Source organism: Pseudohongiella sp. O18 (genome assembly GCF_021729085.1).
GTDB lineage: Bacteria > Pseudomonadota > Gammaproteobacteria > Pseudomonadales > Pseudohongiellaceae > Pseudohongiella.
Map to the genome: position 1 here is coordinate 1 of NZ_JAJSAR010000001.1, position 57,671 is coordinate 57,671.

At 54.8% G+C, this 57,671-nt stretch carries 54 protein-coding genes and 1 other RNA gene (1 of these 55 running past the window's edge); 24 read left to right on the top strand and 31 right to left on the bottom strand.

Annotated features, from left to right (window positions below; all coding sequences use genetic code 11):
- Positions 1-123: 123 nt before the first annotated feature.
- Positions 124-1,407 (bottom strand): tyrosine--tRNA ligase, encoded by a 1,284-nt coding sequence (tyrS, locus tag LVD14_RS00005; protein ID WP_272907143.1) that lies wholly within the window; start codon positions 1,405-1,407, stop codon positions 124-126.
- A gap of 146 nt (positions 1,408-1,553) precedes the next feature.
- On the opposite strand from tyrS, the gene LVD14_RS00010 reads away from it, so the two are divergent.
- Together LVD14_RS00010 and LVD14_RS00015 are read left to right on the top strand one after the other, a co-directional pair.
- Positions 1,554-3,005: a peptidoglycan DD-metalloendopeptidase family protein gene (locus LVD14_RS00010; RefSeq protein ID WP_237131983.1), complete on the top strand. Its 1,452-nt coding sequence runs from the start codon at positions 1,554-1,556 to the stop codon at positions 3,003-3,005.
- On the top strand, positions 3,005-4,189 hold the full coding sequence (locus LVD14_RS00015; RefSeq protein WP_237131984.1) for an anhydro-N-acetylmuramic acid kinase: 1,185 nt from the start codon (positions 3,005-3,007) through the stop codon (positions 4,187-4,189). Before LVD14_RS00010 ends, LVD14_RS00015 begins: the two co-directional genes overlap by 1 nt.
- Positions 4,190-4,195: 6 nt before the next feature.
- On the opposite strand, the gene erpA is transcribed toward LVD14_RS00015, so the two are convergent.
- The 4 genes from erpA to argC all read right to left on the bottom strand — a co-directional run bounded on the left by erpA (position 4,196) and on the right by argC (position 6,867).
- Complete coding sequence (gene erpA, locus LVD14_RS00020; RefSeq protein ID WP_237131985.1) at positions 4,196-4,549, bottom strand: iron-sulfur cluster insertion protein ErpA; 354 nt, start codon at positions 4,547-4,549, stop codon at positions 4,196-4,198.
- 88 nt (positions 4,550-4,637) lie between these two features.
- Complete coding sequence (locus LVD14_RS00025) at positions 4,638-5,078, bottom strand: polymer-forming cytoskeletal protein (protein ID WP_237131986.1); 441 nt, start codon at positions 5,076-5,078, stop codon at positions 4,638-4,640.
- Positions 5,062-5,775 (bottom strand): DUF6776 family protein, encoded by a 714-nt coding sequence (locus LVD14_RS00030; RefSeq protein WP_237131987.1) that lies wholly within the window; start codon positions 5,773-5,775, stop codon positions 5,062-5,064. Before LVD14_RS00030 ends, LVD14_RS00025 begins: the two co-directional genes overlap by 17 nt.
- 54 nt (positions 5,776-5,829) lie before the next feature.
- The gene (gene argC / locus LVD14_RS00035; protein WP_237131988.1) at positions 5,830-6,867 is read right to left on the bottom strand and encodes an N-acetyl-gamma-glutamyl-phosphate reductase; all 1,038 of its coding nucleotides are present in this window, start codon (positions 6,865-6,867) and stop codon (positions 5,830-5,832) included.
- A gap of 139 nt (positions 6,868-7,006) precedes the next feature.
- Here argC and hemJ point away from each other — a divergent pair, with 139 nt between their 5' ends.
- The 5 genes from hemJ (at position 7,007) to LVD14_RS00060 (ending at position 11,291) form a co-directional block, all read left to right on the top strand.
- On the top strand, positions 7,007-7,429 hold the full coding sequence (gene hemJ / locus LVD14_RS00040) for a protoporphyrinogen oxidase HemJ (protein WP_237131989.1): 423 nt from the start codon (positions 7,007-7,009) through the stop codon (positions 7,427-7,429).
- The gene (locus LVD14_RS00045) at positions 7,426-8,229 is read left to right on the top strand and encodes a hydroxymethylpyrimidine/phosphomethylpyrimidine kinase (protein WP_237131990.1); all 804 of its coding nucleotides are present in this window, start codon (positions 7,426-7,428) and stop codon (positions 8,227-8,229) included. The genes hemJ and LVD14_RS00045 overlap by 4 nt, the downstream gene beginning before the upstream one ends.
- A 78-nt stretch (positions 8,230-8,307) precedes the next feature.
- Positions 8,308-8,922, top strand: coding sequence for a thiamine phosphate synthase (gene thiE, locus LVD14_RS00050; RefSeq protein WP_237133376.1), 615 nt, complete (start codon positions 8,308-8,310; stop codon positions 8,920-8,922).
- Positions 8,923-8,954: 32 nt separating this feature from the next.
- A complete protein-coding gene (gene hemL, locus LVD14_RS00055) occupies positions 8,955-10,265 on the top strand; it encodes a glutamate-1-semialdehyde 2,1-aminomutase (protein WP_237131991.1) in 1,311 nt (436 codons plus the stop codon).
- 30 nt (positions 10,266-10,295) lie between these two features.
- The gene (locus LVD14_RS00060; protein ID WP_237131992.1) at positions 10,296-11,291 is read left to right on the top strand and encodes an adenosine kinase; all 996 of its coding nucleotides are present in this window, start codon (positions 10,296-10,298) and stop codon (positions 11,289-11,291) included.
- A 96-nt stretch (positions 11,292-11,387) separates the two neighbouring features.
- Here LVD14_RS00060 and dnaJ read toward each other — a convergent pair whose 3' ends face one another.
- From dnaJ to grpE, 3 genes are all read right to left on the bottom strand, one after another.
- Positions 11,388-12,512 carry a molecular chaperone DnaJ gene (gene dnaJ / locus LVD14_RS00065; RefSeq protein ID WP_237131993.1) on the bottom strand — a complete coding sequence of 375 codons (1,125 nt, stop codon included), beginning with the start codon at positions 12,510-12,512 and terminating at the stop codon, positions 11,388-11,390.
- Positions 12,513-12,530: 18 nt separating this feature from the next.
- Positions 12,531-14,465 carry a molecular chaperone DnaK gene (gene dnaK / locus LVD14_RS00070; protein WP_237131994.1) on the bottom strand — a complete coding sequence of 645 codons (1,935 nt, stop codon included), beginning with the start codon at positions 14,463-14,465 and terminating at the stop codon, positions 12,531-12,533.
- Positions 14,466-14,550: 85 nt separating this feature from the next.
- Entirely contained in the window at positions 14,551-15,222 is a 672-nt protein-coding gene (gene grpE / locus LVD14_RS00075) for a nucleotide exchange factor GrpE (RefSeq protein ID WP_237131995.1), read from the bottom strand.
- Between the two features lie 149 nt (positions 15,223-15,371).
- Between grpE and recN the strand changes: the two genes are divergently transcribed.
- Positions 15,372-17,063, top strand: coding sequence for a DNA repair protein RecN (gene recN, locus LVD14_RS00080; RefSeq protein ID WP_237131996.1), 1,692 nt, complete (start codon positions 15,372-15,374; stop codon positions 17,061-17,063).
- A 19-nt stretch (positions 17,064-17,082) separates the two neighbouring features.
- Here the strand turns inward: recN and fur are convergent, their stop codons facing one another.
- Positions 17,083-17,505, bottom strand: a complete 423-nt coding sequence (gene fur, locus LVD14_RS00085; protein ID WP_237131997.1) for a ferric iron uptake transcriptional regulator — start codon at positions 17,503-17,505, stop codon at positions 17,083-17,085.
- A 129-nt stretch (positions 17,506-17,634) separates the two neighbouring features.
- On the opposite strand from fur, the gene LVD14_RS15595 reads away from it, so the two are divergent.
- On the top strand, positions 17,635-18,039 hold the full coding sequence (locus LVD14_RS15595; protein WP_411268238.1) for an outer membrane protein assembly factor BamE: 405 nt from the start codon (positions 17,635-17,637) through the stop codon (positions 18,037-18,039).
- Positions 18,040-18,086: 47 nt separating this feature from the next.
- Positions 18,087-18,566, top strand: a complete 480-nt coding sequence (locus LVD14_RS00095) for a Fur family transcriptional regulator (RefSeq protein WP_237131998.1) — start codon at positions 18,087-18,089, stop codon at positions 18,564-18,566.
- A 24-nt stretch (positions 18,567-18,590) separates the two neighbouring features.
- On the opposite strand, the gene LVD14_RS00100 is transcribed toward LVD14_RS00095, so the two are convergent.
- The 6 genes from LVD14_RS00100 to LVD14_RS00125 form a co-directional block, all read right to left on the bottom strand.
- Positions 18,591-19,115, bottom strand: a complete 525-nt coding sequence (locus LVD14_RS00100) for a hypothetical protein (protein WP_237131999.1) — start codon at positions 19,113-19,115, stop codon at positions 18,591-18,593.
- 86 nt (positions 19,116-19,201) lie between these two features.
- Positions 19,202-20,182, bottom strand: coding sequence for an ArsA family ATPase (locus LVD14_RS00105; RefSeq protein WP_237132000.1), 981 nt, complete (start codon positions 20,180-20,182; stop codon positions 19,202-19,204).
- Entirely contained in the window at positions 20,173-20,445 is a 273-nt protein-coding gene (locus LVD14_RS00110; RefSeq protein ID WP_237132001.1) for a cory-CC-star protein, read from the bottom strand. Before LVD14_RS00110 ends, LVD14_RS00105 begins: the two co-directional genes overlap by 10 nt.
- On the bottom strand, positions 20,442-20,771 hold the full coding sequence (locus LVD14_RS00115; protein WP_237132002.1) for an RnfH family protein: 330 nt from the start codon (positions 20,769-20,771) through the stop codon (positions 20,442-20,444). Before LVD14_RS00115 ends, LVD14_RS00110 begins: the two co-directional genes overlap by 4 nt.
- A 2-nt stretch (positions 20,772-20,773) precedes the next feature.
- Entirely contained in the window at positions 20,774-21,205 is a 432-nt protein-coding gene (locus LVD14_RS00120; protein WP_237132003.1) for a type II toxin-antitoxin system RatA family toxin, read from the bottom strand.
- A gap of 14 nt (positions 21,206-21,219) precedes the next feature.
- Positions 21,220-22,650 (bottom strand): sodium-dependent transporter, encoded by a 1,431-nt coding sequence (locus tag LVD14_RS00125; protein ID WP_237132004.1) that lies wholly within the window; start codon positions 22,648-22,650, stop codon positions 21,220-21,222.
- A gap of 111 nt (positions 22,651-22,761) precedes the next feature.
- Here LVD14_RS00125 and smpB point away from each other — a divergent pair, with 111 nt between their 5' ends.
- The 4 genes from smpB (at position 22,762) to LVD14_RS15410 (ending at position 25,996) form a co-directional block, all read left to right on the top strand.
- Entirely contained in the window at positions 22,762-23,244 is a 483-nt protein-coding gene (gene smpB, locus LVD14_RS00130) for an SsrA-binding protein SmpB (RefSeq protein WP_237132005.1), read from the top strand.
- 21 nt (positions 23,245-23,265) lie between these two features.
- Entirely contained in the window at positions 23,266-23,919 is a 654-nt protein-coding gene (locus tag LVD14_RS00135; RefSeq protein WP_237132006.1) for an HAD family hydrolase, read from the top strand.
- A 66-nt stretch (positions 23,920-23,985) separates the two neighbouring features.
- Positions 23,986-24,347: a transfer-messenger RNA gene (gene ssrA, locus LVD14_RS00140) on the top strand.
- A gap of 344 nt (positions 24,348-24,691) precedes the next feature.
- Positions 24,692-25,996 carry a PAS domain-containing methyl-accepting chemotaxis protein gene (locus LVD14_RS15410; RefSeq protein WP_317622666.1) on the top strand — a complete coding sequence of 435 codons (1,305 nt, stop codon included), beginning with the start codon at positions 24,692-24,694 and terminating at the stop codon, positions 25,994-25,996.
- Positions 25,997-26,122: 126 nt separating this feature from the next.
- Here the strand turns inward: LVD14_RS15410 and LVD14_RS00155 are convergent, their stop codons facing one another.
- Genes LVD14_RS00155 through nirB form a run of 6 tightly spaced genes read right to left on the bottom strand, consistent with a single transcriptional unit; the run spans position 26,123 to position 35,658 of the window.
- Positions 26,123-26,776 carry a molybdenum cofactor guanylyltransferase gene (locus LVD14_RS00155; RefSeq protein ID WP_237132007.1) on the bottom strand — a complete coding sequence of 218 codons (654 nt, stop codon included), beginning with the start codon at positions 26,774-26,776 and terminating at the stop codon, positions 26,123-26,125.
- Positions 26,777-28,792: a uroporphyrinogen-III C-methyltransferase gene (gene cobA, locus LVD14_RS00160; protein ID WP_237132008.1), complete on the bottom strand. Its 2,016-nt coding sequence runs from the start codon at positions 28,790-28,792 to the stop codon at positions 26,777-26,779.
- Complete coding sequence (locus LVD14_RS00165) at positions 28,780-31,473, bottom strand: nitrate reductase (protein WP_272907144.1); 2,694 nt, start codon at positions 31,471-31,473, stop codon at positions 28,780-28,782. Before LVD14_RS00165 ends, cobA begins: the two co-directional genes overlap by 13 nt.
- The gene (locus LVD14_RS00170; RefSeq protein WP_237132010.1) at positions 31,470-32,777 is read right to left on the bottom strand and encodes an NAD(P)/FAD-dependent oxidoreductase; all 1,308 of its coding nucleotides are present in this window, start codon (positions 32,775-32,777) and stop codon (positions 31,470-31,472) included. Before LVD14_RS00170 ends, LVD14_RS00165 begins: the two co-directional genes overlap by 4 nt.
- A gap of 2 nt (positions 32,778-32,779) precedes the next feature.
- On the bottom strand, positions 32,780-33,139 hold the full coding sequence (gene nirD / locus LVD14_RS00175; RefSeq protein WP_237132011.1) for a nitrite reductase small subunit NirD: 360 nt from the start codon (positions 33,137-33,139) through the stop codon (positions 32,780-32,782).
- A complete protein-coding gene (gene nirB / locus LVD14_RS00180; RefSeq protein WP_237132012.1) occupies positions 33,139-35,658 on the bottom strand; it encodes a nitrite reductase large subunit NirB in 2,520 nt (839 codons plus the stop codon). Before nirB ends, nirD begins: the two co-directional genes overlap by 1 nt.
- A 625-nt stretch (positions 35,659-36,283) precedes the next feature.
- Here nirB and LVD14_RS00185 point away from each other — a divergent pair.
- The 3 genes from LVD14_RS00185 to LVD14_RS00195 are packed head-to-tail and all read left to right on the top strand — an operon-like array spanning position 36,284 to position 39,517.
- Positions 36,284-37,690, top strand: coding sequence for a CmpA/NrtA family ABC transporter substrate-binding protein (locus tag LVD14_RS00185; RefSeq protein ID WP_317622172.1), 1,407 nt, complete (start codon positions 36,284-36,286; stop codon positions 37,688-37,690).
- A gap of 33 nt (positions 37,691-37,723) precedes the next feature.
- A complete protein-coding gene (locus tag LVD14_RS00190) occupies positions 37,724-38,689 on the top strand; it encodes an ABC transporter permease (RefSeq protein ID WP_317622171.1) in 966 nt (321 codons plus the stop codon).
- A 30-nt stretch (positions 38,690-38,719) separates the two neighbouring features.
- Positions 38,720-39,517: an ABC transporter ATP-binding protein gene (locus LVD14_RS00195; RefSeq protein ID WP_237132013.1), complete on the top strand. Its 798-nt coding sequence runs from the start codon at positions 38,720-38,722 to the stop codon at positions 39,515-39,517.
- A 60-nt stretch (positions 39,518-39,577) separates the two neighbouring features.
- Here LVD14_RS00195 and LVD14_RS00200 read toward each other — a convergent pair whose 3' ends face one another.
- A complete protein-coding gene (locus LVD14_RS00200; RefSeq protein ID WP_237132014.1) occupies positions 39,578-40,822 on the bottom strand; it encodes a nitrate regulatory protein in 1,245 nt (414 codons plus the stop codon).
- 25 nt (positions 40,823-40,847) lie between these two features.
- Positions 40,848-41,396, bottom strand: a complete 549-nt coding sequence (locus LVD14_RS00205) for a DUF2058 domain-containing protein (RefSeq protein ID WP_237132015.1) — start codon at positions 41,394-41,396, stop codon at positions 40,848-40,850.
- Between the two features lie 112 nt (positions 41,397-41,508).
- On the opposite strand from LVD14_RS00205, the gene LVD14_RS00210 reads away from it, so the two are divergent.
- On the top strand, positions 41,509-43,155 hold the full coding sequence (locus LVD14_RS00210) for a diguanylate cyclase (RefSeq protein WP_237132016.1): 1,647 nt from the start codon (positions 41,509-41,511) through the stop codon (positions 43,153-43,155).
- A 9-nt stretch (positions 43,156-43,164) separates the two neighbouring features.
- On the opposite strand, the gene LVD14_RS00215 is transcribed toward LVD14_RS00210, so the two are convergent.
- Both LVD14_RS00215 and LVD14_RS00220 read right to left on the bottom strand, forming a co-directional pair.
- Positions 43,165-43,527 carry a hypothetical protein gene (locus tag LVD14_RS00215; RefSeq protein WP_237132017.1) on the bottom strand — a complete coding sequence of 121 codons (363 nt, stop codon included), beginning with the start codon at positions 43,525-43,527 and terminating at the stop codon, positions 43,165-43,167.
- Positions 43,487-43,762 carry a hypothetical protein gene (locus tag LVD14_RS00220; protein ID WP_237132018.1) on the bottom strand — a complete coding sequence of 92 codons (276 nt, stop codon included), beginning with the start codon at positions 43,760-43,762 and terminating at the stop codon, positions 43,487-43,489. The genes LVD14_RS00215 and LVD14_RS00220 overlap by 41 nt, the downstream gene beginning before the upstream one ends.
- Positions 43,763-44,125: 363 nt before the next feature.
- Between LVD14_RS00220 and LVD14_RS15495 the strand changes: the two genes are divergently transcribed.
- Positions 44,126-46,606, top strand: coding sequence for an amidase family protein (locus LVD14_RS15495; protein WP_317622667.1), 2,481 nt, complete (start codon positions 44,126-44,128; stop codon positions 46,604-46,606).
- On the opposite strand, the gene LVD14_RS00235 is transcribed toward LVD14_RS15495, so the two are convergent.
- Positions 46,595-47,971 (bottom strand): PAS domain-containing protein, encoded by a 1,377-nt coding sequence (locus LVD14_RS00235; RefSeq protein ID WP_237132019.1) that lies wholly within the window; start codon positions 47,969-47,971, stop codon positions 46,595-46,597. The two genes, LVD14_RS15495 and LVD14_RS00235, sit on opposite strands and share 12 nt — an antisense overlap.
- A gap of 66 nt (positions 47,972-48,037) precedes the next feature.
- Complete coding sequence (gene yghU, locus LVD14_RS00240) at positions 48,038-48,907, bottom strand: glutathione-dependent disulfide-bond oxidoreductase (protein WP_237132020.1); 870 nt, start codon at positions 48,905-48,907, stop codon at positions 48,038-48,040.
- 202 nt (positions 48,908-49,109) lie between these two features.
- On the opposite strand from yghU, the gene LVD14_RS00245 reads away from it, so the two are divergent.
- Positions 49,110-51,560 (top strand): PAS domain-containing protein, encoded by a 2,451-nt coding sequence (locus tag LVD14_RS00245; protein ID WP_237132021.1) that lies wholly within the window; start codon positions 49,110-49,112, stop codon positions 51,558-51,560.
- A gap of 3 nt (positions 51,561-51,563) precedes the next feature.
- Here LVD14_RS00245 and LVD14_RS00250 read toward each other — a convergent pair whose 3' ends face one another.
- Complete coding sequence (locus LVD14_RS00250; RefSeq protein ID WP_237132022.1) at positions 51,564-52,058, bottom strand: DUF6265 family protein; 495 nt, start codon at positions 52,056-52,058, stop codon at positions 51,564-51,566.
- 126 nt (positions 52,059-52,184) lie between these two features.
- Between LVD14_RS00250 and LVD14_RS00255 the strand changes: the two genes are divergently transcribed.
- The gene (locus LVD14_RS00255; protein ID WP_237132023.1) at positions 52,185-53,204 is read left to right on the top strand and encodes an aldo/keto reductase; all 1,020 of its coding nucleotides are present in this window, start codon (positions 52,185-52,187) and stop codon (positions 53,202-53,204) included.
- A gap of 13 nt (positions 53,205-53,217) precedes the next feature.
- On the opposite strand, the gene LVD14_RS00260 is transcribed toward LVD14_RS00255, so the two are convergent.
- Entirely contained in the window at positions 53,218-54,642 is a 1,425-nt protein-coding gene (locus LVD14_RS00260; RefSeq protein ID WP_237132024.1) for an alpha/beta hydrolase, read from the bottom strand.
- Positions 54,643-54,848: 206 nt separating this feature from the next.
- On the opposite strand from LVD14_RS00260, the gene LVD14_RS00265 reads away from it, so the two are divergent.
- On the top strand, positions 54,849-55,472 hold the full coding sequence (locus LVD14_RS00265; protein ID WP_237132025.1) for a class I SAM-dependent methyltransferase: 624 nt from the start codon (positions 54,849-54,851) through the stop codon (positions 55,470-55,472).
- A 68-nt stretch (positions 55,473-55,540) separates the two neighbouring features.
- Positions 55,541-56,131: a TVP38/TMEM64 family protein gene (locus tag LVD14_RS00270; protein ID WP_237132026.1), complete on the top strand. Its 591-nt coding sequence runs from the start codon at positions 55,541-55,543 to the stop codon at positions 56,129-56,131.
- 25 nt (positions 56,132-56,156) lie between these two features.
- Here the strand turns inward: LVD14_RS00270 and LVD14_RS00275 are convergent, their stop codons facing one another.
- Positions 56,157-56,960 carry an acyl-CoA thioesterase gene (locus LVD14_RS00275; RefSeq protein ID WP_237132027.1) on the bottom strand — a complete coding sequence of 268 codons (804 nt, stop codon included), beginning with the start codon at positions 56,958-56,960 and terminating at the stop codon, positions 56,157-56,159.
- Between the two features lie 44 nt (positions 56,961-57,004).
- A complete protein-coding gene (locus LVD14_RS00280; RefSeq protein ID WP_237132028.1) occupies positions 57,005-57,481 on the bottom strand; it encodes an SRPBCC family protein in 477 nt (158 codons plus the stop codon).
- A gap of 187 nt (positions 57,482-57,668) precedes the next feature.
- Here LVD14_RS00280 and LVD14_RS00285 point away from each other — a divergent pair, with 187 nt between their 5' ends.
- Positions 57,669-57,671 carry the 5' end (the start) of a hotdog fold thioesterase gene (locus LVD14_RS00285; protein WP_237132029.1) on the top strand. The gene runs 423 nt beyond the window's last position, so only the first 3 of its 426 coding nucleotides appear in the window; it begins with the start codon at positions 57,669-57,671; the stop codon falls past the right edge of the window.

Genomic DNA, 57,671 nt, shown 5'->3' on the forward strand with positions numbered 1-57,671 from the left:
TACCGGGCCTGCCTGCTGAAGTTGCCCTTCAGCTGTCAGGGGCGCGCATTATGCCACAGTTTTTGATGCCTGCAAGCGATTTTTATGACAGCACTGTCATTTTCTTTAAATCGCGCCGCAACACTAGCAAATACGTAATAGATGAAACTGCTTCTTGCCGCGCTTGAGGATAATGAAGCGACCAAAGCGAGCCTGCTCGCGACCAATGCTCGCCTCAAGGTCGGAGATCTTTTCCCCATTCACTGACACGGCACCGGCATTAATAAACTCCCTGGCGACACGATTGGACTGCGCCAGCCCGCTGTCCACCAGTGCCTGAACCAGCGTGAGCGCTTCGCCACCTATATCTGTGGCTGGCAAGCCATCCAGACGCAGCTGCTCGAAATCTTGTTCCCGCAGATCATCCAGCCTGCCCGAGAACAGAGCCGAACTGATTCGCTCGGCCGCCTCTACACCTTCTTGCCCATGGACCAGTCCAGTCACCTCGCGCGCCAGAATGCCCTGCGCCTGCGGCCGACCGCTGGCACCCACATCGGCGGCCTCGATTTCATCAATCTGTGCCGGCGTCAGAAACGTAAAGTAGCGCAGAAATTTATAGACGTCCGCATCTGCGGCATTTAACCAGAACTGATAAAAAGCATAGGGAGATGTCTTTTCCGCGTTCAGCCACACAGTGCCCGTTTCAGTCTTGCCGAACTTCTGCCCATCGGCCTTGGTGACCAGCGGCACAGTCAAGCCATACACCTGCCCCTGATAAAGCCGGCGGGTCAGATCAATACCGCCGGTAATGTTGCCCCACTGATCACTGCCACCGACCTGTAAAGTACAGTTGTGCTGGTGATAGAGCTGCGCAAAATCATAGGACTGCAGAATCATGTAACTGAACTCAGTAAAGGAGATGCCTGAGCCCTCTCTTTCGATGCGTTGCTTGACCGACTCTTTCTGAATCATTGCATTGACCGAAAAATGCTTGCCAACATCCCGTAGAAAATCCAGCACACTGAGCTGCTTGGTCCAATCCAGATTGTTTACCACCACTGCCGATGCAGCACCGCAGTCAAAGTCGAGAAACTGCTCCAGCTGCGCTTTAAGGCTGGACACCCAACCGCTGATCACTTCAACAGAGTTTAACTGCCGCTCGGCCGCCTTAAAGCTGGGGTCACCAATCATGCCAGTCGCACCGCCGACCAGAGCCAGGGGTTTATGGCCGGCCAGCTGAAAGCGGCGCAGCACCAGCAATGGAACCAGATGGCCAATATGAAGACTGTCTGCCGTCGGGTCAAAGCCGCTATACAGAGTGCGGCTACCACCCGCCAGGTGCGCTTTTAATTCATCTCCGGAAGTCGTCTGGGCGATCAAACCACGCGCCTCCAGATCGGCAACAATTTCCACTTTATTTACAGACATATCGGTCATTCCAATCATCGAGTTTCTACAAGGCGGACAATTCTACACCATACGTTGGAATAAGACTTGACCTTGCCCGTGAAAGCCTTAAGAATTGGGGGATAATTTGGTCCGCCAGCCAGTAATATCGAGACAACAAGAATTCCATGGAACCGATACACCAAAGAACAACCGTACCTCGCAAAAAGCCAACGCTTCAGAAGCGATACCAAGCCAGCGCCATACCCGGGCCCCAGCAGGGCAAGCGTCTCAGCCTGAAACAGATTCCCCGACAGCATATTGTGCTCGCGAGCATACTCAGCGCAGTGCTGTTTGCCGTCACAACAATGATGCCGGAAGAGTCCGCCCACGGGGACAGACTGGCATCCGACCAGCAATTGCCAAGACTGGCTTCGATGCAGAGCCAGCTGGCAGATCAGGTCGGGCCGCAACCAATGATTGGCCCCATGCAGCCTAAAAATCACGGCTGGACGGAATTGACGGTCGCCCCCGGCGACACACTTTCATCTATTTTCAACGAAGTGGGCCTCTCGGCTCAGGAGCTGCACCGGCTGATCGACACCACAGATGAAGCCACTGTGCTGAACCGTCTTCGGCCTGGCTATCAACTGAGCTTTCACATTCCCAGCCCCGGCGAACTGCGACAACTGCAGGTTCTGACGTCCCCACTGGAAGGCTTTGTCTACAAGCGCTACGACGCACGTTATGAAGTTGAGCCGGTTTTGCGGACTCCAGATATCCGGGAAGTCGTCAGACAGGGCGAGATATCAGACAGCCTGTTCCTGGCCGCACAACGAGCCGATATCCCCGCCAATGTCATCATGGGTATGGCCGATGTGTTTGGTGGCGTAATCGACTTCCTGCTCGATCCGCGACAGGGCGACCGCTTCAGTATCATTTATCAGGAAAAGTATCTCGACGGCGAATACGTCGGCCCTGGTGAAATAATAGGTGCACAATTCATCAACCGCGGTCGCGAGCATATCGCGGTCCGATATGAAAACACCCAGGGTGAAAGCGGCTTCTTCAGCCCAACTGGCGAAAGCATGCAGAAGGCCTTCCTCAGGAACCCGCTGGATGTATTCAGAATCAGCTCCAATTTCAACCCGAACCGCCGCCACCCAATTCTGAACACCATACGTGCGCATAAGGGCACCGACTACGCAGCACCGACTGGAACACCAGTACGCGCAACTGCGGACGGCACTGTAACCTGGGCAGCCCGCAATGGCTCATTTGGCAAGCTGGTCGTTATTGAACATCACGGCTCCTACGAGACCAAGTACGCGCACCTGAATGACTATGCCGATGGTATTCGCAAAGGCAGCCGGGTCAGACAAGGCCAGGTAATTGGTTACGTTGGTGCCACTGGCGGCGCCACTGGCCCGCACCTGCATTATGAATTCCTGGTGAGCGGCGTTCACAAGGACCCACGCACTATCGTCGATCAGCTGCCCCAAGCCGTTACACTGGAGCCTGCTGAAATGCCGAGATTCCTGGAGCGTTCAAGAGCAATTATTGAGCGCTTCCCACCATCCAGTGCCGACAGTCGCCTGCTGACACTGGCCGGACCAGCACTGCCGTCGCTGGAACACTAGTGAGCACCCGGGCGGATCCTTCGAGTTCAGCCCGCCACGGGCCGGCCGGGCTTTATATTGGGCTTATATCCGGCACCAGTGTCGACGGCATTGACTGCGCTCTGATTGAAACCGGTCCTGAGGGTACCCAGCTGCTGGCCACGCAGGCGCTCGAATACTCGCCCGCGCTTCGCTCAAAGATTCTGGCCATCTGCCATGATGGACAGGTATCACTATCGGATCTTGGCGACACCGACGTCGCAATCGGCAAGGCCTTTGCGGCGGCAGCCAATGCGCTGATGCGACAGGAAGGACTGACCGCAGGTCAGATAGTCGCCATAGGCAGTCATGGACAGACCATCTATCACCAGCCGCAAGGCACTCACACCTTCAGTCTTCAGCTGGGGGACCCGAACACCATCGCTGCACTTACTGGCGTGACAACCGTTGCCGATTTTCGCCAGCGCGACATGGCGATGGGAGGTCAGGGTGCGCCGCTGGCTCCCCTGTTTCATCAGCACTTCTTTCATTCTCCAGAGCAGCACACCCTGGTGCTGAATATTGGCGGCATGGCCAATATTACAGTTGTGGATATGAATCCTGCTGCCTGTCCAACAGGGTTTGATACCGGTCCCGGCAATGTCCTGATGGATCTGTGGATAGAGCAGTATTACGGCAAGCCCTACGATGCTGATGGCGCATGGGCCGCCAGTGGTCAGGTGCTGCCAGCACTGCTTTCGGTCTTGATGGCGGAACCCTATTTCTCGCTACCAGCCCCAAAAAGCACCGGTCGAGAATTGTTCAACGCTCGCTGGCTTGGGAGTGCGATGCAACAGGCTCTGCAGCTGGAGGGCGTCGCCAGCTATGCACCAGAGGATGTACAACGCACTCTACTGCAGCTTACAGCTCTCAGTATCGCCGAAGCTGTCGCGGGCTGCGTAGACCAATCAACAGATGCAGGCATAATCGCAGTGTGTGGTGGAGGCGCCCACAATCGCAGCCTGATGTCGCAATTGCAGACCGAACTCCCGACCTATCAGGTAGTCTCCAGCGATCATCTCGGTATGCCGGCCGACTGGGTAGAGGCTGCGACCTTTGCATGGCTGGCCAGCAATACTATCGGCGGCATTGCCTTAGACTGCAGCAAACTGACCGGATCACGCAGCCCCGTGATTCTGGGTGGTATTTATCAGTCGGAGAGATAGGTCGTTTCAGATGGAGAACGACGAGCCACAACCACAGGTAGTGGCTGCCATTGGATTGTTGACAACAAAACGTGAGCCTTCAAGATTCTCGACATAGTCGACGCGCGCGCCGACCAGATACTGATAACTCAATGGATCAACCAGCAGGGTTGCCCCCTTGTGATCCACCACGGTATCTTCGTCCCCAACTTCCTCGTCAAAGCTGAAACCGTACTGAAAACCTGAGCAACCGCCGCCGGTTACGAATACGCGTAACTTCAGGGATGGCTTGCCTTCTTCCTCGATCAGGCTTTTTACTTTGTCGGCCGCGTTATCTGTTAACGCAATAATGACCGGATCGTGTGTCTGTACCGTGGACATATTTCAAGTTACTCAAAACAACTGCAGAATATTTCTCACGAAATTATGGACATATCCGAGTATTTTAGTCAACTATTGTGCTGCAGCTTTAGCTGCCCTGGGCGACACTGGAATGGGCGCCATCATCGTGCGTCAGGGCTCTCAATTGAGACTTAGCCTCATCACCGCAGACAAGACTGCCGTTCACCTGGGCGCCCGCCACCATTTCCAGCAATCGATACTGCACCGAGCCAGTAATGCGGGCTTTTGCTGCAAGTTCAAGGTGGGAGGCAACTTTGACGTCACCTTCTATTTCGCCATTAACCACAGCGTTGGGAACGCTGATGTTGCCATTGACCCGTCCTGTCTCTGCTATTCGCAATACGGCCGCGCTATCATCGGCAGCCTTGATGTCCCCAACCACCAGCCCTTCGATAATCAACTCCCCCTTGAAGGCAAGGTTACCGGTCACCTCGGTATCTACCGAAATCAGCGTATGTGCGTCGGTTCGACTTTTGGATACCAGCTTGTTGTCATTCGATTTGAACATGAACGGGCCCCTGTTGTTGCCATTCGGCATTGATAGACGAAGCAGGCAGTGTCGCGCTCGCATCCGCAACACTTATTTCTGCCGCTGTCGGTACAAACCCCTCGGGCAACACAATGCTGCCGGAAAAGCGATACAGATAGTTAAAGCTTGCCTTCAGCTCCTGAGGCAGCACTGCGATGGTATCCAGATCAAACGATTGCGGCTCACCGGCCAGCTCACCATTGATAACTATGTTGGCTTCTACGTCCACCACAGCATCCTGATTGCCATGTACTGCAACCAGTAATTGATAGGCGTAGCCACGTTCTACCTGCGCTACATCCGAGAGCTTGAACTGAACAATAGTCAGCGCGGGCGTCGCACTGCTTGCCAGGCTCATTACCTGTCGGTAGAGCCCGTTGTCACGCTGCAACTCGATATTGCTTTCACGCAGGGACGCGATTGTCGTCTGTGCCTGGCTCAGTGCCTGCTGATCAAGTTCGCGATTGCGTTCACTGACGGCGAGCTGTGCCTGCAGGTTCGTTAGCTGGGTGGCATTCTCCGGCTCCATCGCGCGCAATTGGGCGAGCTGCTGCGCCAGTTGCTGGCGATCGTCGCTGCCATACCAGTAGCCAGCCGCAGCGGCCAGGGCAATAATAACCAGAGCAGCCAGACCGAGGATATACGGCTGCCATGGCCGATACCTGACAACCCGCATCCGATATTGCTTGCTACCCTTGACGGCCCCAGGCATCGCCAGTCAGCGTGTCGTTTACAGTAACAGCGACAGCGTGTCCAGACCGCTGCGCTCACTGAGACCAAACATGATGTTCATATTCTGCACCGCCTGCCCGGAGGCACCTTTAACCAGATTGTCGATGACCGATAGAACCACAATGGTATCGCTGTCAGCCAGATAGTGAACAGCTATCTGGCAACGGTTCGAGCCTTTGACATTGCGTGTAGCTGGATGGCTGCCAGCTGGCATCACATCTACAAACGGTTCATCGCGGTAGCGATCTTCAAACAGACTCTGTAGTTGCTGCGCCGTCACCTCAGAGGTCGGCCTGGCATAAAGAGTCGCATGAATGCCGCGAATCATTGGTGTCAGATGTGGAATAAAGGTCAGATTAACATCCGTGCCTGCCGCATTTCGCAAACCCTGAGAAATCTCGGGCAAATGACGATGCCCCGCCACGCCATAGGCGCTCATCGACTCTGATGCCTCACACAGGAGACTGCCCACTTTGGCGCCGCGGCCAGCGCCGCTGACACCCGACTTGGCATCGGCAATCAAATGCGCTGGATCTACCAGGCCTTTTTCCAGCAAGGGAATGAGGCCCAACTGCACAGCTGTCGGATAACAACCCGGAACAGCAATCAGCTGTGCATCGCGAATCGCGGCACGATTGACTTCGGGCAGGCCATAAACAGCCTTTTCGATCAGCTCCGGGCTTTCATGCTCCTCTTTATACCACTTCTCCCAAAGCTCGCGATCTTTCAGGCGAAAATCGGCCGACAGGTCGATTATCCGCACGCCGCGCGCCATGAGGCTTGCCGCACTTTTCATCGCAACGGTATGGGGTGTGGCATAAAACACCACATCGCAGGCAGCCAACGCATCATCGTCAGGAACCGTAAAGCGGATATCAAGATACCCCCGCAAATTAGGGAACAGGTCTGCTACAGAGGTCCCCTCAAGCTCGCGCGAGGTGACAACGTCTATTCGCACGTCATCGCGAAGCGCCAGCAAGCGCAGCAATTCAACGCCTGTGTATCCGGTGGCACCGACAATTCCGACTTTGATCACAACTTTCTCCTGATCCCAATAATGGCTTTGTTCCGTATTCTAACACCAGCGAGCAGCTTTTTGCCGGATGCGGCTGTACTCAGGCTGCTGCCATCTGCATAATCGTGAATTCATCAATCCAAGTTTTTGAAGGACAGACATGGCCTGGCTGGAAGCATTTCATTTGATCTCGGTAATCTGCTGGTTTGCAGGTATTTTTTATCTGCCGCGGCTATTTGTCTATCACGCCATGAGCGACGACCCCATCAGCAAAGAGCGCTTTGTTATCATGGAGCGCAAGCTGTACAGGGGCATCATGACGCCATCTGCCGTGGCCACTGTGTTCTTCGGCGCCTGGCTGATCTATAGCGCACCGGATTTTTATCTGCGCCAGGGCTGGTTGCACGTGAAGCTCGTCATCGTTGCCCTGCTGATCGCTTACCACATCAGCTGCGGCTGGTTCTGGGCACGGTTTCGCGACGATCGCAACACTCACAGCCACAAGTTCTTTCGCATCTACAATGAAGTGCCAGTGTTCGCCCTGGTCGCGATTGTCATCCTGGCCGTGGTAAAACCGTTTTGAGCAGGTCAGCGCATACAAAACCCATGGTGCTGTGTCTGAGCGGACTGGATCCCAGTGGTGGTGCCGGCATTCAGGCGGACATGGAGGCAATGCTGATGACCGGCTCACACTGCCTGCCGGTCATTACATCACTGACGGTTCAGAACACCCAGAACGTGCAGGCCACACAGCCCGTTAACGGCGAAATATTGCGTCACCAGGTCGAATCACTCCTGTCCGACCTCAGCATTTCGGCAGTCAAGATCGGCCTGCTTGATGGTCCCGACAATGTCCGTGTGGTGGCGGACATTCTCAAGCAGTTGCGCGACGTCCCAGTGGTTGCGGACCCGGTATTGATCGCGGGAGGCGGCTATGATTTTGGCGCCGTCGATATTATCGACCTCTATCTCGAACAGATCGCTCCTCACGCCACCATCATGACTCCCAATACCCATGAACTTTTCCGGCTCGCCAAGGGATCTGATTCTCAGTCAGAGGCGGCCGAAAGATTGCTGCAGGCCGGTGCGAAACATGTACTTGTGACGGGCGGTCACGAACCCGGCGAGCTGATCACCAACCGCCTCTACTCTGGCCAAAAGGGCGACGAACCCTCTCAGTGGCAATGGGCACGCCAGCCCGGGGAGTATCACGGTTCCGGATGCACACTGGCCGCAGCGTTGGCGTCGTATCTTGCTCAGGGCCATATCGTCACAGACGCCGCCAGCCTGGCGCAGGACTTCACCTGGCAAGCCATCAAGTACGGCTGGCAGCCTGGTGCCGGACAGCTCATTCCCAATCGCCGGTATCCGCTTGAGATATGATACGGCCGCCTGCTTTGCTAGAATGGCGGGCGGTGCAGACAACCCAGGATTAAACTTTTGACCGACCAGCAGGCGCAAATGCTTCGCGGCGTATATGCAATCACTGACGCAAAGCTGCTCGGCGAGAAGCGATTGCTTCCTGCAGTCGAAGAGGCCCTGGCAGGTGGTGTGAGCCTGGTCCAGTACCGTAACAAGAGTGCAGACTGGTCAGTGCGACTTGGCGAAGCGACGAGCCTGCAGGCCCTCTGCAGCAAATTCGGCGCAATGCTGCTGATCAACGATGACATTGAATTGTGCCTGGCGGCCGGCGCAGCCGGTGTGCATCTTGGCCAGAGTGACACCAGCCTTGTGCAGGCCAGACGCACACTCGGCCCGGATGCCATTATCGGCATCACCTGCCACAATCGGGACGAGCTTGTAGTCAAAGCAGAACAGGAAGGTGCAAGTTATATTGCTCTTGGCCGGTTTTTCCCGTCAGAGACCAAACCTGATGCACCAGCTGCAAACCTGAATGACTTGCGACGCGTAAGACAGTTGACGACTTTGCCAATAGTCGCGATTGGCGGTGTCACTGCTGATAATGGCGGCGCTTTGCTGGATCTTGGTGCCGACATGCTGGCAGTCATTCATTACCTGTTCGCCAAGCCAGATGTAAAAAAACGAGCCGAAGCCCTGGCCCAATTATTTGCCTGACAGAACATCCAGACAGAAGGATTAAACCCGATATGACTGAATCACACGTACCCCACCACGACCCCAAACGCTCTGCGGCCCTGTTCGAAGAAGCTCAACAGTATATCCCCGGTGGCGTTAATTCACCGGTCCGGGCATTCCGCGGTGTGGGCGGCACGCCACTTTTTTTCAGTGGCGGACAGGGTGCTTACCTGATAGACGAAGACGAAAACCGTTACGTAGACTTTGTTGGCGCCTGGGGCCCCATGATTCTCGGCCATTGCCATCCGTCCGTCATTCAGGCACTGCAGCTGCAGCTGAACAAGGGCCTCGGATATGGGGCCTCAACAGCAGCGGAAGTAGAGATCGCCAAAACCATCTGCAAGCTGGTTCCGTCCATAGAAAAGGTCCGCCTGGTAACCTCCGGTACAGAGGCAACCATGAGCGCTATTCGCCTGGCACGCGGTTACACCCGCCGCGACAAGGTGGTCAAGTTTGAGGGCTGCTATCATGGCCATGTTGACGGATTGCTGGTCAAAGCCGGTTCAGGGGCACTGACACTTGGCGAGCCTGACTCTTTGGGTGTGCCGACATCGTACACAGATCAGACCTTTGTGCTGACCTACAATGATATCGACGGGATGCGCGAGTTATTCGATCAACGGGGCGAGGAAATTGCCTGCGTCATTGTGGAGCCAGTAGCCGGCAACATGAACCTGGTACCACCAGTGCCCGGATTCCTGGAGGCGATGCGCGAGCTTTGCACCAAGTATGGCGCAGTGCTGATATTTGATGAAGTCATGACTGGATTCAGAACCGCACTGGGTGGAGCCCAGTCGGTTTATGGTGTGACACCCGACCTGACTACATTGGGCAAAGTTATTGGCGGAGGCTTGCCGGTGGGCGCTTTCGGTGGCAAGGCCGAGATCATGAATTGTATTGCTCCACTCGGTGGAGTTTACCAGGCCGGCACACTGGCGGGCAGCCCGCTCGCAGTGGCGGCTGGCCTGGCCATGCTGACAGAGATCCAGCGACCCGGTTTCCATGACCAGCTGACCGCACGCACCGCGCAGATGCTGGCCGGCCTCCAGGAACTGGCAGACGCCGCTGGCATACCCTTCACAACCAATCAGGTGGGAGGCATGTTTGGATGTTTCTTCTCGGAGGAAGAGCAGGTAACACGTTTCGACCAGGTCATGGCCTGCAACGTGGAGCAATTCAAGCGCTACTTCCATTTGATGCTGGAAAATAACATCTACCTGGCGCCATCTGCTTTTGAAGCTGGTTTTGTTTCAGCTGCGCATGGCGACAAAGAAATCGAACTGACTCTGGCAGCTGCCAAAAAAGCTTTTGCCGCTCTGTGACACATCAGGAACCAAAATCAGGAACTATCAATGACAACATATGACGTGTACGGCATCGGCAATGCGCTGGTCGACAAAGAATTCGAAGTAGACGACAACTTTTTTGTCGAAGCAGGTATCGAGAAAGGCTTCATGACACTGATGGATGAGCACCCCCAACAGGTCATTCTGGACCTGCTGAGCCAGCGCTATCCGTTGAAAAAGCAGGCCGGTGGCGGTTCCGCTGCCAACACGCTATACGCCGTAAGCCAGTTTGGTGGTAAAACATTCTATGCCTGCAAAGTAGCCAATGATGAGACAGGCGACTTTTACGTAAGCGCCCTTGGCGACCATAACATCAGCACCAATCTGGGCGCTCAGCGCGAACCTGGTATTACTGGCCGCTGCCTGGTCATGGTGACACCTGATGCTGAACGGACCATGCTGACACACCTGGGCATCTCATCACAGGTCTCCCCGTCAGACGTTCAGGAAGAAATCGTGGCTCAGGCCAAATTCGTATATATCGAGGGTTATCTGGTTACATCTGATTCGGCGCGCGCGGCTGCAAAAAAACTGAAGGCCTGCGCAGAGCAGCATGGCGTCAAGACGGCATTGACCTTCTCCGATCCTGCGATGGTCGAGTATTTTAAAGATGGGGTTAATGAAGTGCTTGGTGATGGCGTCGACCTGCTGTTCTGCAATGAGCAGGAGGCCAAGATCTGGGCCGACGAAGACGATTTCGAAAAAGCCTGTAAAAAAATTGCCACAGTGGCCACTAGCTTTGTGATTACACGTGGTGCCAGAGGCGCATTATTATTCGATGGTCAGAATTACATTGATATTGCGCCACACAGCGTCAAGGCGGTGGACACAAACGGGGCGGGAGACATGTTTTCCGGTGCATTTCTTTATGGCATCACACAGGGCATGTCATTCCAGAAAGCCGGTGAACTTGCCAGTCTGGCATCAGCAACGGTGGTCACTGAGTTCGGCCCACGACTGGATCCGGAGCAGCACTTACGCTTGCTGGAGAAGTTGAACTAGGACTTGTTTTCAGCGGGCCACTGAGTGTAGGCCCGGATGGCAACTTGCCCGGCCCTGCAGGCGTTTAGCCAGCGGGCCGGGCAGCACAGTCACGATTCAGGCACGAAGATCGTCGACGAACTTCTTCACGCCATCAAACCAACTGGTTTTCTTTGGAGACTGCTGACCTTCGGTATCTCCGATGGTCTGAAACTCCTGCAGCAATTCTTTCTGGCGGCGCGTCAGTTTGACTGGCGTTTCCACCACAACCCGACACAGCAGGTCGCCCGGGCCACCACCTCTGACAGAACTGACGCCCTTGCCACGCAGACGGAATAATTTCCCGGTTTGTGTCTCGGCAGGAATTTTCAGTTTGACACGGCCATCGAGAGTCGGGACTTCAAGTTCCCCTCCCAGAGCCGCATCAACGAAACTGATCGGAATTTCGCAGTGCAGGTCTCGGCCTTCACGCACAAATATTTTGTGAGGGCGCATGTGAATCTGCACGTACAGGTCGCCGGGAGGTCCTCCGTTTACACCGGCCTGACCTTCGCCGGTGAGACGGATTCGGTCACCCTCATCCACGCCCGCAGGCACTTTAACCGAGAGAGTCTTCTGCTCTTCAACCTGACCGCGGCCGTGGCAGGAGTTACAGGGATCCTTGATCTGCTTGCCACTGCCATGACAGCGTGGACAGGTCTGCTGCACAGAGAAAAATCCCTGCTGCATTCGAACCTGACCCAGGCCGTTGCAGGTTGAACAGTCAACGGGCGCCGAACCTTTTTTGGCGCCTGTGCCGTCACAGCTATCACAGGTGACCGCGGTTGGGATGCGAATCTTGACCGTTGTTCCCTTGACGGCGTCTTCCAGATTCAGCTCCAGGTTGTAGCGCAGATCCGAGCCCTTGCGGACACCGCTGCGGCCGCCACCAGCGCGGCCGCCTCCACCAAAGATGTCTCCAAAGATATCACTGAAGATATCACCGAAATCACCGGCTCCATGAGCACCACCCTGCTGGTTAACACCAGCGTGCCCGTACTGGTCGTAGCGGGCACGTTTATCCGGGTCGGACAGCACTTCAAATGCTTCGTTGGCCTGTTTGAACAGTTCTTCCGACTCTTTGTTGCCGGAATTCCTGTCAGGGTGATGCTTCATGGCAACGCGCCGGTAGGCCTTTTTGATATCGGCCTCCGACGCATCGCGGGCTACACCCAGTACTTCGTAATAATCTTTTTTCGACATAGTCCGTCAGCCAGTATCTTATTTATCGTCCTTCACTTCCTCGAACTCCGCATCCACTGCGTCATCCGCACCTGAGGACTTGTCGTTGGCTCCAGCGTCATCAGCACCAGCATCTGCAGCTCCGGCGGCACCCTGCTGCTCAGCATACATCTTCTGAGCCAGGCCTGATGATGCTTCGGTCAAGGCTTTGGTCTTTTCCTCGATCTGCTCAAGCTCGCCAGCTTTCATGGCCTCTTCCAGATCGTTGATGGCAGACTCAATCTTGGCCTTTTCATCAGCGTCCACCTTGTCACCGGCATCAGCAAGTGTTTTGCGGGTGGCATGGATCAGACCATCGGCTGTATTGCGGGCTGTCACCAGTTGCTCAAACTTCTTGTCTTCCGCTGCGTTAGCTTCGGCATCCTTGACCATACGCTCGATCTCTTCGTCGGTCAGACCGCTGGACGCCTTGATGACAATCGACTGTTCTTTGCCCGTCGCCTTGTCTTTGGCAGATACGTTCAGAATACCGTTGGCATCGAGGTCGAATGCTACTTCAATCTGTGGCATGCCACGCGGTGCCGGCGGGATATCGCTCAGGTCGAAACGGCCCAGAGACTTGTTCTGGTTAGCCTGCTTGCGCTCACCCTGCACGACGTGAATGGTCACCGCAGTCTGGTTGTCGTCCGCCGTCGAGAAGACCTGTGTCTTCTTGGTGGGGATCGTTGTGTTCTTATCGATCAACACACTGGTTACACCGCCCAGTGTTTCGATACCCAGAGACAGCGGAGTTACGTCCAGCAACAGTACGTCATTCACTTCGCCTGACAGTACGGCAGCCTGAATTGCGGCGCCCATCGCAACCGCCTCATCCGGGTTAACGTCACGACGTGCTTCCTTGCCGAAAAAGTCAGCGACTTTTTTCTGCACAAGAGGCATACGTGTCTGACCACCCACCAGAATGACGTCGTTGATTTTGCCAACATCCAGACCAGCGTCTTTCAGTGCGGTACGAACCGGCTCCAGTGTGCGCTCAACCAGCGCTTCCACCAGTGATTCGAACTTGGCACGGGTCAGCTTTTGCACAAGGTGCTTGGGACCTGATGCATCAGCAGTAATGTAAGGCAGATTCACCTCTGTCTGCTGTGACGATGACAGCTCGATCTTGGCTTTCTCAGCAGCTTCTTTCAGACGCTGCAGTGCCAGCGGATCGCTGCGCAGATCCATGCCGGACTCTTTCTTGAACTCATCCGCCAGGTAGTCGATCAGACGCAGGTCGAAATCCTCACCACCGAGGAAGGTATCGCCATTGGTCGACAGTACCTCGAAGGTATGTTCACCATCTGTTTCGGCAATTTCGATGATGGATATATCAAACGTACCACCACCCAGGTCGTATACTGCAATGGTGCTGTCGCCGGACTTCTTGTCCATACCATAAGCCAGCGCCGCTGCGGTCGGCTCATTGATGATGCGCTTGACCTCGAGGCCCGCGATTTTGCCAGCATCCTTGGTTGCCTGGCGCTGTGAATCGTTAAAATAGGCAGGCACCGTCACCACCGCCTCAGTGACTGGTTCGCCCAGATAATCCTCAGCAGTCTTTTTCATCTTTTTCAGCACTTGGGCTGAAATCTGGGGCGGTGACATGTTGTTGTCGTTCACACGAACCCAGGCATCACCATTATCTGCCTTGGTAATTTCGTAAGGCACCATCTTGATGTCTTTCTGAACAACTTCGTCTTTAAACTGCCGGCCAATCAATCGCTTGATGGCAAACAGCGTATTTTTGGGGTTGGTGACCGACTGGCGCTTGGCGGGCTGACCCACCAGCGTTTCGCCATCTTTAGTGTAGGCGATGACGGACGGCGTTGTACGATCCCCTTCCGCATTCTCAATGACCTTGGCCTTGCCGCCTTCCATAATGGAGACACAGGAGTTGGTTGTACCGAGGTCAATACCGATTATCTTGCCCATAATATCCTCTCCAGAAAACCTTTGATTTCTATATTGGTTCACAGCCGCTGATTTCAAGGGCTGCAGCAAATTTATTTAAGCCCGTTCAGGCTTTGACGCTGACGCCATCGTGACCGCCAGCGCCTGATGGCGCCTTGGCGACCATGACCATGGCAGGGCGCAGCACGCGACCATTGAGTGTGTAACCTTTCTGCATAACCGCTACCACGGAATCGGGCTCTGCCGTATCGCTCTCCATCATGCCCATGGCCTGATGGAATTCAGGGTTGAAGGGCTCACCCACCGGATCCAGCGCCGATACATTGAACTTCTGCAGACAGTTGGTGAAGCTCTTCAGCGTCAGTTCCACACCCTGCTTGAGTGCCGTTACCAGCTCATCATCCTTGTCCGCTGCCGCCTGCAGCGCACGCTCCAGATTGTCAATGACAGGCAACAGTTCAGAGACCAGCTTCTCCTGGCCATATTTGTGCGCTCGCTCTACATCCTGTTCGGCCCGGCGCCGAATATTTTGCATGTCAGCATGCAGGCGCAGAACTTCGCTTTGATGAGCCGCCATTTTCTCCTCCGCCTCTGCCAGGCGGTCCAGTGCCTGCTGCAGGGTCAGCCCGTCATTACCGGCCGCATCCTGCTTGTCTGCGGAGGCTTCTTGTGCGCCATCAGACTCAGTGCCGGCAGCCTGCTCGACGCCCTCGTCATTCGGCTGCAAGTTTTCTTCCTTTGTATCCTGCTTGTTGGTTTCAGGCGTTTGCTCACTCATATCTATGCAACCTCAATCCTCTGCAATCTTGATTCTGTAGCTCATCGAATTTCTGCCACGCGGGCTATCTGCTCAATATGGGGGCGTCGTGATATGATTCAAGGCATCAACACAGCGATTTTTCAAACCAGGCACTATAATCAAATTAAATGCTGATACTTCTGTCCATACGCAACTACGCCATCGCCGAGAGCCTGGATATTGAACTGTCGGCGGGCATGACCGCCATTACCGGCGAAACCGGCGCCGGCAAGTCAATCATCCTGGGGGCCATGAGCCTGATCCTCGGCGATCGTGCCGACCGCGACGCAATTCGCAGCGGCTGCGACCGTGCCGATATCACAGCCGAGTTTGATGTCTCCCGACTGACGGCAGCGCGCCAATGGCTGGCGGACAACGCTCTGGATTCGGACCATCCGGACCAGTGCCTTATCCGGCGCAGCGTATCAGCCGATGGGCGCTCAAGAGCATGGATCAATGGGGCACCAGTAACTCTGCAGTCGCTAGCCGAGCTCGGCGCTCTGCTGATGGACATACACAGCCAGCATGAGCATCACTCTCTGCTCAAGAAGGCTACCCATCAGCAGCTGCTGGATGATTACGCTGGCCATGCGCCAGCAACGACCAGGCTGCGCGAACTGGCAGAGCAGTGGCGCCAGACGCATAAAGAGCTGGAGAGCCTGCTGAATGACAGTAATGAACAGTCTGCTCAACTTGAACTTGCCCGATACCAGCTGGAGGAGCTGGACCAGCTGAACCTGCAGGACGACGAGCTGGACAGCCTCGACCAGGAACTTGATGAGTTAACTCACGCCGAATCGCGCCTGGCCAAACTGCAGGCGCTGCTTCAGCTATGTCGAGAGGATGACGAAGCCAATATTGTGCAGATGCTTCAGCACAGCCAGGCACTGGCCGCCGAATGCGGGCAGAGCAGCGCACTGCAGAATATTCAGGACATGCTCAGCACCGCCCTGATACAGGTTGAAGAGGCCGCCAGCGAGATCAACCGTCATCTGGACAGTATCGAGATCAACCCGGAACGACTGAATGAAGTAAACGAACGGCTTGGACAGATTCATCAACTGGCGCGCAAACATAAAGTCAGACCCGAGTCACTGGTCGAGATGCGGGCACAGCTGCAGCAACAACTTCAATCTCAGGCGAGCAGCGCCGAAGCAATCACTCACTTACAGGAAGCAGCCGACCGCTTGCAGCGCGAGTGGCAGGATCAGGCCAGCCAGATTAGCGCCGCGCGCTCAAAGGCAGCCGACCTTCTCTCAGAGGCCGTCAATAAGCAGCTCGCCGCACTTGCCATGCCAGACGCGCGGCTTTCAGTTGAGCTGGTCGCACAGGACAGCGCCCACCCGCAGCCCTTCGGCCTGGAACAGGCGGAGTTTCTGATCAGCACCAACACCGGGCAGTCCGCCAAACCTCTGGCCAAGATTGCCTCAGGAGGCGAATTGTCCCGCATCAGCCTGGCCATTCAGGTAATCACGGCGATGACTTCGGACACACCAACGCTGGTATTCGACGAGGTCGACGTAGGCATTGGAGGCTCTATCGCACGGACTGTTGGCAGGCTGCTCAAGCAACTTGGAGCGCGCAGTCAGGTATTGTGCGTGACCCACCAGCCGCTGGTTGCCAGCCAGGCCAATCAACACCTTTTTGTCAGCAAGCAGACGCAAGGCAATCAGACACAATCGAGTGTCTCGCTGCTGGAAGAAGAGGACAGGTTGACGGAAATCGCCAGAATGCTGGGCGGCGACAGCGGATCGAAAGGCCGGCCCAGCGAAGAGTCGCTTGCCCATGCTCGGGAACTGACGGCTATCAGTACCAGTTGAAAGAATCGTTAGGCAGATCTCAGGCAGAGCGCTGACACTCAGAGCATATGCCGTACAGGTAGAGGCTGTGATCGGTTATTTCGAAGCCAAATTCGGCGGCAATCTTGTCCTGCCGATCCTCAATGACCTCATCAAAAAACTCTTCTACACGTCCACACTTGTTGCAGACCAGGTGGTCATGGTGCTCGGCTGTGTGAAGTTCGAAAACAGAATGTCCGCCCTCGAAGCGGTGTCGCATTACCAGGCCAGCCGATTCGAACTGGGTCAGCACGCGGTACACCGTAGCCAGGCCGACTTCCTCACCAGCTTCAATCAATGCCTTGTAGACATCTTCAGCACTCATGTGGCGGGTTTCGGAACTTTCCAGCAATTGCAGAATCTTTACCCTCGGCAATGTGACTTTGAGGCCCGCTTTGCGTAGTTCCTGATTTTCTGAGGACATTTTGATTCTCGCACAGTTTTTGGCTAAAGGTGTTATCCTGCCTTGTTTTACCGCAGGCAACTGCATACGCTATTATGCACTCTAATCAGGTGAGTTAAAAGTTTGGACCCGTTATCCATGGTTGATCATATGAATACATCCCGCCATCCAAAATGGCGCTTAGCGCCAATGGCCATCATGGCATGCCTCATCCTGGGCGCGTGCTCCTCCCTGCCCGTGCCACAGTTCCCGGGGGTCTATAAGATTCCAATCGCACAGGGCAATATCATTACCCAGGAAATGGTTGACCAGCTTGAACCTGGCATGACGCCCCGGCAGGTGATCTTTGTCATGGGTTCACCGCTGGTGCGTGACCCATACAATCAGCAGCGCTGGGATTACGTCTACAATTACCAGCCAGGCGGCGGCGAACGTGGCCAGGAACGCCTGACACTGTACTTCGAAAACGATGAACTGGTCCGCTTTGAAGGCGACTTTGAGCCAGGCCCGGATGCTGCGTGGCACAGTGTCAGCGAAGCCCAGGAAGCTTCCTGAGCATTTCCACCAGCTATTCGAAACCACTCAAGCGAAGGGTTTAATTCATGATCAGCGACATCGACAAAACGCTTGAACATGCTCAGCAGATCTGTACACAACAGGGTGTGCGGCTAACCGAGAAGCGCCGTCGTGTCCTGCAGGTTGTTCTGGAATCGGCAGAGCCACTGTCCGCCTACCAGATAGCCGACAACTATAGAGATCTCTACGGAAAGACGCTGTCCGTCATGTCTGTGTATCGAATGCTTAACTTCCTCAAGGACAATGAGCTGGTCCATCGCCTGGAGACTACCAACCAGTACCTGCCATGTTCACATATCCGCTGCCAGCACGACCACGAGGTGCCGCAATTCCTGATCTGCGACAGCTGCAAGGGTGTAGAGGAAGTAGGTATCCGCAAAGAAATTCTCAGCGAGCTCAGCGCCAATATCAAAGACACTGGATTCACACTGGCCCGCCAGCAACTTGAATTCAGGGGCATATGTAGCGCCTGCCAGCGGGCTGGCGCTACACTCAAGCTCAACTGAAGAGCTGGGGGTCAGAAGAACCAGTTAAAGAGATACACCCGGCGCAGGTGTAGCATTGCTTAACTGATCCAGTGTTGGCAGCTCCGGAGCAAACTCCCGGTGACAGGTTTCACAGGTCTCAATCAGTTGCCCACCTGCACGCTGCATCAAATCTGTATTGCGACTACGCACCGCATTGACCGCACGGGCACCGTCCTGGCTCAGCTGTTCCGCCAACTCCAGCCAGCGAGGATCTGCCGCAAGCTCAGAATCGGCCTGCCCCGTGCCTGGCACTTGCAGCAACTCACCACCAAGCTGAACCTGATAGGCGAGATGCTCCAGCTCTCGAAAGTCGCGGTCAGTCTGTGGATTGTTCCAGGTAGCGGACCAGTAAGGGTCTGAGGCCTTATTGATCAAGGCAACCTTGATTGCATCAAAAGCGACCGGCAACTGGTTGACCACCGTATTGCCACCGCCATCACCGCCGCCGCCACAAGCGCTCAGTGTGGCCATCAGGGCAATCGCTGCCAAGGTTTTACCTGCAAGCTTTTCATTATTATCGTGCCGCATTTGCCAACTCCTGTCAGTTTAGGATCAATCAGTCAAACCAATGCTATGCGTAACACGCAAGCATTACAACCATTCCCCAGCCGCCCTCAGAACTGACTCGCAAAAGCCCGCAGCGCGTCAACTCCAAGCACGTCAGCCGGTGCCAGTTGCAGGTCCTGTCGTGTCACCTGCCCCAGACTGTCATTCAATGTTGCAAGATGGATATCCTCCTGCGACTTTCGCTCTGCCAGGAAACCCTGCAGACCATCTGGCAGCCGTTTATTCACCACCAGACCGGCAACATCCACGCCTGCGCGAACGAGCTGCGCATGCAGCTCTATCGTCTCCAGCACGGGCAGGCGTTCCGCCGCCAGAACGATCACAAAACCTGTCTTGCCGGCGTCGGAGAGCGCATCACGCAAGCCCGCAAAACGTTGCTTGCGACGATTTAACAGGCGCCGGATCCGGCTTTCGCGATCCTGGTCCTGCTGTGCGGGTTCATCCCCCAGCGCATTTGCGCCAACACTGGAGTCACGGGCCAGACTCTTGAGGACGGCGCTAAAGCTGTCTGCTTTGTCTCGTCTCTTGATCAAACCTTCGGTCCACGCGGACATCATTTCCGGCAATGCCATCAAGCGGGCCGTATGACCTGAAGGCGCCGTGTCAAACACCACCAGATCATAGTCCGATGCCTGTTCAATCACTTCTGCAATACGCTCCAGCATGGCAGCCTCCTGCATCCCGGGGGCATCGCGGGACAGCTCCATGTGCTTGTCAATTTCACCACTCAAATGAGCCGGCATCATACGTCGCAACGCAGCAGTTACCTCCTCAAGGTGGCGATCAACAGTCTTCTCCGGGTCCAGCTCCAGACCGTCCAGCCCTGAAGCCAGCTTTACCGGCTTGGGGCCGATGCGTCGATCAAACAGATGACCCAGATTATGGGCGGGGTCTGTCGAGACCAGCAGCACATTCTTGCCCTGGTCCGCTGCAGCCAATGCAGTCGCTGCGGAAACAGTGGTCTTCCCGACACCACCCTTACCACCAAAAAAAAGAATCTTCCGTGAGCTGGCAAGTTTCAGCAACATTTGATGTGATCCAATGGAGAGTGTTCAAGACCCATGCGATGGTGCCATTCATGGAAACGGTCGTAGACCACTGGCAGCAGTTCCAGCGTGTAGTAGGCAGCCGGATTCGGTACGCCCAATGTTTCTGCAAACACCATCAGCATAAAAAGATCGTCTTCATCTCTTTGAGCACGCGCAAACGACTGGCGATAGGGCGCCACATAAAACTCTCGCAGCCCTTTCTCCAGCTGCCTGAAAAAGCTGCCGGGCGACTCCTTACTCATGATTTCTCCGTCGATCTTCTTGCGGTGACTTTCTTCGCGCGTTTCGCCCTGAGAAGCCGGGCCTCTTTCGGATCAATGATCAATGGCCGGTACAACTCTACGCGATCGTGGTTGGCGAGCTGGTACTGCTCTGCTGTAGGGTTGCCACGGCCATCGAGCAGACGTGCATAAATCCCTACTCTGACTGTCTGCGGGTCGATTTCCGGAAACTGCTGCAACAGCCCGGAAAGCCCAACTGCCTGCCATGCAGTCGTGCCATCAGGTACCTCAAGGGACACCTTATGCTGCTGATCCGGCAATGCGTATATCACTGTTACTTCAAGCATAACTACCCGTAGAGTACCCGTGCACGTGCGATGACCGAGTCGACCTGCGAATTGGCCGAATGCTGGAAGAGCTTTTCCATAGCGGCACCCAGCAAGGATCCCGACCACTCAAAATGCATTTCCAGACTGACTTTGCAGGCCGAATCGGACAGCGAGGTAAAGCGCCATGTCGCATCAAAGCTTCGGAACGGCCCCTCAACCAGCTTCATATGCATTGACTCATTGGGCACGAGAGTATTGCGAGTAGTGAAACTGTAGCGAATTCCAGCCTTGCCCAGCGTCAGCTTACCCACCACCACATCTTCGTCACGCTCCAGAATCTCTGCCGCAATGCAGCCCTGCATGAAATTGGGATACTGTTCGATGTCGTTCACCAGCGCATACATCTGGGCGGCGGAATAATTGACCAGCGCACTGCGCTCTATGCTTACCATCCTCCGGCTCCCGGCTAGCCCGCCAAAAAGGCAATCAGATCAATAGCGAAATACTTCGCCGCCACTGAATTGATGAATACAAACAACAGCACGACAGGCACGAAGGTACGCAAAGAGAATGTCAGATAGCGGGCCAGCCCCGAACTGCTGAAACCCGCATCGCCAGAGCTTAGCTCGGCGGCAAAACCGTCACGCCAGCGATAGGCGCAGATGATACAGGCAAAGAAACCAACCAGCGGCAGAATCACTTCAGAGAAGGTATCCGCGATCAGATCGAACAATGACTTCGGACCACCGCCATAGGGGATAAAATCCGTCAGCATCGGTGACATGCCGAATGACAGCGCCGCCAGCACGGCACACAGAGTCACCAGTGTTGCCTGCACTAGCACTGCCTTGCGACGTGAGAAATTCAACTCGTCAATCATGTAAGCAATCGGGATCTCCAGGATCGACACCAGAGAAGTTACGGCAGCAAAAAACACAAGTGCAAAAAACACCGTGGCCACCATGCTGGCGCCAAAGTAACCGACCGCCTCCTGCATGGACAGGAATATCTGCGGCAGATAGGTAAAGATCAATCCCACGCTGCTGGTAGACAGATCATCCGGATCAGTGGCGGGATTGAAAGCAAAGATTGCTGGCAATATCAGCAGGCCTGCCATAAAGGCAACCGAGGTGTCAGCGATGGCAACCATCTTGCCTGAATTGGGGATATTGTCCTCCCGGCTGAAATAGGAGCCGTAAGTAATCATGATACCCATGCCCAGAGACAGCGAGAAGAATGCCTGATTCAAAGCGGCATTGATCACCTGACCATTCAGGCGACTGAAGTCAGGCACCAGGTAGTACTGTACCCCGAGCATTGCATCATCGAGTGTCATGACAAAAAGTATAAGTCCCACCAGCATTAAGGCCAGAGTAGGCATCAGCACACGTGCGAGCCTCTCGATGCCTCCTTTGACGCCGCCGAGCAGCACTCCGAACACGAGAATCTGAAGCAGTACAAACCAGGGGAAAATGCCTGGGGACCCAATCATTTCTCCAAATGCGGCATCGGTAGCGAGCTCCGACAGACCACCGGTCAGCGCACGAAACAGAAATATGAGAATCCATACTGTCACGACCGTGTAGAAAACGGCGATCATGAATGGAGTGACTATGGCCAGTTTTCCCGCCCAACGCCAGCCAGTGCTATTGTTGGTCAGGGCAGAAAATGCGCCAACCGGGTTTCGCCGTGTATGGCGCCCGATAGCGATTTCAGCCAGCAATACCGGGAAACAGATCAAGGCGACGAAGAGAATATAGACCATCAGGAAGACAGCACCGCCGTTTTTCGATGCCATGACCGGGAATGCAACCAGATTGCCCAGACCAACTGCCGAACCTGCTGCCGCCAGCACGAAACCCAGGCGTGAACTGAACTGACCCCGATCTATTGCCATGATGTGTCCTCTTGTTGTTGATCTGCGGATTTTAGGGAGTCTGCCCAGCAACCGCAAATATAGGCCGGCAATTTTAGCGAAGGCATGGAAATAAATGTATAATCCGCCGCCATGGCCAAAGCAAAGAAATCCAAAGTCCCCGATACTACCATTGTCCGCAATAAAAAGGCGCTCCACGACTATTTTGTGGAAGACACTTTTGAAGCCGGTATGGCACTGGAAGGCTGGGAAGTAAAAAGTCTGCGCGAGGGGAAAGTGCAGCTGGTGGACAGCTATGTCATTCTGAAAGATGGCGAGGCATCCATTATCGGCTGTCGCATTAACCCGCTGAACAGCGCCAGCACACATGTAGTTGCCGATCCGGATCGCACCCGCAAGCTGCTATTGCACAAGAAGGAGCTCGCACGGATGTTCTCCAGCGTGCAGCAGAAGGGCCACACCTGCATCGCCACCAAGCTTTACTGGAAGGGACACTTGGTCAAGTGTCAGGTAGCGCTGGCAAAAGGCAAGAAGGATCACGATAAGCGTGACACGATCAAGGATCGCGAATGGGCGATTCAGAAACAGCGTGTCGTTCGCCATCAGAACCGTTGAAGCCCGGACACTGATTAATCCATGAGAACCCAGCCCTTCAAGGTGGCGATATTCGACTGGGACGGCACCGTTGTCGACTCCGTCGAACACATCACTGACTGCCTGCATCACGCCGCCACTACCATTGGCTTTCCAGCGCTGGAGCGGGCCGCTTACCGTAACATCATCGGCCTGGGGCTCGTAGAGGCACTGAAACAGCTTTATCCCGGCATAACAGCTGAGCAGATGGGCAGCATGCGTGAGGCCTATAGCCGGCATTTTATGGCAACCTCTGCTGCAAATCAGCGCGTATTTCCCGGGATTACCGGCATTCTGGAAGCACTGCACAGCAGCAACCGCCTCTGCGCCATCGCCACCGGTAAAAGCCGCCGCGGACTCGATCTCGCTCTGCAGGCCAGCGGGCTGGCACACTGGTTTCACCTCAGTCGCTGTGCGGATGAAACACGCTCCAAACCGGATCCCGCAATGCTGCTGGAAATACTGGCACACTTCCAGATCGAGCCAGATGAGGCGGTCATGATCGGAGATACTGTCTACGACCTGGCCATGGCAGAGGCAATTGGTATGCCCGCCATCGGCGTGACCTGGGGCGTTCATGAGTCCGAAGCCCTGGCGGCGCACAAGCCCATCGCGATCACTGGCGACATGGCAGAGCTTCAGGCCCTGCTGCGCTGACAACCACCCACGGTGAAATAAATCAACGGGCTTACCTGTCTTATGTGATACACTGAAAGTCATTTCGGGGCTGATTTGGATTCGACGCCGGTATCAAAATCCGAGGTGCATGCCGAGAGGGTATAGACTCTCGTAAATCAATCTATGCAACTTCTATAGTTGCCAACGACGAAAACTACGCTCTCGCAGCCTAAATAGAGCCGCGAGCGATTGCCACCGGGATGCCTGTAAACCAGTGATCGCAATCGTCATATAGAACAGGATCGCTGTGGAGTGTGCCTGGCGCAAAGCAGCTAAAACTCACCAGGCTCGCCCAAACCGCCCTGCCCGTCGGGCCGGTACGGGTTAACTCAATAGACGACGCTAAGCATGTAGATCCGAGGACAGCGGACTGACGGACGCGGGTTCAACTCCCGCCAGCTCCACCAATTGAAAAGCAAAGGGGCGGTATCTCGCGATACCGCCCCTTTGCTTTTTCAACCAGGGATATGCGCGCTGTTGATCTCAATACGCCCGGGATCACAAAACGGCAGGACAGCCGTTTTGGACGCCGCTTGCCGGCGGTGCGAAGCACCGAGCGCCAGGGAAGGCGCGAGTCCACTCCCGCCAGCCAAAATTCTTGGCGCCGTCCGGTATCGGGACATCTGACAGCAGCTCACTTTATCTTGTTCCAGCGCCCGTTTAACGTTCTTTGAGATTCCCCACAAAAGTTTTGTGATCAATGATCGATATTACCGAATAACAACACCGAGAACCTGTTGCGGAGACAATTGTGTTTAATATTGGCAACAACAAACAAAAAGCAGCCGAACTCGAGGCACAACTGAAATCTCAGCGCAATTTCATCACAGCAATCGAAACGCACCTGGCCTGTATCGAGTTTTCACCACAGGGCACAATTCTGCACGCCAGTCCTCGCTTTCTCAAGGTGGTTGGATATACGCTGGAGGAAGTCAAAGATCAGCATCATCGAATCTTCTGCAGCCCGGAATACACCAGCAGCGACGCTTATGGTGACTTCTGGAAGCGGCTCGCCAGTGGCCACTCTCATCACGGTAATTTTCAGAGATTTCACAAAGATGGCAGCACCTTGTGGGTGGAGGCTACCTATTTTCCAGTGCTTGAAAACAATCAGGTAATCAAGATTGTAAAAATTGCCAAAGACGTCACCAGTCAAACCCGTCAAAAGCGCGAATATGAGGCATTGCTAAAAGCACTGGATAGCTCACAGGCAGTTATCGAGTTCAACCCTGATGGCACCGTTATCACAGCAAACGCTTTGTTTCTGGCTACCATGAAATACAAGTTGCACGACATCGTCGGCAAGCATCATCGCATGTTTTGCGATGACCGGTTCTATCGTGACAACCCTGACTTCTGGGACCGGCTCGCAAAAGGCAGATTTGAATCCGGTCAGTTCATGCGCTTTGATAGCCAGGGCAGGGAAATTCATCTCGAAGCAAGCTATAACCCGGTGTTCGGAGAAAGCGGCGAAGTAGTTAAAGTAGTAAAGTTCGCATCTGATGTCAGCGACAAAGCCAATCAACGCAAGGCAATTATGCAAACCTCACAAGTTGCTGCAGAAGTTTCAACCGAGAATGCTTCGGCCTGGGTAAAGTGCAGCGAACTATTTCACGAAGTTGTAGGCAATACAAACCGAATTGTGGACGAGCTATCCTCCACTTCCGATATTCTGGCCAAGTTAGACACTCAGTCACGGGAAATATCTAAAATCGTCAATACTATCCGTGGCATTGCGGATCAGACCAATTTGCTGGCCCTGAATGCAGCCATCGAAGCCGCACGCGCCGGTGATCATGGCCGTGGATTTGCTGTTGTTGCAGATGAGGTGCGGCAACTGGCATCTCGCACCAGCAGCTCCACGCTTGAAATAGAAAATGTCGTGGACACCAACAACGGGCTGACCGGCGTTATCCTGGAACGAATAAACACTATCTGCATTGACTCCAACCAGGAGCAGGAACTGATCAGCCAGGTAACCTCTGTTTTTGATAGCATCAAAAAGTCGTCTGATCGAGTCAACCAGGCAATGGCAGAGTTGGGCGCAATAAACTGACAACAGCGGAAATGTGACTTCCCTGGGCTGGTTTATTATCACCCATTGCCCGTGTCAGGCGTTGAGCACCTCTTGCGTTGGCCCAGGCGGCACGGTCTTTTGCCTAGCCCTACGACACTGGCGCTTTCAGCCAGTCAGTATCTCGAATCTATCGCTATGTTGTGGTTGCCCGCGAACGGCGGCATAGTCGTGCGGGTGATTGATATTGGCAAACTGAACAGCATCGACCCCTGGTAATCGCACCTCGACTACAGGCTTATGTTCCAGCCAGCGGTGAACGGAGCGGCCGCCAGCATCCAGCCAGTCACGCAGATCAGCTCGCCAGTGCCCCGGATTCAACGCCAGGCACAAAGGCTGCCGCTGTGTGCCATCGTGCAACACCGCTATTGTGTCCGGTGAGCACAGGCTGCTCACCAGCTCTAGCGGCAGCAGCGCAGGCAGCAACGGCATATCACAGGGAACAATCACCAAGGGTATGTTGCCTGAGGCGACCGCCAAGATTGACTCAATGCCGCCCAGAGGCCCCACACGCACCGGTCTCAGGTCAGCAACTACAATCCCCGGCATGCGCCCGTAGATGCTCAGGTTTCGGTTTGCGCTGATAATCACAGAAGTATCTGGCAAGCCGGGACAGCGAAATCGATCCGCAAGCATCTCGACAAATGTGACCTGACGCTCTAGCAGGCGCAGGCCGAGCAGACCTTTATCCTGCCCGCCCATTCGCTGCCCGGCGCCGCCACAAAGAATCGCCAGATCGTATCGGCCGTTGCCGTCAAACATTCAGAACCGCGCCTCTGCCATCAACCAGAACTTGCTGGTATCCCGGGCGAACTGCTCCGCCTGATAACGCGCGTACTTGGCTGTCAGCGTGTAACGCGTGCCGAAGGCTCGGCCAAGCTGAATATTCCACTCTTTACCGTAGTCAAGGCCAGAAACATCCGCCTGATAGTCATGATGATGCAACTGCAGAGCAAATCCTGCGACGACACCCGATACGCTGAACTGGTTATCCCGCATGCCGGCAGTGGGCGTCGTCAGAAATTTATCTGCCCAGCCCTGAAAAGCGTGCAGTGTCGCCAGTGGCGTCTGCATGGCAACGCCAGCACTGCTGTCCGCGCCCAGCGACTCATGCGCCCAGCCAATCCGCCATCCGGCATGTGTAAGCCCCAGGCCCGCATGATGGTAATTCACGTCAAAACTGGCCGGGTTATTGGCTGCATCCGTTTGCTGTGCAACTTCAGCTCTATAATCCAGCCGCAGATTCTCTCTGGCATCAAACGCCCCGCTGACGATCAGACCCGTGGTTGCAGAGGACAATGCAGCTGCATCGTCGAAATCCAGCGCGATATGATAGGCAGCCACATCAATAGCCGGGCTGACCGTCCAGCGTGCGTTCAGAATATGATGATCGCTGTCCAGCGATGCTGCCGGCACACCTGACTCGGGTCCAAAGATACGTTGAGTATCGTCAACCCAGGCGTAGTTGAGCTGCACCTGCTCAGCGGGTTTATAAGCAACATCAATGGCATCGTAGGTCTGTTCGTTCTGACGCCAGCCGACGCCACCAATCATTCGCTGATTTTCCCGCAGCAGGCGCTGTCGGCCTGCCGTCACGGTCAGCCGGTCACGTTCCAGTCGCAACGCAGCCTGATTAAGATCGGTCCCGTCCGGATCAACAATGACTGGTCGCATTATCATGCCATTACGAGTGTTGTTGAAGCTGTCGTCACCCAGATAACTGACATTGTCCACTTCCACCAATAGCGACAGGCTTTGCCAGCTTCCACTTCGATACGTCAGTCGGGTACGCAGCGTATTGGCCACTGCATCTCTGGGCAGAGCATCGTCGTCAACCTGTTCACTTCGCGCCCTGAATGAAATTGACGTGCTACCTTGCGCCAGCGCTTCGGCGACACTGTCTGAATCTGCAGCGCCTGCCAATGCTGGCGCTGTTGTCAGCATCATGGCAGCAGCGACGTTTCTGCCCAGTGCCATTTTGCTGCGAGACACCTGATGCGATGCCTGTTCAACGGCAGCCCTCGCTTGCTGGGCCAGGGTGATCACTTTGCCCACCACCAGCAGGCAGGGTGTCTGAAGATTGTGCTGTTTTGCCATTTGCTCGATTTCCTTAAGTTTGCAAGTAATAGTTCTCTGATGTGCGTAGCTTCCGTTCTCGATTAGCGCGGCCGGTGTATCGGGCGACATGCCATGAGAGCCAAGGTTCTTCTGAATTCGCTGCAGGGAACTCAGCCCCATGTAAAAGACAAGCGTGCGTTGCGGATCTGCAGCCAGCGAAGCCCAGTCGGTGTCATCCCCATCGTCACTGTGGTGAGCGGTCGTCAGGCAAACGCTATCGGCGACCTTACGCTGTGTCAGCGGAAAGCCCGATGCCGCTGCACAGGCAGCCGCAGCTGTGATTCCCGGCACGACATGTACGGGGACCCCCGCTGCGCGCAGAGTCAACATTTCCTCGCCGCCGCGACCGAAAATAAATGGATCACCGCCCTTTAGCCGGACCACTTTGCAACCACGGCGGGCATGCTTGACCAGCAGCGCCTCGATTTCGTGTTGGGGCACCCGATGAAAGCCCGGCCGTTTACCAACATCCAGCATGACGGCGTCATCGCGCGCCTCTTTTAATAACTGTGGCGAGACCAGACGATCATAGACCAACACGTCCGCCTCTCGGATCAGGCGTAAACCACGCACGCTGATCAGCTCCGGGTCGCCCGGGCCTGCGCCAACCAACCACACCTCACCTACCCTGTGAATATCACTCTGTACTAGTGACAACATACCGCCTCCTCGGCTTCAGCCGGCTGGTTCTCAGCCAATAATCTTTTGATCTCTGGTATGCAGGAACCACAATTGGTACCCGCCCGACAGCATGAGCCTACTTTTTCAACTTCGTCACAACCCGCATCAATCGCAGCCATAACAGTACTTTGATAAACGTTGTGGCAGCTGCAGACCAGGGGTCCGGCTTGTTGTGCAGACTGGTCGGCAGGAATACCCAGCAGTAGCGCCGGCATCGACATGCTCGTTGCAGCAGCGTCCTCTGCCAGCAGTGCGTCAAGCAACCAGGATTCGTCGATCTGTGGAGGCTGGGGGGCTTTGGCAAACCACAGCTGAGCACCGTTTTCACCAGTACCCAGCAATCGCAGGTGTTCGCCGTCATCATCCTCCACTTCCGTCCAGGCTGTGACATGCTCACCCCACAGTGTCCGGCACGTATTCATACTGACAGGTTCGGTGCCTGCCAGCGTTACCACCTGCCAGTCACCCATTTGTCGCCGGCTCCAATATTTATTCTCAGGTAGTGGCTGCTCCGTCCTGGTAATAAGCAGGGCATACCAGTCAACTTCTACAGCCTGCAGCATCACCGGTATCTGCTTGAATGCCGGCTGACCCGAGAACGGATCTACGCGAGAAGGCGCCAGAGCACCCACTCTTGCCTGACTGGCAAAACAATCATTCCAGTGAATGGGCATAAAGGCGGACCCGGCTTTCTGCCCTGGCTGCGGACGCGCGCGAACGACGCAATTCCCCTGGGCGCTGGACACTCTGACAATCGCGCCATCAGTAATATTCAGCTCTGCCATATCCTCAGGGTTCAGCTCAACAAATGGCTCTGAGATATGTCGCTGCAGCCGGGAGCTGAGACCTGTGCGTGTCATCGTGTGCCATTGATCACGGATGCGGCCGGTGTTGAGCACGAACGGGAAATCGACATCAGTCACATCAAGCGTTGCCGGGATGTTGACCGGTACAACATTGGCGCGGCCATCGCGGGTAAAAAAGCGGCCATCAGCAAGCATTCTTGATGTGCCCTGCAGTTGTGTCAGAAAAACGCTTGCCTGGTGAGCAGGGACGGGCCACTGAATAGGTGTCAGCTGGTCGTACTCGGCATTGGACAGTGTGGCTAGCGCACCGATATCAAAATCGCGGCTGCCGTTGTTCTGATGACCGGACAGGGCTGCGTGCTCTCGAAAGATATCGGCTGCGCAGTGGTAATCGAAGGCGTGTCCATAGCCAAGCTTTTCGGCCACCCGACTGATAATCTGCCAGTCCGGCAAAGCCTGGCCAGATAATGGTAGAAAGGCGCGTTGTCGCGAGATACACCGTTCCGAGTTGGTGACGGTACCATTCTTTTCACCCCATGCTGCTGCAGGCAATTGAATGTGCGCCAGACGCAGCGTGTCTGTATCCGCAACACAGTCAGACACCACTACATGATCACATCCGGCAAGGGCGCGAATAATCGTGTCTGATTCGGGCAGGGACACGACCGGATTGGTTGCCATGATCCAGATAAATTTTATTTTGCCATCGGCGACTGCGCGGAACATGTCCACCGCTTTTAGTCCGGGTTTCTCTGGCAGTTTGTCGCTGCGCCAGAATTCACCTACCAGCGCGCGATGCTCTGTATTGTCAATGTCCATGTGCGCAGCGAGCATATTGGCAAGGCCGCCGACCTCGCGCCCACCCATGGCATTGGGCTGCCCAGTGATGGAGAACGGGCTGCTGCCAGGCTTTCCAACACGGCCCGTGACAAGGTGGCAGTAAAGAATCAGACTGGCCTGATCAACGCCATGCGCAGACTGATTAATGCCCTGGGAGAACACGGTTACTGTGGACTGCGTTTGCGCAAATTTCTGATAAAACGCCGCAAGCTCCTCAGCTGTCAAACCACAGCGGCCGGCTATCTCACCAAGGTTGCCGCTGCGCGCCTGACTTGCAGCGATCATGTCATCCATGCCATTGGTATGCTGGTCAATGTACTGACGGTCTAGCGCATCATGAGTACCAAGATAGGCAAGCAAGCCGTCAAACAGCCACACATCACTGCCAGGTGCAATCTGCAAATGCAGGTCAGCCTGTTCTGCTGTCACGGTGCGTCTTGGATCGATGACAACTATCGTCATTTCCGGACGTTGCTGTTTGGCCGCCATCAGTCGTTGAAATACCACTGGGTGTGTCCATGCCATATTGGACCCGGTCAACACGACCAGGTCAGCCAGTTCCAGATCCTCATAGCATCCCGGCACTGTATCACTGCCGAATACCCGTTTATGCGCTGCCACCGCTGTCGACATACACAGACGACTGTTGGTATCAATATTGGCGGAGCCCAGAAAGCCTTTGATCAGCTTGTTGGCAACATAATAGTCTTCAGTCAACAATTGACCTGATACATAAAACGCAACCGATTCAGGCCCGTAACGCTTGAGTGTTTTTTCCAGCCGTTTGGCAACTTCGGAGGTCGCATGATCCCAACTGGCCAGCAGACCGTCTACTCGAGGCTGCAGCAGTCGGCTCTGCGATCCAAGAGTCTCTGCCAATGCGCTGCCTTTGACACACAGCCTGCCGCCGTTGGCCGGGTGCTGCGTGTCTCCAAGCAATTCACTGGATTTCGAATCCATTTGAAGACCGCATCCCACACCACAGTAGGGGCATGTCGTTCTGATACTGTTCATGAGGCAGCCCGGCTTGACGGCGCCAACAGCGTGGCAGGATTGGAATCAGCCTTGCACCCATCTTCGATCATACGCAGATAGTGACTGCTGTCTCCTATGTCTCCAAACATCACAGCCCCAACCAGCTGACTGCCACGCCACCAGAGACGTCGATAATGGCCAGTGCGACCATCACGCATTGCCATGCTGCGCAAGGGGGCACTGTTGTCCGGTGACGCCAGCATGCCAGCAGAGAAAACGTCCACACCGCTGACTTTTAAGCGTGTTGGCAGCGGCTGACGCTGGTAATGAGGGAGCACACTGGCATGGTTGTCGACATCAGGCGAGATTCTCTCAGTGCCAGTTGTCGCTTTATATAGCAGCACTGCGGAAAGAATGTCGGCCTGCTGATAGATTGGCGCTACCAGCCCAAACATTTCACTTTCAATCTGGCAACATTCACCCAGAGCGAATACACGCTCATCACTGGTCTGCAACCACTTATCAACGACTATTGCACGCTCTACTACCAGGTCCAACTGACGCGCCAGCGATACCTCCGGAATAATGCCCAGCGCCATGACGGCGGTAGTACACGGCAGGCGCCGGCCGTCAGCGAGTAACAATGCAGAGACAGTCTCACCCGTGGCGTCCGCCTCGAATCTCACGCAGTTTGCTTCTGGATTAAAACCGATTCCACGCTGCTGCAGCGTGCGCCGAAGCAATTCACCAGCTTCACCATCCAGTTGGCGATTCATTGGCCAGGATTCATTGTGCACGACAGTCACTTGCATGCCGCGAGCCTGCAGCGCACACGCCGCTTCCAGGCCAAGCAGACCGCCACCAACCACCACAGCATTTTTGTCAGATTCTGGATTGCCAGCGTCTCGCGAGCGGGCGATAAGCTGCTTTGCCTCCTGGAGCGTACGCAGCGTCATGACGCCATCAAGATCAGTACCGGGGATAGGTAAGCGTGCCGCACGCGAACCAGTTGCCAGAACCAGATAGTCCCAATTCAGTTTCCGTCCACTTTCAGTGGTGGCGCTCTGTGTGTCCAGTTCGATGCTACTGACTGCATCACCGGCGATCAGCTGTATATCATGTTGGCGATACCAGCTCCGGTCCTGCATGGCCAGTGCGGCTTCATCCGATTCTCCGGCAAGCAAGGATGACAGCAGGACGCGGTTGTAGCCGCCAAGCTTCTCGTCGCCAACGATGGTTATGGCAAATTGCCCCGGAGACTTTTCTTCAAGATCGCGGACCAGCCGGGTCGCGGCCATGCCATGTCCAACAATCAGCAGTCGCTTTCTGGATGAGACCAACATAACTACTCCCCGGCTGCGATCCAGACGCGTGAATCACGAACTGTCACAGCGAAGGTCTGCAACCTGACAGAACCATCTTCAAGACATTCTCCACTGCGCAGACAGAAGTGCTGCTTGTAGACTGGAGAAGCCACAACCAGCCGGCCTCCTATATCACCGACAATCCCGCGCGAAAGAACATTGGCGCCACTGAAAGGATCATGATTCTGAACCGCGAAGATTCCATCCCGCGTATTGAATATGGCAACCTGCGCCTTGCCCAGGCGTGCTGCAGCACCTGTGCCCGGGACTATCTGATCGATATCCGCGATATCAAACCAATCGCTGCGCTGCACGGCAGCCGCTTCCATTTGCTGACTCATCACACTACCTCCACGAGTTCTACCTTGTCTTTTTCCTCTGCCCGCGCGGGACGCTTTTGACCGCGCTCGCGCACATAAACGATCTGTTCATCGGGATTGTCGTCGTTCAGGAATGGCCGGAAGCGTTGTAGCGCCACCGGATCTTCGATAGTTCGTTTCCATTCGCACACGTAGGTATCAATGACACCCTGCATTTGTGCCTCCAGTTCAGCGGCTATGCCAAGCGAATCATTGATGATGACGTCCTGCAGGTACTCGAGCCCGCCCTCGAGGTTGTCGCGCCATATTGACGTGCGCTGCAGGCGATCCGCGGTGCGAATGTAAAACATCAGGAAGCGGTCGATGTATCGAATCAGTGTCTCGTCGTCGAGGTCACTTGCAAACAGCTCGGCGTGCCGGGGCCGCATGCCGCCATTTCCACAAACGTAAAGATTCCAGCCTTTTTCCGTCGCAATGACGCCAACATCTTTACTCTGGGCCTCGGCGCACTCCCGTGTACAACCGGAAACTGCCATCTTCAGTTTGTGCGGTGATCGCAGTCCGCGATATCTTTCCTCAACGTAGATGGCCATGCTGACAGAGTCCTGTACGCCGTACCGGCACCAGGTTGATCCGACACAGGACTTCACTGTTCGCAGCGCTTTACCGTACGCGTGGCCCGATTCGAAACCAGCGTCGACCAGATCACGCCATATAAGTGGCAGCTGCTCTACACGTGCACCAAACAGGTCAACACGCTGACCGCCGGTAATTTTTGTATACAGGTCATATTTCTGTGCGACCTGTCCCAGTACGAGTAACTTCTCCGGGGTAATCTCACCACCAGGAATTCTAGGTACGACAGAGTAGCTGCCGTCTTTCTGAAGGTTGGCCAGGAAGTTGTCATTGGTATCCTGCAGACCAACGTGTTTAGGGTCGAGGACGTAGTCGTTCCAGCATGATGCGAGAATGGACGCCACTGCTGGCTTGCAGATGTCGCAACCGCGGCCGGTACCGTGACTTTCAAGCAGCTCATCGAAACTGCGGATCTTGTTCACTCTCACCAGATGGTAGAGACCCTGCCGACTGTAAGCAAAATGCTCGCAGATGTGATCATTGACCTCGACACCACGACGCTTCAGTTCGGCGTCGAGAACCTGTTTGACCAGTGTGGCACAGCCACCGCAGGTCGCTGACGCTCGTGTTTCGGTTTTTAACGCGCCGATTGTCATACAGCCACTTTCTATTGCCTGACACAGGGCGCCTTTCGACACATTATTGCAGCTACAGATCTGGGCCTGCGCCGGCAGGGCATCCACACCCAACACAGGCTTGTTGTCCGAAGGCAGTATCAGGCTGACGGGAGACTCAGGCAAATCAAGTCCATTCAGGGCGTATTGCAGCAACATGTCATAGTCACTGGTATCACCTACCAGCACGGCACCCAACAGGCGGGTAGCGTCTTGGTTGATAACCAGTTTTTTGTAGAAGCCCTTGATGCTGTCTTCAACAACGCACACCCGACTCCCTTCGGTATTACCGTGAGCATCACCGATAGATCCCACTTCTACGCCTAGCAGTTTTAACTTTGTGCTCATGTCGGCGCCACTGAAAGGCTCGCCCTGGTCGCACAGATGGCCGGCAAGTTTGCGTGCCATGTCGTAACCGGGTGCTACCAGACCAAATATGCGAGACTGCCAGAGCGCCACTTCGCCGATGGCAAAAATGGCAGGATCGGATGTCATACAGTGATCATCGATGACAACACCACCGCGATCGCCTATGGTCAGGCCACAGTCTCTTGCCAGTTTGTCCTGAGGACGTATACCGGCTGAAAAGACAACCATATCGGTCTCCAGCTCACCATCAGCAAACACCAGCCGATGCCGGGCCTTATCACCCGCCTCGATACGCTGAGTAGCCTTCGACGTGTGAACATTCACACCGAGTGCTTCAATTTTCTCTCGCAACAACTGACCACCCCGGGCATCCAGCTGCACCGCCATCAGTTGTGGTGCAAATTCAATTACATCGGTCGTCAGGCCCAGGTCTTTCAATGCCTTGGCTGCCTCAAGCCCGAGCAGGCCACCGCCGATGACTACCCCTCGACGACAGCCTTCGGCAGCCGCCTTGATCTGGCGCAGATCTTCCAGTGTGCGGTAAACGAAACAGGCTTCACGGTCGTGCCCTGGGATTGGCGGAACAAAGGGATAGGAACCGCTTGCCAGGACCAGTACATCATAGTCAACGACAGTTCCTTTGTTTCCAGAGACCTTGCGTTCAGCCCGGTCGATCGTTGCTGCCGCTTCGCCAATGATCAGGCGAACACCGTGGCGCTCAAAAAAGGCCAGGTCTGTCAGCGCAAGATCCTCATCAGTGGCGCCGCTGAACCAGCTGCTGAGCTGGACTCGATCATAGGCTGGACACGGCTCTTCACAGAAAACAGTAATCTGAAAATCCTGATCCATGGCGACCAGCTCTTCCAGGAAGCGCTGCCCTACCATGCCATTACCGATCACTACCAGCTGTTTCGTTTGCATCTCTATTCCCCTGCGCTCGTGCGGGCCATTCGATTTTCTGTAAGCCAGAAAACAAAAAAGGCGCTCATCACACGAATGTTCGTGTCATGAGCGCCTTTGCCCGGTGTACTTTTGTCTGCAGTATCTGCTCGCCGTTGAGCAGGACTGATTAAATGAATCCTGCTATGACGCCAGCAATTCCTGTGCCAGATGTTTTGACTACATCAGATCGAGAGTCTCAATTGCCGGAAAATCCTGTGTATAAAGGATCAAATCCTGCCCTTGTCCTTTTGTACTGACTATTCCTGGTTTGCAAAAATCACATTTCCCCAGTCCACTGATGCTTGATTTTTGTGCATGACGCACCAAAAGAATGCGGATTCCTGCCGAATTAGAGACACATACCGGGTCACTGAATTGCAGCCCAATTCCGGATCAAGTTTCCGCCTGGACAATGAGTTAAGTGTGATACCCGTAGTCTTGCCATGGCTCTGGCACACTTCCTGCATTGCCCTTCCTGACATTTGTCGGTAGTCCAATGAAGGGCCAGCCGATCCGATAACGGGCAATGGCGCCCACAGACGCAAGGCACTTAAAACGCCTGACGACTGTGGGCGCTTTTTTATTTATAGCGAGGGGGTTTACCGTGAAGCAGCAAGGAAAACCAGCACAAATTCTGAACCGATTCATCAAAAGTATACGCGCAGTTACATTGTTACTGGGTTCACTGACAGCTGGTGCAGGGACAGCAAGTATTGCTCACGCTGAAACTGGCTGGCCAGAAAAAGCAGAGCTTACTATTGGCTTTATCAAACTGACCGACATGGCACCCCTGGCAATTGCCTATGAGAAATTCTACTTCGAGGACGAAGGTTTATATGTCACTCTCGAGCCACAGGCAAACTGGCGTGTGCTGCTGGATGGCTTGATTGACGGGCGCCTGGATGCAGCCCACATGCTCGCCGGGCAGCCACTTGCAGCGACAATCGGCTATGGCACTCAGGCAAACATCATCACACCGCTCAGCCTGGACCTGAATGGCAACGCCATCACAGTTTCCAACGACATCTGGTCAAAGATGCTGCCACATCTGGAAACCGAGAATGGTGAGGTCAAGCGACCAGTCTCAGCCAGCGCGTTGCGTCCGGTAGTCGACCATTACCGCCAGCAGGGAATGCCCTTCAATATGGGCATGGTATTTCCGGTATCGACGCACAATTATGAATTGCGCTACTGGCTGGCGGCAGCCGGCATTCACCCAGGCTTCTATGCTCCACATAAAGGCGATACCGCTGGAACACTAAGTGCCGAGGTTCTGCTCTCAGTGACACCACCGCCGCAGATGCCTGCCACTCTGGACGCGGGCACGATCCTGGGTTACAGCGTTGGCGAGCCATGGAACCAGCAGGCTATCTACCGCGGAATCGGTGTACCGGTAGTCACCGACTACGAAATCTGGAAGAACAACCCGGAAAAAGTGCTCGGCATGACAGAGGAGTTCGCACGTGAAAATCCGAACACCGCCGTCAGACTGGTAAAGGCGCTGCTACGCGCTGGCAAATGGCTTGACGCGGAGAATAATGCAAACCGGGAAGAGGCCGCTCAAATTCTGTCTCGCAGTGAATATGTAGGGGCCGACTATGAGGTCATCGCAAACTCCATGACTGGCACCTTTGAGTATCAAAAGGACGAGGTTCGATCAGTCCCGGACTTCAACGTATTCTTCCGACATCATGCGACCTATCCCTATTACTCGGATGCGATCTGGTATCTCACCCAGATGCGTCGCTGGGGTCAGATCAGCGAACCCAAAAGTGATGAGTGGTACTTTGAAACTGCAGCAAAAGTCTATCGGCCTGACATCTATCAACAGGCCGCTGAAGACCTGATCAACGAGGGCATTCTGAGCCTTGAAGATTTTCCTGACTTCTCCACCGAGTCCGGTTACAGACCCACTCAGGACGAATTTATAGATGGTATCCCCTACGACGGTAAACAGCCGAATGCGTATCTGCAGTCACTGTCCATCGGATTGAAAGACGAAATATTGTAAGAGGTAGTAACGATGTTGCAACGAGCCCGAGTAATGACCAGCGAACTTCTCAACCGCATGTCTGGCGTCGACATGTCGGCATTGCTCAGGTCGTGGACGCTGACCGTATTTGGCATCATTGCCTTTGTCCTGCTTTGGGAGCTGGGCGCCAGCCGTATCGATACGGCACTGGGTAAATTCCCGGGTCCTCAGCAGGTATGGAGCCAGACCCAGAGTCTGTATGATGATCATGTGCGAGAACAGGAGCGGCGCCAGGACTTTTATGAGCGACAGGACCAGCGCAACGCCGAACGCCTGGCAGCCAACCCGGATGCAGAGGTTCAGTTCCGCGACTACACAGGCAGACCCACGTTCCTGGATCAGGTAAAAACCAGTCTGATCACCGTCGCATTCGGATTCACACTTGCCATGCTGGTAGCGATACCACTTGGCATCGTCTGTGGCCTCAGCAATACCATGTACAGTGTCGTCAACCCGGTGGTGCAGGTATTCAAACCAGTGTCTCCACTGGCCTGGCTGCCGCTGGTTACCATGGTTGTCAGCGCCCTGTACGTTACGGAAAGCCCGCTGGTCAGCAAGGCATTTCTGACCTCCGCCATTACTGTTGCCCTCTGTTGCCTCTGGCCTACGGTCATCAATACAACTGTTGGTGTCGCCAGCGTAGACAAGGACCTGATCAACGTCAGTCGGGTCATACAGTTACCGGCACTTCAGCACGTGCGAAAGATCGTTTTGCCATCAGCCATTCCGATGATCTTTACCGGCATGCGTCTGTCACTGGCGACTGGCTGGATGGTGCTGATCGCGGCAGAAATGCTGGCACAAAGCCCGGGGCTGGGTAAGTTTATCTGGGATGAGTTCCAGAACGGCAGCTCGGACTCACTTGGAAGAATTATGGTGGCCGTGCTCGCGATCGGCCTGATCGGATTTCTGTTGGACAAACTGATGCTGCTGTTGCAGCGCCGCATGAGCTGGGACAAAACCACGGCATTGCGGTAGAGCATCACCAAAAAAGGACAGGAGAGACTCATGAGAAGTTATCTGGAACTCAGCAACGTAAGTATCGAATTCACCTCCAAGAACAGTACATTTCGTGCTCTGGATAAAGTCAATCTGCATGTCAACAAGGGTGAATTCGTATCCTTGATTGGCCACTCCGGTTGTGGCAAATCGACGGTCCTGAATATTGTGGCTGGTCTTTATCAGGCAACTGAAGGCGGTGTCATTCTGGAGGGCAAAGAGATTGATGCGCCAGGGCCCGATCGCGCGGTGGTATTTCAGAACCATGCGCTGTTGCCGTGGCTGACGGTCTATCAAAACGTTGAACTTGCTGTTGCACAGGTATTCAAGGGGAAGCGCAGCCCATCGGAGATTCGGGACTGGATCTTACACAACCTTGACCTGGTTCATATGACACATGCCATGGACAAGTATCCGCACGAAATCTCCGGCGGTATGAAGCAAAGGGTTGGCATCGCACGTGGACTTGCCATGGAACCCAAAGTATTGCTGATGGATGAACCATTTGGTGCCCTCGACGCGCTGACACGCGCTCACTTGCAGGACGAGGTCATGCGCATTCATGCCAGCCTCAACAACACCGTAATCATGATCACCCATGACGTCGATGAGGCCGTGCTGCTCTCGGATAAAATCGTCATGATGACGGTTGGTCCAAACGCGCGTATTGGCAATATTCTGGATGTAGCGCTGCCCAGACCACGTGATCGTCTGGCCATGGCCAACGACACGCAATACAACCACTATCGCCAGGAAGTACTCAAGTTTCTGTATGGCGGCCACAGCCAGCGGGAACTTGCAGCCTGACCAGCCTTAAGTGGCCGGCAGCGCTGGCCAATACTTTGGCAGCTTGACCGCCGGGCACGGTTACGGCTGCAGAATGTCGGCCATCTCTATCACTGAACGTGCCACATCTGTCAGGCGACGGCTCTGGTTCATCGCGGCCTGGCGCAGCGCCCGGTAAGCTTCATCTTCATTCAGCCCTCGATGCTTCATAAGAATCAGCTTGGCGCGTTCGAGCACTTTGCGCTCCTCCAACGCCGATTTGGCTGCATCCAGCTCGGCTCCCATCTCCTGCAGGCGCCGCGCCTGAAATTGCAGCAACTCCATCATTGAGCGTCCCACAGGAGGTTGTTCAGTAACTGAGCTATTGGCGTCTGCCGCGCTGACCGGCACCAGAAAAACGGTATTATCAGGGCCAGCCTGCCTATCCAGCTCTTCGAGCGCAAGCTGATTGCAGTCCAAGAGCTGCCTGGCCTCAGAGAGTTGCACCTGGCACAACTGTTTCAATGCCAACTGAAGTTTCTGTTCAATGTCATACATGGCATCAATGCGCTCGGTGGCTATCCGGAACCATCGATCAGCCAGCGACTCATCACCAAGACTGCCACCGCGGGCGGCAAGCGCTCGCAGGCCCTTTAACTCAGGAATAATGGCTGCGCTTCCAAGCTCAGACCATAGGCGCAATGAACGCTCATCGGCAAATTGGGCAAAGACTTCAAAGCAGCGCTCCTGGGATTCAACCAGGTGTTGCAGCCGGCTTACCTGATCTGCGGTGAACTGGCGGGCTGCGAAACCAGCCGAGCCGACAGCTCGCTCCTGACCAGCCAGCTCCTTGCCCTGCATGAAATTGAACAGAGCGACCAGGCCTCGCGTAATTGCAGGATCGGACGCGGCATCTGCTGTTTCAAACACAACCCCCAGCAATGATTGAATCACCTGCGAATACGCGTCTGTCACTTTATTCAGCGCAAGCTTTCGCGACAGCACCTGGTCACGCAGCACTGCAATACCGGTCAACAGGTGCACTGCACTGGCTATCCGGCTAAACAGGCGTGCGCCGCCCGGAAACACGCCCAGCTCAGCGTTGGCGCGGCTAAGTGTCAGGTGAAAACTGCCTGTTTCACTGTCAACCTGCTTCTGAATGACCTGCAAACGGTCCTGGTAGTCCTGACCGCCTGAAGCCAGATACACATTCGATGCACCGCGCTCTCTCTGCAAAGCATGCACCAGCGCACCGATAGCTGACACGAGTTCGCCCAGCGCAAGAAAACTTGTCAATCCCTGTATTTCGCACCGTTTGGAGGCAACCAGAAAATCTGCCGCACTCATAGCCAATATCCTTTAGCTTACTTGCTTACCACATCAGGTCATCAGGAATCGGGTAATCCTTGTAAGGATCGTCATCATCCGCACCGTCCGTTGCTTTGTCGGCTCTGAAAATAACCGCATCCGCGAAACGCTCGGCTATCTTGTCCGCTATTGTCGCTGGCACGATAACATAGCGTGTGCCGTCACTGCAGATTGCCAGCATACCGGCAGCCAGTTGGTCCTGCTGCTTCTGGCTGACATAGATCTGTTTGATTTTACTGGTGTTAGGATCCGTGAAATTAAACCGGACATCACCATCTGTCTTGATACCGCTGTGCTCCAGCATCTGTTTAACCTGCGCCCGCATGGCCTTTTGTCGTTCGGCCTCGACTCGCTGCAGGTTTAACTGTCTGTCGCGCTCGGCTTTCTCCGCACGTTGCTGCTCAATACGAAGCTGTGTGTCATTTGGAGTCGCAACGCCCTTTTTCTGTTTTGGCTGTTTGTTCTGTTGACGCTGCTCTTTCTGCGCCTGCTTGACTTTTTTCTGATCAACCAGGCCGGCTTTCAAAAGTTGGTCGGCGAGTGATTTTGGCATACTAATCGTTCTCTTAGCGTTCCGTTTATGACGTTTATAGCGTTTTCCCCGGGCAAAAACCGGTTTTGAGAAGCCGGGATTGTCGCCATCACCATTATCAGTTCATAATGTGATGACTACCTCGTTGATAGTCTCGTTTATCATGCCCAAGCTGCAACGTCTGCTTGCTATTCTATTCAGCATTATATGCCTGATTACGGTCTTTATCACCGTCAGTGCCGCATCAAAGGCGCGCGAGGAGCGCACCAACCACGCGCTGGCAAGTGATGCCTATCAACGTATTCTGCAGATTGAAAACCTAGTGACAGCCCTGTTCGAGGCCGAATCCAGCCAGCGAGCGCTGCTGGTGACTCAAGACAATGTCTATTTCCTGGAGCATCAAAGTCGGCGGCAAGTGGTTGAGTCCTTACTTGTGCCCTTTCAGACCAACAGTACATCAGGCAATGACAGCACGGCGCAGGAACTGGTATCCCTGACGAATGAGCGCCTGGCGTTGATGGATCGTATCAGTCAGACCCTGCAGTCTAGTGGTGTCGCGGCCGCCGCAGAAAGTCTGCATGCTTACGAAGGTAAGTTTTTGATGGACCAGATCGTTGCCGTAGCTGCGGAACTGACAGCCAATGAGCGGGACGGGCTGCAGGCGCGCAGTGCTCTCTCAAGTGACCATACAGATCAGCTTACATGGCTTTTAGCATCAGTGGCTGCTCTGAATCTCATTCTACTCTCAGGTGCTTTTCTGGCGATCAGCAATACGCTTCGCAAAAACTCAACGCTGATGTTCAAAGCGAAAAGCACAACTGATGATATTTCCCATATCAATCAGCTCAGTAGCAGCCTGCAATCATGCAATTCGCTGCCTGAGAGCGTACCGGTACTGCAACACTATTTGCTGCGGCTGTTTCCATCCAGCAGTGGCGGGATCTATCTGCTTCGTGCATCGCGTAATCTGCTGCAGTTATCAGCCTCCTGGGGTGACATCACCGGCTTGCCGGATCCGATCGAACCAAATGACTGCTGGGCACTGCGACTTGGTAAATCACACATCATGCCGGATCGCCGTTCGGCGCTGCCCTGCCCCCACCATGAGTCTGACGCCTCCAGCATCTGCATTCCCTTGCTGGCACAAAGTGACATTGTAGGCCTGTTGACCCTGCGGTTTGAAAACCCCCGATTGCTTGTGGAGTCACAGGTTCGCGCCGAACTGGTCGCAACACATACCAGTGCGGCACTGGCCAGCATTATCCTGCGCGAGGCGCTCCAGCAACAGAGCATCCGTGACCCGCTGACCGGACTTTTCAATCGGCGTTATCTGGAAATCACGCTGGAAAGGGAGCTGACGCGAGCCGAACGCAGTAAAGCCTCACTCAGTATCATGATGCTGGATGTCGACCACTTTAAGTCCTTTAACGATCAGTTTGGCCACCAGGCAGGTGACCATGTACTAAAAGAATTTGGTCAGGTTTTGCGCAAACAGGTCCGGGGGGAGGACATCCCATGCCGCTATGGCGGTGAGGAATTTCTGGTCGCTATGCCCAACACTTCGGCCGACGAGGCCAAAATGCGTGCCGAGGAAATACGACAGCAACTGACAAACCTGTCACTGGCTTTCCAGGGACAGCCGCTGCCCCGCATCACAATTTCAGTCGGTGTCGCAGCATACCCGATGCACGCGAGCGATCGTGATGCGTTAATACACATTGCCGACAATGCGCTGTACAGTGCCAAAAAACAGGGTAGAGACCGGGTAGTGGTTGGCTGATTGATTTTGTTATTGCTCTGTATCTGTTTTCTTCTTCTCGGGCAGATTTGCCACCTGTTCCAGATAGGGTTTCAACAGCCGCCCGCGAGCCCAGTGATTGAAGGTCAATGTTCCAGCCACACACAAAGGTACGCACCAATCCAGGTATTTCAAGGCATTTTCTGCAAATGGCGGTGAGGCTATTATCGCAAGCAGTAATGGTAAACCTATAAAAAGCGCCGTTCCGAATAACAATGATAGTGGAAACAGCAAATGCAGCCAGACCGCATTCGGCCCGCGAGAAGCCATTCGCAGCGCCTGTTGAACTCGAAAGCTTTCTTCGTCTTGCTTATTATTGATTGCTTGTACCACCGGCGTCCGAACCATGGTCATCTGATCCGGCTGGCATGGCATCAAGATATACCTTGGACACTTTCAGCATCACGTAGCGGTGCCAGAAGGCAAGACCAGCGAAAAGCAAACCAAACCCGCTGTCTGCAAGGACAAATATCGATAGAAGCGACATCCCTAAACAACCGATGAACATTACGGTCAAATTGACACGGAAGTTCTTGGAGGCGGCGGATTTAAGTTCGAGAAAGAAAAAGTACTCAAAAAATTTTTTCAATCGATTCACCTGGATATAGCGTGGCGCCCTACGTAATAGGCGTAAAGGCGCAACGCATCTCGTTAAACTCGTCTAGGAGCCAAAATCAGTTCCGTAACAACTAGCAACCGCCCCCACTGCCGAGTAAAAAATCGCCGCTGGCCCGAAAAAAGGCGATACTCCAAACCCAATCAGTGACACAAAGCAATCTACCCCCATGGTCTCCGGAGGCCCTTCATCACCGCCACCGCCCACCATTCCAACCTCCTGCACACTTAACTCTCTCATCACACTTACTCCCTGTGTATTAATGAAGCCTGCAATAGTGGTATAGACTAGCCAGCAGCACATTGCCCAAAAAAAATCACAACTCAGGCCAAGACAATGCCAAATCTGCTTCCGACATCTGCGCTGTTCCTGCTACTGACAACCAGCACCCTGGTCGTCGCCCAGCCGTCCGACAACACTGATTTTGACCTACAGGCCCACCGCGGCGGTCTGGGGCTGGTGACCGAAAGCACGCTGCAGGCTTTTGCTAATGCGCTTGAGCTGGGTGTCAGCACGCTCGAGCTGGATACTCAGGTAACGGCCGACGGTTATGTGGTTGTCACTCATGATCGTCAGGTGCTGCCACACCGATGCCTGGATACTGCCCCTGCCACAGCTGACGATCCGCAGTTTCCATACGTAGGCAAATACATCAACGACCTGAGCTGGTCTCAGGTCAGAACACTGGATTGTGGCTCACAGCGGGCATCTGCCCATGCCAGTCAACAGACGGTGCCTGGTGCGCGGCTGGTTCTGCTCAGCGAAGTCTTCGATCTGGTCAAGCGTCATCGCGCCTTCGATGTCATGTTGAACATCGAGACCAAGGTCGAGGCTGGTGCACCTGAGGAAACAGCGCCACGTGAGGTCTTCGTGCAGGCAGTCATTGACCAGATCTACGAGCACGATATGCAGCACCAGGTCAGCATCCAGAGTTTTGACTGGGGCGCCCTGATGCATGTGCGTGAGTTGGCTCCTGAGTTGCCCATTATTGCACTGTCCAATGAGCAGTCCTTCCTGCAGTGCGGTATGCCCGGCGCCTCGCCGTGGACTGGCGGCATCGACATGGACGATTTTGACTGCAATCTGCCCGCCGCTGCCGCGTCGTTTGGCGCTGATGCAATCTCTCCTGTGCACGGGCACCCGCAGGATGCCAGCGTGACTGAAGCCAACTACCAGCCTTTCACTACGCCGGAGATGGTCACGCAGGCGCAAACGCTGGGAATAAGAGTGATCCCATGGACCATCAATGACGCGGCCACCATGGCACATCTGATAAGCATCGGCGTTGATGGCATCATTACCGATTACCCTGACCGTTTGCGCACAATCCTGGCCACTGAAAATCGTCCACTGCCTGCACCACAGGCGGCAGTTGAACCAGAAACCAGTGACCTCGGAGAACAATCCATCCTGAGCCTGCAGCAACGGATGGCAACTGGCACGCTCAGCGCGGAACAGCTTGCCCAGCACATGCTGGGGAGAATCAGTCGTTACGATGATCAGGGCCCAGCGCTTAACACAATCATCACGCTAAACCCGGATGCTGTTGCGCAGGCACGACGACTGGACGAAGAACGTCAGTTCAGTGGACCGCGCAGCCTGTTGCATGGCATCCCGATACTACTGAAGGACAACTACAACACAACAGATATGCCAACGACCGGCGCATCGCAGGCACTGGCAGACTTTACCCCGAGTGCTGAAGCCACGCAGCTAAGGCTGCTGCGGGAAGCCGGCGCCGTGATACTGGGCAAAACCAATCTGCATGAATTTGCCTACGGTATTACGTCCATCAGTTCGCTGGGAGGACAGTCGCGCAACCCCTACGATCCATCTAGAGTGCCAGGTGGCTCCAGCGGTGGCTCAGCAGCAGCTGTGGCTGCCGGTTTCGCAACTATCGCGACTGCTTCGGATACCTGTGGCTCAATTCGTATTCCCGCGGCCTTTAACAATCTGGCAGGGTTGCGTCCCAGCAAGGGCCTGAGCAGCATTTACGGCATCATGCCGCTTGCCAGCACCCCTGATGTCGGCGGTCCACTGGCTCGCCATATCGAAGATCTGGCCATCGTATTGGACCTGACCACAGGTTACGACCCACTTGATGAGGCAACCGCTGTCATGCTGAGCCGCAGTCGTCCGCAGTTCCAGCGTCACCTGAATACAGCAGACATCGAGGGGCTGCGTGTTGGCCGTCTGAGCAATTATATGGATAGCGCGACTCCCGAAGTTGCACAAATGATGGCGCAGGCTTTCAGCGAGTTTGACCGGCTAGGGGCGGAGATAATTGATATTTCGATTGAAGACATGTCTGCTCTGATCAGCGCCTCAGGCTTGATTGGACACGAATTCGAAGCTGACCTGAACCACTACCTCCAGACCTTTGGCAGTGTGCGCTACCCGACGCTGCAAAGCATAGTGGAAAGTGGCCTGTATCATGAAGCCGTCGCCAACCTGCTGCAACGAAGCGCCGCCGGCGAACAGAATCCGGAAGCTTACCGCCAGGCTCTGGTAGCTCGTCAGCCCTTGCAGGCGGCCATTGATTCCGTGATGGCAATGCATGACCTGGACGTGATTGCCTACCCACCCATTGGCGCACTGCCAGTGCTGACAGGTGAGAGCCAGCCGGGCAACAACTGCAGTCTCAGTGCTAACGCGGGCTACCCGGCACTTTCTGTGCCGGTCGGGTTTTCCGCAGATGGCCTGCCGATGGGAATCGAGCTGCTGGGCGGCTATATGAGCGATGTACGCCTGCTGTCGATTGGCCATGCCATCGAGCAGGCGTGGCCACAGCGTCGCGCGCCGATATTAGACCAGTGACAACTGAATATTGAATGTGGTGCCGAGGCTTTCATCCGAGGTGACGGACATATGGCCCCGATGATGCTCAGTGACAATAAAGTACGGATACGAGAGGCGCTGTTCAACCGGGCACGCCTCTGCGCCATCGGCGGACGCGAAGAAGGGCTCAAAAATACAGACCTGAGCCTGCTCGCTTAGCACCTGTCCTTTGTGTTCGATCTTGATCCATATCGAATCAAAAAACTTGCCGATACCGATCTTGATCTGAGGGCGCTGTCCCTCCGCCAGTGAGTCGGATTTCAGCGCATAGAAGGCACTGCGCAGCACACGCAGGAAGACCTGCTGCAACTCATTGGGATAACAGGCAATTTCAGGTACATCACTGCCATAGTCGCGTAGAATATCCACATCAGTAAAGTCCAGCCCGTCAACGTCCACCAGCAGTTTTGATGCCAGCTCGATGCTGCGTTCAACGATATCAGGGATGGCAGCAGTCTGTTTGACATCACGGTGACCACGCGACAGATCCAGCAGGTTCTGGACAATAGTATTGGCTTGCCGAGCACTCTGACCAACGACATCAACTTCGCGTAGCAGGAAGGTTTTTACATCGCCCAGGTCGCTGCTATCAAGGCGCTCGCGCGAGCGGTCCACGCGCTGCAGTATGGCGTCAATCGGCCTGCTGATATCGTAGGCCATTGCCGATGCAAGTTCGCCCAGTGCCGAGAGCTTGTCCCGCTCGGCAACTTTGTTTTCGGCGTTCACCTGCTTGGTGACGTCGGAAATCAGGATCACGATGCCTGTCTCGTCATTGTGCTTGAGACGGTACAGCGTAATGTCATAGGTGTACTGGCCGCGCTGGCTGTGCTTGAGCTGCAGTGTCTCGCCACGCTCAAGCACGTCATTGACCTGTTCTTCCGTCAGGGTGATTCCAGGATAGGCCTGCCACAGGTTTTCTCCCACTACATCCGCGTAGGGCCGGCCAGTAAACTCTTCTGCCGTTTTATTCCATTGGGTAACTTTGAGCTTGTCATTGATACCAACCAGCATCACCGGCATCGAGTTGACGATGCTGGCGATATAGGCTTCTCGCTTGCGCAGCTGTTCGGCGGTTTCCTGCAACACCTGGGTGCGCTGCGCAACCCGCTCCTCGAGCGTGGCCTTGATCTCGGTCAGCGCCCGGTTGGAGCGGCGTGCCCTCAGGTGAGCTCGAATCAAAAACCCCATGACAATCAAGAGGATGATGATCAGCAGGCTGGCACTGGTGTTGGCAATGTATTGCCAGTTGGTGCGCCCGTCCTCATAGCGAAATACCGCGAAGATATCAGCGTATGCGCTAACACTGACGCTCAACAATGCAAATAGGCCCAGTACCCGCTTCATGCAATCATTCCTACCAATCATGCAGACTTGAAAGGCGCAGATTATATCACGTATGTACGTCAGCGCTCAGCGCCCACCAAGTACGGCATCTATATCAGCCGCGTCATGACGTTCACGCAGCTGGTTTTCCTCTTTGCCCCATGTTGTATTTACGATACGGCCGCGTCGCACGGCTGGTCGTTCAGCGATCTCATTGGCCCAGCGCATTACGTGTGTGTAGGTATGTGCCTCCAGGAACTCGGCAGCATTGTAGACTTTGTTAAGCACCAAAGCGCCATACCAGGGCCAGATGGCAATATCAGCTATGGTATAGCTGTCACCGGCAATAAAGCGATTGTCTTTCAACTGGCGATTGAGGACATCCAACTGTCTTTTGATCTCCATCGTGAACCGATCAATCGGATACTGCCACTGCTCGGGTGCGTAGCAGTAAAAATGTCCAAATCCTCCACCCAGATAAGGCGCGGACCCCATCTGCCAGAACAGCCAGTTAAGTGTTTCGGTCCGTGCAGCCGGCTCTGAGGGCAATAATTCACCAAACTTTTCCGCCAGATAGAGCAGGATGGAACCTGACTCAAAAACGCGCTGTGCGGGCTGTGCACTGGTGTCCAGCAATGCCGGTATTTTGGAGTTTGGGTTAATCCCCACAAACCCGCTGCCAAACTGATCTCCCTCGGTGATGTTGATCAGAAAGGCGTCATATTCCGCGCCTGCATGGCCCAGTGCCAACAACTCCTCCAGCATGATGGTTGCCTTTACACCATTGGGTGTACCCAGCGAGTAAAGCTGCAGCGGGTGTTTACCGATGGGCAGTGGTTTTTCATGCGTCGCTCCAGCTATTGGCCGATTGATACTGGTAAAGCGGCCACCGCTTTGTTTGTCCCATTTCCATACAGCTGGTGGCGTGTAACTTGCCGGGTTGTTTTTAGACGGCATAACAGACTCCTTACTTTTTCCCTAACCGGATTACAACAGTGTATGCGTTGTAAAACAATCACTGATGAATACATAACGTTACGCACCGGTTTTCAGCCTGGACTGGACAATTGCACAAAATCGGTGAAGAATGAGTTTAGAGACACGCTGGATTGATTAAACCAATTACAATATTACTATCTGAGCGGGTGTCCTGATTGTCATGATGACGCACGACCAAAGTCAGCTCGATACCGACCAGCAGGCATTGCTGGATCTGGTGGCAGAAGTACTGCCCTCTACTGTCTGGATAGCAAGCGCAGACGGCAAGATCTCCTACATCTCTTCTGATATCAGCGACAAGACCGGCGAACCACCTTCTGTCCTGCTGGGAGATGGGTGGACTCGAACAATTCACCCAGATGACCTGAATGACATTCTTATCAAGTGGCACGCCAGCGTGCAGAGCGGCGCGCCATACGATACTCGGTTTCGCCTCCTGTCTGTCAACTCAGGTGATTATGAATGGCATGAGGCACATGCCCGTGCACAGCGTGATACAACAGGCACCATTATTCGATGGGTCGGCACCACCACAAACACGCACGCTCGCGTTTCAGCCGAAACACGACTGACATTAGATAGGGAAATCGGAGAACTGGAGGCGCGGGTACTTGCGAAAATCAGCCGTGATGATCCGCTTAACGACATTCTGGATGAGATTACCCTCGCCGTTGATCACACAATGTCAGGTGCTCGCTCCTCCATACTGCTGGTCGCGGACGGTTACATCACGCAGTGTTCCGCCCCCGCCCTGCCCAAAGCCTTGTGTCAGGAACTCAGCGGGCTGGAAATTGGTGAGTCGGCCGGATCCTGTGGCACTGCCGCCTACAGACGCGAGACTGTCATTGTAACGGATATTCGAACGGATCCGCTCTGGACGAACTACCAGCACATGATTGAGGGCACCCCCCTGAGGGCATGCTGGTCTGTGCCAGTGCTCGATACAGAAGGCAAATGTATCGCCACCTTTGCCGTCTATTTTGACTCCCCAAGGTCGCCAGCCTATGAAGAACTGAAGACTATCGAACGCATAGCGAAATTCGTCCGACTTGCAATCGAGCGCAGCCAGCAACACCAGGCACTGAAGCTTCAAGAAGAGCGACTTAAAATTATTACACAAGGCACCCATGATATCGTCTGGGATTGGGATATCGTGAATGACTCCCTGTGGTGGAGTGACGGCATCAAGGTCCAATTCGGATACGATCCGGCTGAACTGACAGCAAGCTCCGACGCCTGGCTGAAACTGATTCATCCCGATGACCTGCAGCAGCTCCAAATCAGCGTACAACGCGCGTTTGATGGCGACCTGGATCACTGGCAGGGCGAATATCGCATGCGACACAAAGATGGCAAGTACCGGTACGTGCTGGACCGAGGCCATATCATCAGAGATCAGACGGGCAAACCAATCCGTGCGATTGGTTCACTAATCGATATTAGTGAACGCAGGGCCATGGAGGAGAAACTACATCATGCCCAACGGCTTGATTCGATCGGCAAACTGACGGGCGGTATTGCCCATGATTTCAATAATCTTTTGACTGTCATCCTTGGTAACTCAGAGTTACTGGCAATGGAGCTGACATCCAATCCTTCACTCTTGGCGCTGGCTGAGATTACACAAACTGCTGCGACACGCGGCGCGGAGTTGACCAACAGATTACTTGCATTTGCAAGGCGTCAGCCACTTGACCCAAGCGTAACGGACATCAATCGCCTGGTCAGCAACTTTGAACCGCTATTAAGGCGGACTCTCGGCGAAAGTATTGAGATTGAAGTCGTTCAACGTGCAGGCCTCTGGCGCGCCATGGTTGATTCATCTCAACTTGAAAACGCCATTCTTAACCTTGCCATCAATGCCCGGGATGCCATGCCGGCGGGCGGCCGCTTAACCATAGAGACTGCGAATGTCGCCGTCGATGACCACTATGCTGATCTGAACGACTTGAATGCAGGCCAATACGTGCAGCTCGCCATCTCCGACACAGGCACGGGGATGGATGCCGACACGACCGCCCATGCCTTTGATCCCTTCTTTACAACGAAAGCCACAGGCAAGGGTAGTGGCCTTGGTCTTGCCATGGTGTATGGGTTTGTCCGGCAGTCGAATGGCCATGCCAGGATCTATTCTGAACCTGGGCACGGTACAACTGTAAAGTTGTACCTGCCCCGCTCGTATGAAATTGACCATGACGACGCAGCGGTTTCAAACACATCCGGCATCATTACCGGACATGAGAAAATATTGTTGGTGGAAGACAACGACCTGGTTCGTCGTCACGTGGAAGGCTTGCTGAAATCATTGGGCTACAGCGTCTTAAGCGCCAGCAATGGCGCAGATGCAATCGTGATACTGGAGCAGGATTCGAGTATCGACATGATATTAACTGACGTCGTCATGCCAGGTGGCATAAGCGGCAAGGTGCTGGCCGACAGGGCCCAGGCCATACGACCGGGTCTGCCAGTTCTGTTTACGTCGGGGTATACCGAAAATGCCATTGTTCACCACGGTCGTCTGGACCCTGGCGTGCAACTGCTACAAAAACCCTTTCGCCGCCAGGAGCTTGCGAGCAAAGTTCGACGCGTGCTCTCCAGCGGCAATCGTTGACTCTTACCAAAGGCTGCGTTTGGTCAGTTGCAGATTGGTTCTCGAACCGTCCGGCTGCTCGATGTGAATGGTGAACGTGTCGCCATCCAGTGTATAACCCAGCGAGCGCATGCCGGTCTCACCGACATTGTTGAAATGCACATGATTGTCCATGATCATGGCCAGCTCCATTTTCATGGGCTCGGGCGTACGAGGCTGAAAGCCCGGATTGAACTGCTGCAAATGTAATACCAGCGAGCCATCTACTTCTTCAATGGTGATCATCTCGAACATGCTGGTGCCATTGGGACCAGTCATACGGACCATTGCGGCGATGGAGCCACCTTCAGCGCCAATCCAGTTCTCTTCCAGCACATTCGGGCCCAGCTGACCGGCATAGTTGCCCGTCATCCAGTCCAGGTCTTCGATTGTCGCCGCTGGTGGCTGTGCCAGGGCAAAACTCGCGCCCAGCCCCAGAATAGCCGCTGCACACCAGGACGTCAGTTGGGTGATTTTCATGTTGATCTCCATTCGGTTGTTGTTACTGTGCTCAAATCGTATCCGATACGCTCAGCGTTTGACAGTCCACAAGTCACTAATGCCATAATCGGACGCTTGGATGATGATCAACATGGTGGAACAACAATGAAATATCGTTATATAGGCAACAGTGGATTGCGTGTCAGCCCCATTTGCATGGGCACCATGAGTTTTGGCAGCTGGAGCGACGAAGCAGAATCTTTTCGTATCCTGGACAAGGCGTACGAGCGTGGTATCAATTTCTACGATACCGCCGAGGTCTATCCAGTACCGCCGCGCAAGGAGACCGTTGGCGACACCGAGACCATTTTTGGCAAATGGATCAAGACCCGCAACCGCGATTCCCTGATCATCGCGACCAAAGTCGCCGGCGCCGCTTCTGGCTGGTTTGTGCCGCCAATCCGCCACGGCCTGACGGCCATTGATCGTCATCACATTGAGCGCGCCGTTGAAGGCAGCCTGAAACGCATGGGCATTGATTACATTGATCTCTACCAGGTGCACTGGCCCGATACCGTGGTACCGATTGAGGAATCCATGGCGGCACTGGATCGGCTGGTAGAATCGGGCAAGGTCCGCTATCTGGGCACATCGAACGAAAACGCCTATGGACTTACCAAAGCCAATACAGTGGCCCACTACGAAGGTCTGGCGCGCTTCCAGTCAATACAGAACAACTTTTCCTTGCTGCATCGCCGCTTTCTGGATGAGCTCGCCACCGTCTGCCGTCGCGAAAAAGTATCGCTGCTGCCCTACTCGCCAATTGGGGGCGGTGTGCTCAGCGGCAAGTACAATACTGACAATTATCCGGAAGTGGCTCGTTTCAGCGAGTATCTCAAGCTGGAAAACCCGCGCCAGCGTGCCATGGCTGACCGCTTCCTGAATCCCGGAACGCTGGCCGCCACGGCCCGCTATATAGAGATTGCCAAAGAAGCTGGTATCACACCAACCACATTGGCGACTGCCTGGAGCATGAACTTTGATTTCGTGGCATCCACCATCATTGGCGCGCGCACCGCAGATCAGCTTGATGACTCACTGGCGGCACTGGATGTGACCCTGAGCGAAGAAACGCTCAAGGCCTGCGACCAGGTCCATAAAGATATCCCCTACCCCATGGGCTGAGGATATAACACCGTCACGGACGCGAGCAGGCCGGCAGGCCCTCGCGATCCGGCGTCGTGAATGCACATCCATAGCTGTCCTGCGCGACGGCCTCAGGATCAAGCACCACATCACCGGCGGGTTTGGGCCCACCATTGACCCAGATCAGCCAGTCGCTCAGCGCAGTGCGAATTTCGTCAGCCGAGAAATCGCAGTGACCGGGCGCCCGGATCGCGCGCTGCACCAGCAGCTCATCATTGCCATTACGAATCGCACCCTGCCGGTAGAGCTGCTGGTGCCGAAACGGCACATAGAAATCACCCAGGGTATGCAGTGTCAGCACCGGGACTGAAAAGTCGCCGTGTATCTCCGGCAGCCAGCGCACGCCATCATTGCGGATGGCATTGACACCGCGGGCAGCCTCTTCCCGCATCATGATGTCATTGAATGACACTTCCATTTCGGTCGGACTTGTATTGTCAGTCCAGCGATAAACACGATCGGCGTTATCGTAAACATTGCGATCGAGAATCCCGCGCACAGAGCCGTCATCCCCTCCGCTGCCCATGACAGTGTATTGATAGCGGGACTGGAAGCCGTACTCAAAGATGGGCCGGTCACCGCCTGTCAGATTCATGGCCATGGCCATCAGGCGCTCACCATTGATATTGGCTGGCTCCCAGGTGGACTGGCCAGTGGCCGGATCAATCACGAACAGATTGCGGACTACCGGACCAGGGGCATCGGGCGTGCCAACCAGCTGTGGGAACTCTGAATATGGCAGATAACTGAATCCGGCCAACGTCATGGCCAGTCGATTGTAGTCCCCCAGCCATTGAAACTGGTTCTGTTCCGCCTGACAGAATGGTGCGGCACCGGCATAGGGCACCGGATACAGGGTGCGCTGCATATTTTCCCGCTCTACAGCGGCAGCAGCCGTATGTCCGCCCAGCGACGTGCCGGAAATCAGGTACTGAGCGGGCTCGGCAAGCTGCTGTTGCCAGTCGCGCTGCAGATAGCTGGTAAGCTCACGCGCCAGCTTGTTGGTATCTTCAATACCGGCGCGTACATCATAATAGTTGGCCGAGTAGGATGAAGCGGCCCAGGCATAACCAGCCGCCAGCACTGCCTCGCGAAACGCGGCAGGTGGCAAGGATGGCGCCAGCTCAGCCCCCGTCCCACGATACCCGTGGGTGTACATGACCAGACCGTCGCCGTCCCAGCCAGCGGGGAACTCTGCGGTGTAAACAGCTGAACCCTGCAAACCCTCATAGGTGCCATAAAACGCCCGTGCGCCGGGCTGCGCATCAAAGGCCAGCACAGCCATAGGCGCGAATGTCCGTGCATCATGCTCTCTCTGCCCGGTCATGCCGCCGCCTGCACAGGCGGTCAGAATCGTGGCACTGACAGCCATGGCCAGCAGTTGAGATTTACGGTTGGTTGTGCCATTGAGGGTCATGTCGTAGTTCCTGTCTGAGGCTAGCCGGGGGCTGACATTTGAGGTTCATCGCTCCGGGCAAGCATTATTATTGTGGATGCGGGCCAGTATATGGCTCGCCCCGTCAAATTGCCAATTGGCCCAGCGTCATACGTGACTAAGGGCATGTTTGCATGGGCGACGCTTCGGGTTATGATGCTCGACCTGACTGAGTGACCTGAGCATCAATGCTGATTCAACTGTACCGCCACATCCAGCGCAATATCAAAGAAGACGGCCTGATCGTAAGCAGTTCCCGATTTCTGGTATCGGCCATGCTGAAGCGGGTGGATTTCTCCCGTAACCTGCGTATTCTCGAAATTGGCAGTGGCCGTGGCGCCATTACCGATCAGCTGATTCAACGCATGTCGAACGGTTCAAGTTTGGACATCTGTGAAATCAAGTCTGAGTACAACGACTCGATTCACCGCCTGATGGCATCCCATCCGGATAAACAGGTCGCTCTCTATAACAGCTGTGTGACCCAGCTGCTGACCCGCCCCGGCCACTATGACGTGATCATTTCCTCATTGCCATTGAAGAATTTTGAGGATGCAGCCAGCGCCAACGCCTTCCTGTACCAGATACTGAATGCTGTGCAGTATGGTCTCAGGGAAGGCGGCCTGTACCTGCAATATCAATACTTCAAGAGCAACCAGAGCGATATCGAGCAGGTTTTTGGCAAATCCATGGATGATGTCAGCTTCGTGCCTCTGAATATCCTGCCAGCTTTTGTGTATCAAATGTCCAAGCCAGCAGCCATGGCAACGCCGGCTGTACTCGATCGGGCGCCTCTTAATGAAAGCTCGTGAGTCATGAAACCGTGCAGGCATCCGTCCCACTGAAAGCCAACAACGACCAAGCGGATCGCTGAAACTCCATGGAAAAAGAAAAACTTGAACACCTGAACTTTTTTGGCCTGTACACCTGGCTGGGACTGGTGACGATCTGCCTGTCACTGTACTTCTTTCGACCCGACCTGTTTGAACCCCAGTTTATCCGTCAGTTCTTCAGTGAAAATCTGGTCAGTGGACTGTTTATTTATTTCGTGATCTCTACACTGCGCGGCTTTACGCTGATCCCCTCCACGCCAATTGTGCTGGCGGGCATCCTGGTATTTCCGCCCCTGCCGCTATGGCTGGTCAATCAGCTGGCCGTATACACATCGTCTGCAATTGTGTACTACATGGCACGACATTTACGATTCGATCGCTACTTTCATGCGCATTATCCAAAACAGGTCGCTCAGCTGAGCGGGCTCCTCAAGAAAGCAGAGCTGACGGTGATCTCCACCTGGGGGTTCCTGCCGTTTGTGCCCAGCGACATGATTGTTTATGTGTGCAGTGTTCTGCGCGTCAGTGTCTGGAAAACCCTGTTCGGCATTTCGATCGGGGAAGGTGTTATCTGCGCCATTTACATTTTTGGCGGTGCCTACAGCCTGAATGCTATTCTGCAGTACTTTGCCGGGTGACCTGCGCGGCGGCACCGCCGCGCGCTCAGTCCTTGAAATACACCATTTGATGAGATGTGGCCAGCAGCTCACCTTCTGGTGACCAGACCTCTGCGCTTTGATCGAAGAACCCGTCGCGGTAAGCCTGCGCGCGCGCGACACCCAGAAGGTGTCTGCTGCCCACTCGGCCAAGTGTTTGGCTGTCAGCATGAAAGTATGAAGTCAGTGTTACGGTACCGATGGGAGACCAGCGCTGGCGTCGTATCATGACCCTGGGAAAGAACACATCACAGATGGATGCCAGCGCCGGGAAATCCAGTGGCCGCTCTGGCACATCGCGCACCCAGAGTTGAGATGCGCCATTTTCCCTTTCCGGCTCGGTAAACGTTTTCGGAAGTGAATCGTCGCTATAACGCAGATCGTAACGATGCGTGAACTCCGGGCGTTTGTCCCAGTTCATGGCAGCTACCGATTCCGGCGCCGGCGCATCAGGAAACTTCGCATCTGTGCCGGACCACGTCGGGCGACGAATGGCGAACACAGCTGTCGCCATGGCCACCAGTTTGTCGTCCTGAATGGCATTGATAAGCCAATGCTGTGTGGACCTATTGGTACGAACCGGGCGCGCCTCAATACGGAAAGCCCCATCAGCAATCGGTGCAGCAAAGTGCACGGTCTGCGATACGGGTTCACCTAAACGTTCCTCATGCAGCAGAGCCGCATTCAGCAGTTGCGCCGCAGTTATACCGCCAAATGGCCCGACAGCGTTGGCGTAGCCCGGATGTGTACTGGCGGCAAACATGCCCGGCGCCACGGGTTGCATAGCTATAGCTTCATCCAGCGGATGCATTCCTGTCTCCTGTTTCCCTGTGACCCTGTATCACGTGCACGCGATTACATATGAGCGTCCGACCAGCCCTCTGCAATCATTTCACGTATGACTTCAATGGCTTCCTGGTCATTCTGCACGTAGGCCGATTTCAGAAATTCGTCGGCATCCACACCACTATCGGCACCACTGATGGAGTCGCGCCGGTAACGGAATCGCACCAATAGCTCACCGGCGCCCGCCGACTCAATGCGCGTTACACTCTCGGCATGCATGGGTTGATCGCGACCGTCGATCAGCGTTCTGATCTCCCGGTCTTCGATGACAGTAACCACATCGGTAAACTCCAGTTCACCGGCAAAGATCCGGCGCGTAAACCCCTCAGCATGTTCATCAACAAGCCGACACTTGATGGCCGGATTGAAGTGGCCCGGATAACGTGCGCGAAACAGCAAACCCTTCCATAAGGACTCGCGGGAAATTCGCTGATGATCAGGCTGCCCTTTCTCATTAATGACAATGGTATGTTCGAAATCCAGCACCTGGGCCCCCTTTGACTTAATCGAATGGCAATAATACACAATCAGGCCTGAGCGAGCCCGCTTTCAGCCCTGTCATTTGCAATCCATCAACCCACGGCTTGGCAGCCGCCACCTTGCCCGCGTATTATCCATGGCCTGCCTATAGCACAGTTGATGACCCTGCATGACGTAACAGGAGTAAATACCCATG

Bases quoted from the DNA above. Each gene is read 5' to 3' on its own strand.
- LVD14_RS00190 (WP_317622171.1), top strand. From the start codon at position 37,724: ATGACCAGCGAACTTCTCAACCGCATGTCTGGCGTCGACATGTCGGCA.
- smpB (WP_237132005.1), top strand. From the start codon at position 22,762: ATGGCCAAAGCAAAGAAATCCAAAGTCCCCGATACTACCATTGTCCGC.
- LVD14_RS00210 (WP_237132016.1), top strand. From the start codon at position 41,509: ATGACTACCTCGTTGATAGTCTCGTTTATCATGCCCAAGCTGCAACGT.
- LVD14_RS00245 (WP_237132021.1), top strand. From the start codon at position 49,110: ATGATGACGCACGACCAAAGTCAGCTCGATACCGACCAGCAGGCATTG.
- LVD14_RS00165 (WP_272907144.1), bottom strand. From the start codon at position 31,473: ATGAACAGTATCAGAACGACATGCCCCTACTGTGGTGTGGGATGCGGT.
- LVD14_RS00060 (WP_237131992.1), top strand. From the start codon at position 10,296: ATGACAACATATGACGTGTACGGCATCGGCAATGCGCTGGTCGACAAA.
- nirD (WP_237132011.1), bottom strand. From the start codon at position 33,139: ATGAGTCAGCAAATGGAAGCGGCTGCCGTGCAGCGCAGCGATTGGTTT.
- LVD14_RS00155 (WP_237132007.1), bottom strand. From the start codon at position 26,776: ATGTTTGACGGCAACGGCCGATACGATCTGGCGATTCTTTGTGGCGGC.
- yghU (WP_237132020.1), bottom strand. From the start codon at position 48,907: ATGCCGTCTAAAAACAACCCGGCAAGTTACACGCCACCAGCTGTATGG.
- hemJ (WP_237131989.1), top strand. From the start codon at position 7,007: ATGGCCTGGCTGGAAGCATTTCATTTGATCTCGGTAATCTGCTGGTTT.
- LVD14_RS00115 (WP_237132002.1), bottom strand. From the start codon at position 20,771: ATGCTTGAAGTAACAGTGATATACGCATTGCCGGATCAGCAGCATAAG.
- LVD14_RS00235 (WP_237132019.1), bottom strand. From the start codon at position 47,971: ATGAAGCGGGTACTGGGCCTATTTGCATTGTTGAGCGTCAGTGTTAGC.
- fur (WP_237131997.1), bottom strand. From the start codon at position 17,505: ATGTCCTCAGAAAATCAGGAACTACGCAAAGCGGGCCTCAAAGTCACA.
- LVD14_RS15495 (WP_317622667.1), top strand. From the start codon at position 44,126: ATGCCAAATCTGCTTCCGACATCTGCGCTGTTCCTGCTACTGACAACC.
- thiE (WP_237133376.1), top strand. From the start codon at position 8,308: ATGCTTCGCGGCGTATATGCAATCACTGACGCAAAGCTGCTCGGCGAG.
- recN (WP_237131996.1), top strand. From the start codon at position 15,372: ATGCTGATACTTCTGTCCATACGCAACTACGCCATCGCCGAGAGCCTG.
- LVD14_RS00215 (WP_237132017.1), bottom strand. From the start codon at position 43,527: ATGACCATGGTTCGGACGCCGGTGGTACAAGCAATCAATAATAAGCAA.
- LVD14_RS00275 (WP_237132027.1), bottom strand. From the start codon at position 56,960: ATGCATCCGCTGGATGAAGCTATAGCTATGCAACCCGTGGCGCCGGGC.
- LVD14_RS00255 (WP_237132023.1), top strand. From the start codon at position 52,185: ATGAAATATCGTTATATAGGCAACAGTGGATTGCGTGTCAGCCCCATT.
- LVD14_RS00200 (WP_237132014.1), bottom strand. From the start codon at position 40,822: ATGAGTGCGGCAGATTTTCTGGTTGCCTCCAAACGGTGCGAAATACAG.
- LVD14_RS00170 (WP_237132010.1), bottom strand. From the start codon at position 32,777: ATGTTGGTCTCATCCAGAAAGCGACTGCTGATTGTTGGACATGGCATG.
- LVD14_RS00025 (WP_237131986.1), bottom strand. From the start codon at position 5,078: ATGTTCAAATCGAATGACAACAAGCTGGTATCCAAAAGTCGAACCGAC.
- dnaJ (WP_237131993.1), bottom strand. From the start codon at position 12,512: ATGTCGAAAAAAGATTATTACGAAGTACTGGGTGTAGCCCGCGATGCG.
- tyrS (WP_272907143.1), bottom strand. From the start codon at position 1,407: ATGTCTGTAAATAAAGTGGAAATTGTTGCCGATCTGGAGGCGCGTGGT.
- LVD14_RS00110 (WP_237132001.1), bottom strand. From the start codon at position 20,445: ATGAGTAAGGAGTCGCCCGGCAGCTTTTTCAGGCAGCTGGAGAAAGGG.
- LVD14_RS00260 (WP_237132024.1), bottom strand. From the start codon at position 54,642: ATGACCCTCAATGGCACAACCAACCGTAAATCTCAACTGCTGGCCATG.
- LVD14_RS15595 (WP_411268238.1), top strand. From the start codon at position 17,635: ATGAATACATCCCGCCATCCAAAATGGCGCTTAGCGCCAATGGCCATC.
- LVD14_RS00270 (WP_237132026.1), top strand. From the start codon at position 55,541: ATGGAAAAAGAAAAACTTGAACACCTGAACTTTTTTGGCCTGTACACC.
- LVD14_RS00135 (WP_237132006.1), top strand. From the start codon at position 23,266: ATGAGAACCCAGCCCTTCAAGGTGGCGATATTCGACTGGGACGGCACC.
- LVD14_RS00010 (WP_237131983.1), top strand. From the start codon at position 1,554: ATGGAACCGATACACCAAAGAACAACCGTACCTCGCAAAAAGCCAACG.
- LVD14_RS00250 (WP_237132022.1), bottom strand. From the start codon at position 52,058: ATGAAAATCACCCAACTGACGTCCTGGTGTGCAGCGGCTATTCTGGGG.
- LVD14_RS00105 (WP_237132000.1), bottom strand. From the start codon at position 20,182: ATGTTGCTGAAACTTGCCAGCTCACGGAAGATTCTTTTTTTTGGTGGT.
- cobA (WP_237132008.1), bottom strand. From the start codon at position 28,792: ATGTTGTCACTAGTACAGAGTGATATTCACAGGGTAGGTGAGGTGTGG.
- nirB (WP_237132012.1), bottom strand. From the start codon at position 35,658: ATGCAAACGAAACAGCTGGTAGTGATCGGTAATGGCATGGTAGGGCAG.
- LVD14_RS00195 (WP_237132013.1), top strand. From the start codon at position 38,720: ATGAGAAGTTATCTGGAACTCAGCAACGTAAGTATCGAATTCACCTCC.
- LVD14_RS00100 (WP_237131999.1), bottom strand. From the start codon at position 19,115: ATGCGGCACGATAATAATGAAAAGCTTGCAGGTAAAACCTTGGCAGCG.
- LVD14_RS00125 (WP_237132004.1), bottom strand. From the start codon at position 22,650: ATGGCAATAGATCGGGGTCAGTTCAGTTCACGCCTGGGTTTCGTGCTG.
- LVD14_RS00120 (WP_237132003.1), bottom strand. From the start codon at position 21,205: ATGGTAAGCATAGAGCGCAGTGCGCTGGTCAATTATTCCGCCGCCCAG.
- hemL (WP_237131991.1), top strand. From the start codon at position 8,955: ATGACTGAATCACACGTACCCCACCACGACCCCAAACGCTCTGCGGCC.
- erpA (WP_237131985.1), bottom strand. From the start codon at position 4,549: ATGTCCACGGTACAGACACACGATCCGGTCATTATTGCGTTAACAGAT.
- LVD14_RS00095 (WP_237131998.1), top strand. From the start codon at position 18,087: ATGATCAGCGACATCGACAAAACGCTTGAACATGCTCAGCAGATCTGT.
- LVD14_RS00030 (WP_237131987.1), bottom strand. From the start codon at position 5,775: ATGCGGGTTGTCAGGTATCGGCCATGGCAGCCGTATATCCTCGGTCTG.
- dnaK (WP_237131994.1), bottom strand. From the start codon at position 14,465: ATGGGCAAGATAATCGGTATTGACCTCGGTACAACCAACTCCTGTGTC.
- grpE (WP_237131995.1), bottom strand. From the start codon at position 15,222: ATGAGTGAGCAAACGCCTGAAACCAACAAGCAGGATACAAAGGAAGAA.
- LVD14_RS00205 (WP_237132015.1), bottom strand. From the start codon at position 41,396: ATGCCAAAATCACTCGCCGACCAACTTTTGAAAGCCGGCCTGGTTGAT.
- LVD14_RS00265 (WP_237132025.1), top strand. From the start codon at position 54,849: ATGCTGATTCAACTGTACCGCCACATCCAGCGCAATATCAAAGAAGAC.